Here is a 54149-nt window from a genome sequence, read left to right on the forward strand (position 1 = left end):
GTACGTTCTCGTAGAACGCGCGATACGCGACGGCGCGGCGATGCACGAACAGTTCCGGCGGGATCCCGTACAGCGAGTTGTCGGCGCCGTAGTTGTTCTGCACTTCGTGGTCGTCCCAGACCAGGAACCACGGCGCGGCCGCGTGCGCGGCCTGCAGGTCCGGATCGGTCTTGAACAGGCTGTACCGCAACCGGTACTGCTCCAGTGTCTCGATCTCCACGCCGTGCTCGGGTCCGACCGAGACGCCCTCGCGCCAGAGGTTGTCGCCGGCAACGATCCCGTACTCGTAGATGTAGTCGCCGAGGAAGAACACCGCGTCCGGCGCTCGGCGGGCGATGTCGCGATGGGCTGCGAAGTACCCGTGGTACCAGGCCTGGCAGGAGGCGGTGGCGAAGGTGAACTGCGACCCCTGGACCGGCAGCGTCTTGGTCCGGCCGACCGGGCTGAGCTCGCTGCCGGCGCGGAACCGGTAGAAGTACTCGCGATCCGGCCGCAGACCGCGCACCTCGGGATGTACGGCGTGCGCCAGCTCGGGGGTGGCGATCGCGAGCCCACGGCGTACGACGCGCTGGAACTGGCTGTCCTCGGCGACCTCGTACTGCACGGGGACGGGATCAGCGGGCATGCCGCCGTGTCCGTCGGTCGCCAGCGGCGTCGGGGCGAGTCGGGTCCAGAGGACGAAACCGTCGGTGCGCGGATCACCGGAGGCGACGCCGAGCGCGAAGGCGCCGGACGGAATCGGGCGTCCCGGGGTGGCGTCGGCGCCGGCCGGCGCGGCGACGCCGATGGCGACCGCGGCGGCGCTCAGGCCGGTCAGTTGGAGGAAGGTACGACGAGTGGGAGGAGGAGGAGGAGGCACGGGCGGGCTCCGATCCAGGGGAGGTCGAGTTGCGTCACATTCTTACGTAACTACCGTTCGAAAGGTAACCCCTTGACATCGATTCAGCACCAGGAGTGCTGAGTCTGTGCGGAGATTCCTGTTGGAATCGGAGACCCGCACGCGGGACGTTGGAGACATGGCAGCTCAGAAGAACCACACCCGCCGGATCGGCGACGTCGAGGTCAGCGCGATCGGGCTCGGCGGCATGCCGATGTCGATCGAGGGCCGGCCCGACGAGGCCCGGTCGATCGCGACCATCCACGCGGCGCTCGACCTCGGCATCACGCTGATCGACACCGCCGACGCGTACCACCTGACCGCGACCGACGTCGGCCACAACGAGTCCCTGATCGCCAAGGCGCTGGCGTCGTACGGCGGCGACACCTCGAAGATCCTGGTCGCGACGAAGGGTGGCCACCAGCGACCCGGTGACGGCAGCTGGACCGTGGACGGGTCCCCGGCGCACCTGAAGGAGGCGGCGGACGAGTCGCTCAAGCGGCTCGGGGTGGAGGCGATCGGGCTCTACCAGTTCCACCGGCCCGACCCGAAGACGCCGTACGCGGACTCCATCGGCGCGATCCGCGACCTGCTCGACGCCGGCAAGATCCGGATGGCCGGCATCTCGAACGCGAACCCGGCGCAGATCAAGGAGGCCAACGAGATCCTCGGCGGCCGACTCGTCTCGGTGCAGAACCAGTTCTCGCCGGCGTTCCGGTCCAGCGAGCCGGAGCTCGAGCTGTGCGACGAGCTCGGCATCGCGTTCCTGCCCTGGGCACCGCTCGGTGGCATCTCCAACGCCGGCGACCTCGGCAGCAAGCACCCCGCGTTCCACCGGCTCGCCGCCGACCTCGGTGTCAGCCCGCAGCGCGTCACCCTCGCCTGGCTGCTGGCCAAGTCCCCGCACGTCGTCCCCATCCCCGGCTCCAGCCGCCCGGAGACGATCCGCGACTCGTACGCCGCCCTGGACCTCGAACTCACCCCCGACCAGGTAGCCACGCTCGACGCCGCCTGAGGTCAGTTGCGGCGGTGCTTGGCGTCGTACATCGCCTGGTCGGCGGTGTGGAGAAGGGTGTCCAGGTCGGTCGAGCCGGGCGTGATCGGGGCGGTGCCGATGCTGGTGCTGACCTCGATGGTGATGCCGGGGAGCGGGCGGCTGACGGCGGTCTCGAGGCGGGTGATGAGGGTCGCGAGGTCCTCGTCGACGATGTCCTCGGCGAGGATCGCGAACTCGTCGCCGCCCAGGCGGGCCACGGTGTCGCCGTGCCGGACCTCGGCGGCCAGCCGGGTGGCGATCTCGCGCAGCGCGCGGTCGCCGGCCTCGTGACCGTAGCCGTCGTTCACCAGCTTGAAGTGGTTGAGATCGCAGAACAGCACGGCACCGGGCCGGCCTGACGCGCGGGTCCGCTCCAGCACCGCGGCGAAGCGGTGCTGGAGCAGGCGGCGGTTGGGCAGGCCGGTCAGCGGGTCGTGCGCGGCGTGGTGGCGCAGTTCGCGCTCGGCGTCCTTGCGGGCGGTCACGTCGTCGATCTGGATCAGCAGGATCCGCGGCAGCCCGGCGCCCTGGTCGACGATCGTCGCCGTCCCGCCGAGCCAGATCTCGTTGCCGCCGGGCTGGGTGAAGATCCGCTCGAACCGGTACGTTCTGTTGCCTCGGGCAAGCTCTTCGAGCTCCCGCTGGGACTGGGCCGGCTCCTCGTCGCGGAGGAATTCCACCATCGGTACGCCGATCAGCTGGTCGGGGGCGTACCCGGTGATCCGGCAGAACGCGTCGTTCACGCGCACGATCCGGCCCGCCTCGGACCCGTCGAAGGCGATCGTGGCCATCCCGTTCCCGGCGCCCTCGAAGACCATCCGGAACGTCGTCTCGCTCGCCTCGAGCCGGGTCTTCTCGGCCAGCAACTGATCGGTCAACCGGGCCTTGTCGATCGCCAGCCCGGCCTGGGTGGCGAAGATCTCCAGCAACTCCCGGTGGATCGGGCCTGGCCGCCGCTGATCCTCGGGCAGGTCGACCGCCAGCATCCCGACCAGTTCACCGTCGGACGAGTGCAGCGGCGCGAACAACGCGTCCAGCGGATGCCAGGCGGCGGGGTCGTCCGACACCGGGATCTCGGGCACCCAGCCGACGACCTCGCCTTCGGGCAGCCGTTCGTGCGGCACGAAGCGCAGGCCGCCCCACTTGTCCGCGATGGCGAACTCGCCGTCGAAGATGTCCGCCGCGCTCACCGTGCCGAGCAGGGCTTCCCGTGCCTCCGGCGAGCCGGCCACAGCGATTACCTCGAACTTGCCGTCCGGGTGGCGCAGGTTCAGTACGGCGATGCCGAAGCCGAGGCCGTCCACCACACCGTCGACGACCGCCTGCAGCGTCTCGGCCAGGCTCCGCCCCGCACCCATCCGGGCGCTCACCTCGTACAGGCGGCGGATGGCGGTCAGCCGGACCGTAGGCTCCTTCTGCACGGATCGAGCCTAGACCGATCTCACCAGCAGTGAGCGGTCGTCACCAGATCTGATCCGGTTAAGCCGTGTCTGGTGGTCCCGAGCCTGGGTCAGAACCGGAGTTCGGTCAGGCCGCGGTAGCTGCGTTCGGCCGAGTGCCAGGCGTCGGTGGGCTTGTCGTGCTCGACCAGCCACTGCTCGACGCCGCCCTCCGAGGCGTGCGCGAACATCGCGGCGAAGTCGAGCTTGCCGGCACCGACGTCCTCCCACGAGCCGTCCGTTGCCATGTCCTTCACGTGCAGCGCCGGGAACCGGCCCCGGTTCTCCTGGAAGTACTGCGCCGGGTCCTGACCGCCCTCGACCGCCCAGTACAGGTCGAACTCGAACCCGAGCAGTTCCGGATCGACGTCCAGCAGGATGTCGAACAGGATCTGCCCGTCGACCGAGTCGAAGTCGCGCCCGTGGTTGTGGAACAGCAGTTTCAGCCCGGCATCACGCGCGGCCTTGCCGGCCTCGGTGAACGCCGCAGCCGCCGTACGGAAACCCTCCACCGAATGCAGCTCGGAGGGAATCGACGGTACGACGACCCACTTCCCGCCCAGCGTCTTCACGCCGGCCAGCGCGCTGTCCCAGTCGTCCGCCATCCGGGTGTACCCGATGTGCTCGAGCACGATCGACAGCCCGGCGTCGTCCGCGAAGGACCGGATCTCTTCGGCGCTGTGGTCGAACCGCCCGCTCACCCCGATCGTGCGATATCCGATCCCGGCGAGGCGCTTCAGCGTCCCCGGGTAGTCCTCGGTCAGCACGTCGCGCATCGTGTAGAGGTGCATGCCGATGCCGTCGGCGGGAATGGTCCGGTCACTCATACGGTCAGCTCCTGATGTCGAGGGTCAGATGACGTGTTCCCGATACCGCGCGAGCGCCAGGTCGAAGACCTGCTGCCCTGGTGCGTCCCACAGCTTCTGGTTGAAGATCTCTACCTCGATCGGCCCGTCGTACCCGGCCGCATCGCACGCTGCACGGAGACGGCGCAGCTCGATCGAGCCGTCGCCCATCATGCCCCGGCCGAGCAGTGTGTCCTCCGGAAGCGGGACGACCCAGTCGCTCACCTGGTAGGAGAGGATCCGCTCACCCGCGCGCTCGATCTGCCGGTAGACGTCGGCGTCCCACCACAGGTGATAGGCATCGACGATCACGCCGACCTGCGTCGCCGGGAACTGCTCGGCGAGATCCAGGGCGCCCGACAGCGACGACACCACGCACCGGTCGGAGCAGAACATCGGATGCAACGGCTCGACGGCGAGCCTTACCCCGCGTTCCGACGCGTACGGCGCCAGCTCGGCCAGCCCGTCGCGGACCATGGAACGCGCGCCGTCGAGGTCGCGCGAGCCCGGCGGCAGACCGCCGCTGACGAGCACCAGCACGGAGGTCCCGATCGTGGCGGCCTCGTCGATCGCGCGACGGTTGTCCTCGATCTTCGCTGCTCGCTCGGCCGGATCGGTCGACGTGAAGAAACCGCTGCGGCACAGCGACGACACCTTCAGTCCCGCGTCGGCGACGAGCCGGGCGGCCTTGTCGACGCCGTACTCCTGGATCGGTTCACGCCACAGCCCGATCCACGACAGCTCGGCCTCGGCACTCGCCGCGACGACATCCTCGAGCGGCCAGTACTTCGTCGTCGCCTGGTTCAGGCTGTAGCGATTCACGCGTCGACTCCACCCACCCGCAGCAACTGCCCGAACCGCTGGACGGCAAGCTCCGGATTCGTCAGTACGCCGGCTTGATCGGCGAGCCGGAAGGTGTCGGCCAGGTGGGGCAGCGACCGGCCGGTCTGCAGGCCGCCCACCATCGAGAACCCGGGCTGGTGCCCGTTCAGCCAGGCCAGGAAGGCGATCCCGGTCTTGTAGTAGTAGGTCGGCGCCGAGAAGATCTGCCGCGCGAGCGGGACCGTCGGTGCGAAGACGCGGTCGTAGGTGTCGAGGTCGCCGTCGTCCAGCGCCTTCAGCGCCGCCGCGGCGGCGGGCGCGATCGCGGCGAAGATGCCGAGCAGCGCGTCGCTGTAGCGGTCGTCGTCGCCCTTGATCAAGGCCGGGTAGTTGAAGTCGTCGCCGGTGTAGAGCCGGACGCCCTCCGGCAGACGGTTGCGCAGGGCAACTTCACGCGAAGCGTCCAGCAGCGAGACCTTGATGCCGTCCACCTTTGTCGCATTGTCGGCAATCAGATCGACGACGACGTCGGCGGCGGTGTCGAGCGAGTCGCTACCCCAGTAGCCGTCGAGCGCCGGATCGAACATCGACCCGAGCCAGTGCAGGATCACCGGGCGGGTCGATTGACCGAGCAGCCGGTCGTAGACCTTCCGGTAGTCGTCAGGCGACTCGGCCGCAGCACACAACGCCCGACTAGCCATCAGGATCGGCTGTGCGCCGACCTCCTCGGCCAGACAGAGCTGCTCTTCGTAGGCAGCAATCACCGCGTCCAACTCGTGGGGACCGTCGGAGCCGGCGGCGCGACGGTTCGCAGCGGTGAGGTGGTCTGTGCCGACGCCAACCGCGATCCGCCCGTCCGGCGCCTCGGCCGCGGACCGCCGGATCAACTCCTGCGTCGCCGGCCAGTCCAGCCCCATCCCGCGCTGCGCGGTGTCCATCGCCTCAGCGACCGACAATCCCAGCGACCACAGATGCCGCCGGAACTCCAGCGTGTGCTCCCAATCAATCACCGCAGGCGCACCCGGCGAGTTGTCCCCGAGCGGATCCGCCACCACATGGGCGGCCGCAAACGCCAGCCGCGACCGAGCCGGCGAATAGGTGCCCCGAGCAACCGGCTCACCCACCAACCGGTACCTCTCCAACCCATCACCGGATGGAAGGAGAACCTCGAGCGTCACAGCTGTCCCTCGAGGTTCAGGGCAGGGACTTCGAGTTTGCGGCCCTCGCGCCAGGACTGCAGGCCCAGCTCGGCCAGCTGCACGCCCTTGGCGGCCTCGACGAAGTCCCAGGTGAACGGGGCGTCGTCGACCACGTGCCGCAGGAACATCTCCCACTGCACCTTGAACCCGTTGTCGAACACCTCGTTGTCCGGCACCGTCGCCCACTGGTCGCGGAACTTCTCGGTGGCCGGAAGGTCCGGGTTCCACACCGGCTTCGGCGTCGCGGACCGGTGCTGCGCCCGGCAGTTCCGCAGCCCCGCGACCGCGGATCCCTCGGTCCCGTCGACATGGAACTCGACCAGCTCGTCGCGGAACACCCGCGTCGCCCAGGACGAGTTCATCTGCGCGATGATCCCGCCCTCCAGCTCGAAGACGCCGTACGCCGAGTCGTCCGCGGTGGCGGTGTACTCGTTGCCCTGTTCGTCGACCCGGGTCGGGATGTGGGTCGCGCCCTGGCAGTACACCGACTTGACCTGGCCGAAGGTCTGGTCGAGCACGTACCGCCAGTGGCAGAACATGTCGAGGATGATGCCGCCGCCCTCTTCGAGCTTGTAGTTCCACGACGGCCGCTGCGCTTCCTGCCAGTCACCCTCGAAGACCCAGTAGCCGAAGTCACCGCGGACCGAGAGGATCCGGCCGAAGAACCCACCGTCGACGAGTCGCTTGAGCTTCCGCAGCCCGGGCAGCGACAGCTTGTCCTGGACGATGCCGTTCTTCAGCCCGGCGTCCCGGACCAATCGGGCCAGGTCGATCGCCGCGTCCAGGCTCTCCGCGATCGGCTTCTCGCAGTAGATCGCCTTGCCCGCTTCGACCGCGGCGCGGACGCCCTTCTCCCTGAGCTGGGTCAGTGACGAGTCGAAGTAGATCTCGACGTCCGGCTCGGCGAGCGCCTCGGACAGGTCGGTGGTCCACCGGGTCAGGCCGTGCTGCTCCGCGATCCGGCGCAGCTTCAGCTCGTTGCGGCCGACCAGGATCGGCTCGGGGATGATCATCGTCCCGTCGGCGGCGGGCAGGCCGCCCTGCTCGCGGATCGCCACGATGGAACGCTCGAGGTGCTGGCGCAGGCCCATCCGGCCGGTGACGCCGTTCATCACGATGCCGACGCGTCGCTCGTTCACTGTTCTGCCTCTCGCGAAGAAATGTCGTAGGTGTCGAGGCGACCGCACATGCCATGCAGGCCGAACTCGGTGGGGGCGGGTAGCTCGTGGAGTTCAGCGGTCTGTAGGTGCGGCGCCGTACCGGCTTCGAGAGCATCGAGGGCGGCGCCGGTCTGCTCGGCCAGCCGGCGAGCGCCCTGGTCCCAGCGGCGGCGCCAGTCCGGTAGCTGCGGCTGGACGATCCGGACCGCCGCCGCGTAGAAGTCGTCCAGCGCGGACGGCCCGTCGGTTTCGTAGGACTCCCGCAGTACGGCGAAGCCGTCGAGCGCGAGGTTGCGCCGGGCCATCGCGGACGTGGTCCGGGCCTCACCCTCGCCGGTGAGGGTGGTCGCCTTCAGATAGGTCTCGCGGTCCGTCAGGTGCTCCGGCGGCAACGTCAGTACGGCGTCGCCGGCCTCGGGGAGCCCGGAGTTCGACATCAGCGCCAGGATCTGGAGGCTGCCGCCGTTGACCAGCCGGTGAATCGTCCCGGGGTCGAACCAGACCACAGCGCCGGCCTCGAGCGGGGTCTGCGTGAAGCCCTTGGGGTTCAGCGTCTGGACCGAGCCGGATCCGGCGACCACGTAGTACCCCTCGGAGCAGGCCAGGTGCACGTGCGGGGAGCCGCCGGCCGAACCGTCCGGGGCCTGGAGGTCGTACACCTTCAGCAACGAGATGCCGATGCCGCCCGGCAGCGCCGTGGCCGGGCCCGGTCCGAACTCGCACATCGCCGCCTCCCCTCGTGAGCCTGGGAAAGGGCTTTCCGAGGCCTGTGGCCGCCACTTTAGGTGGGCCGTCACGACGAGTCAACCCGTAACGGAAAGCGATGTCCGACCACATCCGGTCAGCACACTCAGAGCGAGATGGACGTCACTTCGAGGTGCGAACCGAGGCGACCGCGGCCGCCCACTCGACGCGGCGGCTCGCTCGCTCAGCGGCGTCGATGGCGGGCTCGAAGCTGCGGTAGCCGCGCTGGGCGGCCCAGCCGGTGTGAGCGCCGAGAGTGGTCCAGGCGAGTTCGGCAGCACCCAGGGCCGAGATCTCGGCAACATCGGCGGCTTCCACGGGGTGGCCGAGCAGGTCGGCCTGGGTCTGCATGAGGAGATCCGAGACGGTCGCGCCGCCGTCGGCGCGCAGGCGTGCGGGTGTGCCCGGGATGGTGTCGGTGACGTCGCAGATCTGGTGAGCGACGGCGTCGACGCAGGCACGGGCCAGGTGCGCGCGCGTGGTGGAACTGCTCATCCCGGTGATCGCGGCCCGCGCGGCACGGTCCCAGTGCGGGGCCCCGAGGCCGGCGAACGCAGGCACCAGGCTGACTCCGCCGGCGTCGTTCACAGTCGCCGCGAGTTCCATCAACGCGCCGACGTCCGGCAGTCCGAGTGTGGTGGCCGTCCAGGCGAGCGCGGCGCCCGAGGAGACGATGTTCCCCTCGAGTGCGTACAGCGGCCGGTCCGTCAGCCACGCCAGAGTGCATCCGTCCGCAACGAACTCGTCGACCGGCGTCATCACCGACGACCCGGTTCCGTACGTCGCCTTGATCATCCCGGCCTGCGTGCAGCCCTGGCCGTACATCGCCGCATGCGAGTCCGCCAGCACGGCAACGATCGGGATCCCGTCCGGCAGGCCCGAAACGCCTGCGGTGACGCCGAATCCGGCGTTCGAAGGCCGTACCTCGGGCAGTACGGATCGGGGTACGCCGAAGGCCTCGAGCAGTGCCGGGGACCAGTCGAGTCCGAGTACGTCGTACAGCAAGGTCCGCGAGGCGTTGCCCGCGTCAGTCAGGTGCTCACGGCAACCAGTCAGCCGGTGGATCAGCCACGAGTCCACGGTGCCCACGCGATCGGCGTTCGTGTGGTCGAGCAGCCAGCGGAGCTTCGGCGCCGAGAACATCGCATCCACCCGCAGTCCGGTGCGAGACCGCACCAGCGTGTCGAAGCCGGCCGGGAGCGACGAGCACCAGGACGTCGTACGCACGTCCTGCCAGCCGATGACCGGGCCCACAGCCTCGCCGGTACGACGGTCCCAGCCGACCACCGATTCACGTTGCGTCGACAATCCGATCCCGGCGATCTCGACGGGCTCCGCGGCGGCCAGACACGACGAGATCGCCTCGAGCACGCTGCGCCACAGGTCGTCGGCATCCTGCTCGGCCCAGCCGGGCTGCGGAGCCGAGAGCGCGACCGGTGCGGACCCGGTGGCCAGCACGGTGCCGTCGGCGCTCGCCAGGACTGCCTTCGAGTTCGTGGTGCCCTGGTCCACCGCGAGTACGGCCGGCGCCATCGATCGCCCTCCAAGTCTGACAACGTTCAACCGAGCCCTTGACGGGACTCTAGCGTCGTGGCGACACTCATGGCGACGAATTATGCAGTAGTGAATATTTATTCGATCCGCCGACGGAGGTCGACACAGGTGAAGCCGAGCAGACGCCGGGTGATCATCAACACCGACGCCAAGAACGAGGCCGACGACCAGTTCGCGATCGTGCATGGGCTGTTGTCGCCCACTTTCGACATCCGCGGGCTGATTCCCGCGCACTTCGGCACCCGCCGGTCGGACCGGAGCATGGAGGAGTCACGCGAGGAGATCGACCTCCTGCTCGACCTGCTGGACCTGACCGGCAAGGTGCCCGTCGCGAATGGCGCTCCGACAGGCATCCCGGACGAGCAGACCCCGTTGGACTCGCCCGGTGCGCGGCTGATCATCGAGGAGTCCAAGCCGGCCTCGAAGGACGACCCGCTGTTCGTCTCGTTCCTGGGCCCGCTCACCGACATGGCCTCGGCGATCCTGCTCGACCCGGCGATCGTGGACCGGGACGTGATCGTGATCTGGATCGGCGGACGCGGCTACCAGGGCTACAGCGCGGACCACCGGATGGAGTTCAACCTGTCGAACGACATCCACGCCGCGAACGTGGTCTTCGGCTCCGGCATGACGGTGTGGCAGGTCACCAGCGACGTCTACACGAAGGTCTCGGTGAGCTACGCCGAGCTCGAGGAGAAGATCGGCGACGCCGGTCCGCTCGGCAAGTACCTGATCGACCAGCTGATCGAATGGAACGCCACCTGGCACGGCGAGCCGATCGAGTCCCGCTCGCTCGGCGACTCCCCGGCCATCTCGCTGATGCTCTACCCGCACAGCGGCAACTTCCGGGTCCGGCCGGCACCGCGCTTCGGCGTCGACGGCTGGTACCTGCCCGGCACCGACAACCCGATCCACGTGTGCGAACAGGTCGACGTCCGCTTCCTGCTCGAGGACATGTTCGCCAAGATCCGCCGCTTCGCCCGCCAAAGGAGCACATCATGACTGACATGCCGGTCTTCGGCGCAGGGATCTGGCACTTCGCCACCTACAAGGACCGCTACGCCACCGACGGGTACGGCGATCCGGTCGGGCTGCTCGAGCAGATCGACCGGGCCGGCGCCGTCGGCGACCTGTCCGTGGTCGACCTGAACTGGCCGTTCGCGGGGTACGACGGGACGCTGGACGAGGTGAAGGACGCGCTGAAGCGCAACAACCTCAAGGCGATCGCGATCACGCCGGAGATCTACACCCGGGACTTCGTCAAGGGCTCGCTCACCAACCCCGACCCCGGTGTCCGCAAGCAGGCGATCGAGTTGTTGCATCAGGCAACCGAGCTGGCGAAGGACCTGGGCTGTTCGTACGTGAAGCTGTGGCCCGGCCAGGACGGCTGGGACTACCCGTTCCAGGTGAACTACCACGACATCTGGAACCTGGCGCTGGACGGCCTGAAGGAGCTCGTCTCGGCGCACCCCGACATCAACTTCGTGATCGAGTACAAGCCGCGCGAGCCGCGGGTGAAGATCATCTTCCCGAACGTCGCCCGCACGCTGCTCGGCATCGAGAAGATCGGCCTGCCGAACCTGGGCATCCTGCTCGACTTCGGCCACTCGCTCTACGGCCAGGAGACACCGGCCGACGCGGCGCAGCTGGCGATCGACTACAACCGCCTGTTCGCGATCGACGTGAACGACAACCTGCGCGGCTGGGACGACGACATGGTGGTCGGTTCGGTCCACCTGGTCGAGACGTTCGAGTTCTTCCACACGCTGCGGAAGAACAACTGGGAGGGCGTCTGGCAGCTGGACCAGTTCCCGTTCCGTGAGGACAGTGTCGAGGCCGCGAAGCAGGCGATCCGGTTCCTGAAAGCGGTGCACCACGCGCTCGACGTACTGGACGACGAGGCACTGGCCGCCGCACAGGCGTCGCACGATGCTCTGGCGGCGCAGAAGCTGGTGCAGAAGGTCTTGCTGAGCTCCATGGCGGACATCGCATGACGCTGACCGTCGAACACACGACGATGCCGATGCTCGGGCGGCTGCCGATCCACAGCAGCCGCGCCGAGCAGGTGGCGCACATCGCCGAGGCGGCTCGCCAGATCCGGATCCAGGACCTCAAGCTGGTCCACTACGCCGGAGCCGGCCACATCGGCGGTGACTTCTCCGCCATCGACATCCTGGCGACCCTGTACGGCGCGGTTCTCGACATCAGCCCGGACTCGGTCACCGACCCCGAGCGCGACCGGTTCATCCTGAGCAAGGGCCACGTCGCCGGGGCGCTGTACACCACGCTGGCCGCCTTCGGGTTCCTGCCGGTCGACGACCTGGCGACGTTCCTGAAGCCGCTGTCCGCGCTCAACGGTCACCCGAACCGGCGCAAGGTGGCCGGCGTCGAGGCGAACACCGGTCCGCTCGGTCACGGCCTGCCGGTCGCGGTCGGGCACGCGTTGTCGGCCAAGCTCGACGTGTCGCTGCGGCGTACGTATGTGCTGGTCGGCGACGGCGAGTTGCAGGAGGGCAGCAACTGGGAGGCGATGATGGCCGCGTCCCAGTACCAGCTCGACCGGCTGACCGTGATCGTCGACCGGAACCGGCTGCAGCAGGGCGCCACCACGAAGGAGACCAACGACCTGGATCCGTTGCCGGACAAGGCGGCGGCGTTCGGGTTCGCGGTGGTCGAGGTGAACGGTCACGACCACGGCGAGTTGCTCGACGTGCTGTCCGCCGTACCGTTCCGGCCCGGGAAGCCGACCTTCGTGATCGCGCACACCCACAAGGGCCACCCGATCTCGTTCATGAGCAACAACGTCGCGTGGCACCACCGGGTGCCGGACGCGGCGGAGTTCCAGCAGGCGATGACTGAGCTGGAAGCCGTTGTTCCCCGCTACTCCAAGGAGCCGGTATGACCGTCGTCCACACCTCGATCGCCGACCGGCCGCGGTACGACTGCCGGGATGCGTACGTCGAGACGCTGGCCGAGCTCGCGCACGCGGACCACCGGATCGTCGGGGTGGTGAACGACTCGGTCGGCTCGAGCAAGCTGAACAGCTTCCGCAAGGCGTTCCCGGACCGGTTGATCAACGTCGGCATCGCCGAGCAGGACATGGTCGGGGTCGCGTCCGGCCTGGCCAACGGCGGCCGGATCCCGTTCGTGTCGGCCGCCTCCTGCTTTCTCACCGGTCGCGCGCTCGAGCAGATCAAGGCGGACGTCGCGTACTCGAACACCAACGTGAAGCTGTGCGGGATGAGTCCAGGGGTGGCGTACGGCGAACTCGGCCCCACGCACCACTCGATCGAGGACATCGCCTGGCTGCGGGCGATCTCCAACCTGACGGTGATCGTGCCGGCCGACCCGATCGAGACGGCGGCCGCGTTGCGCTGGGCGGCGGCCTCGGACGGGCCGGTGTTCATCCGGGTCAGCCGGATGAACGTGCCGAAGGTGTACGACGAGGACTACGAGTTCCGGCTCGGCCGGGCGATCACCGTCCGGGCCGGCGACGACGTGACGCTCATCAGCAACGGGACCGTGCTGTGGCGAGCGATCGCCGCGGCCGAGCAGCTCGCCACGGAAGGGATCTCGGCCCGGGTGCTGTCGATGCCGACGGTGAAGCCGTTGGACACCGGCGCTGTGGTCGCGGCCGCGCGCGAGACGGCCGGAATCGTGACCGCCGAGGAGGCGGTGTCCGGCGGCGGGCTCGGTGGCGCCGTCGCGGAGACCGTCGTCCAGCAGCATCCGGCCCGGGTGACGATCCTCGGGATCCCCGAGTTCGCACCCACCGGGTCGGCCGACTACCTGCTGGACCACTTCGGGCTCTCGCCCGACGGCATCGCGGCGGCCGCCCGCAGGCTGGTCAGCCGAGGAAGGTGACCAGGTCGGCGATCGAGACCATCGCGAAGCCATGCGTGTCGGCGAAGGCGCGCAGGTCGGCTCCGGTCATCAGCGTGCCGTCGTCGTTCATCAGTTCGCCGATCACGCCGACCGGCGGCAGTCCGGCCAGCCGGACCAGCTCGACCGTGGCCTCGGTATGACCCGGCCGCTGGCGGACGCCGCCGCCCACTGCGCGCAGCGGCAGGATGTGGCCGGGCCGGATCAGGTCCGTAGGCCCGGCTGCCGGGTCGGCCAGCACCCGGACGGTCCGGGCCCGGTCGGCGGCCGAGATGCCGGTGCCGACACCACTGCTCGCATCGACCGAGACGGTGTACGCCGTGCGCAGGCTGTCCTGGTTGTCCGGCACCATCAGCGGCAGTTCGAGCCGGTCGAGCACCTCCGGCGCGACCGGCGCGCACACGTAGCCGCTGGTGTGCCGGACGAGCAGCGCCATCAGCTCGGGGGTTGCGAGGCTCGCGGCGAACGTCAGGTCGCCCTCGTTCTCGCGGTCCTCGTCGTCGACGACCACCACGGGTCGCCCCAGCGCGATCTGGTCGACGGCGTGCTGGATGGTGTCCAGGCGGGTTGTCACGGTGGTCACGGTCGTTGTCCTCTCGGCCTGGCACTCCGGGGGCAACGACAAGCTCCACGACGGGTCCGATCGCGCGGACAGCGCACACCGGACGGCATCGCGAAGACTGCCACGTGCATCTTCCCATCCGGACTTTCACCGTCGGTCCCGGAGTTCCACCAGGTCAACCGGACACCCTCGCGGGTGTACGGGTCGCGGACTGTCACCGCCGGCTCGGAATTTCACCGACCCCAGAGCACGTGTGGTCTTGCAAACTGCGGTCAGTTTATCGGGTTCGCCCGCCGCCGCTGACCTATAGTCCATTCCTGATCGTGTCCTAAGGGGAGTCGACGTGGCCAACGGCAACCGCGCGGTGCGCCAGCCCGGGCTGGACGAGTTGCGGCTGCTGGCGAAGGTGGCCCGGATGTACCACGAGAAGGGCATCCGGCAGCCGAAGATCGCGGCCGAGCTCAACCTCTCCCAGGCGCGGGTGTCGCGGATGCTCAAGCAGGCCGTCGAGGTCGGCATCGTGCACACCGTGGTGACCATGCCGAGCGGGGTGCACAGCGACCTCGAGGACGAGTTGCAGGGCCGGTACGGGCTCCGGGACGCGGTGGTCGTCGACACCGCGGGCGCCGGGGACGACGTACTGCCGGCGTTGGGCTCGGGTGCGGCGGCGTACCTGGACATGACGCTGACCGGTGCGCACGTGATCGGCATCTCGTCCTGGAGCGAGACGCTGATCAGTGCGGTCGACCGGATGCCGCGCAAGAGCGTTCCGGTGGTCGACCGGGTGGTCCAGATCGTCGGCGGCCTGGGTGACGCGGCGGTGCAGATGCAGGCGACCCGGCTGACCGCGCGGTTCGCCGAGCTGACCGGTGGGATGCCGGTCTACCTGCCCGCGCCCGGACTGGTCGGGACGCCGGCGGTCCGGCGGGCGATGATGAACGACGTGTCCGTTCGGGACGTTCTGGGCACCTGGGGACAGCTCACCGACGCCCTGGTCGGGATCGGCAGTCTCGAGCCCTCGCCGCTGCTGCAGCGCAGTGGGAACGCGGTCGCCGAGGCCGATCAGGACGAGCTTCGCCGGCTCGGTGCCGTCGGTGACGTCTGTTTCCGGTTCTTCGACGAAGAGGGAAGGCACGTGCGCTCGACGTTCGACCAGCGGGTCATCGGGGTGACCGCCAAGGAGTTGCTCGCGGTGCCGCGCCGGATCGGCGTCGCGGGCGGGGACCGGAAGTTCTCCGCGATCCGCGCCGCGCTGCTCGGGGGCTGGGTGAACATCCTGATCACCGACCTGGCGATGGCCCATCGCCTTCTCGGCGAGTGATGGAGCGGGACGAGCAGCGGGAGGTCTACCGGACCCTCGACCTGGCGTTGCGGGTCGGTGAGGTGCTGCTGTCCAGCGGCGCCGGTACGGCGGACGCGACCGCGACAATCCTGGGTGTGACCGCAGCCGGTGGTCTGCGCGGCTGCGAGGTCGACATCACGTTCACCTCGATGGCGATCTCGTACCAGGCGGCGCCGGACGTCGCGCCGGAGACGCACATCCGGCTGGTCCGCTACCGGTCGCAGGACTTCTCCCGCCTGACCGAGGTCGATTGGCTGGTACGGCGGTTCGCCCGCGGCGACCTGACCCGGGACGAGGCGAGTCGCGAACTGGCCCGGCTGACGTCGGCGGGTCCGCCGTACCCGCGCTGGACCGCCGTACTCGCCTGGGGCGTGATGGCCGGCGGCGCGACGCTGCTGCTCGGCGGAGGCTGGCTGATCACGCTGGTGGCGGTCGTCACCGCGGTCGTGATCGACCTGAACAACCGGTGGTTCAGCCGGCAGCGACTGCCCGCGTTCTACCAGCAGGTCGCCGGCGCGTTCGTCGCGAGCGCGGTCGCGCTGATCCTGTACGCCGTTCATGCTCCGGTGAAACCGTCGTTGGTAGTTGCCGCGGGCATCATCATGCTGCTGGCCGGGATCGCGCTCACCGGTGCTGTCCAGGACGCGATCACCGGGTACTACGTGACTGCGGCGGCCCGCCTGCTGGAGGCGATGCTGCTGACCGGCGGGATCATCGCCGGTGTGAGTCTGGGGCTCGCACTAGGTCTCAGGTTCGGTCTGAACGTCGGTCTCGAGGCGCAGACGATCCAGTTGGCGAACCTGCCGATCATGGTCGGCTCCGGTGCGCTGATGGCGGTCGCGTTCGCCTACGCGTCGTACGCGCCGCTGCGGGCCCTGCTGCCGGTCGCGGTGATCGGCGCTGCCGGGTCGCTGGTGTTCACGCTGATGACCCGCGCAGACTTCGGGCCGGCGTGGTCGACCGCTGCGGCCGCGTTCACGGTCGGGATCGGCAGCTACTCGCTCGGTCGCCGGTTCGGCGTGCCGCCGCTGGTCGTGGTCGTGTCCGGGACGATCCCGTTGCTGCCCGGACTCACGATCTACAAGGGCTTGTACGAGCTGATGAGTCTGGGCGACCTGCTGGGCATCGTGAGCCTCGCCACCGCGGTCGCCATCGGCGTCGCGATCGCGTCGGGCGTCATCCTCGGCGAGTACGTCGCACAGCCGATCCGCCGCGAGGCCCGGCGCCTCGAGGATCGCCTCGCCGGCCCCCGCCTGGTCGGCCCCCGCCGCCCCATCCGCCCCCGCCGCACCCGCCCCCGCCCCCGCCGCACCAGCGCTCGCCGTCGGCGCCGGCGCTCGGCCGAAGCGTCCTAACCCCCGCACCCCCGCGCCCCGCTGGTGGGTCAGCCCACGCGGCCCCGCACCCCCGCACCCCGCGCCCCGCTGGTGGGTCAGCCCACGCGGCCCCGCGCCCCGCGCCCCCGCACCCCGCACTCCCGCTGGTGGGTCAGCCCACGCGGCCCCGCGCCCCGCGCCCCCGCATCCCGCTGGTGGGTCAGCCCACGAGACGGTGGGTTGGCCAGCCGCACGCGGTGGGTCAACCCACTGGGTGTTGGGCTGACCCACCAGACGAGGTACCGCGGGGGACAGGCCCGGAGCCGGAGGCCGGGGCGGGGTCGGCGTTCGAGGCGTACCGCGGGGGCAGGCGCGGCCGGCGGCCGGGGCGGCAGGCGGGCCGGCGGCCCGGGGCGGCGGGCGGGGCGGCGGGCGGGGGCGGGGGTCAGTGGCGTTCGAGGCGCCAGATCTGGGGTTGGAGGTTGTTGCAGGTCCAGACCTGCACGTCGGCTCCGGGCGCCGGCGAGCTACCGGCCACGTCGAGGCAGAGGTGCTGTTCTGGCCGACGAACGTGTAGTAGCCGCGGCCCACGTTCACCGCCCGCCAGCGCTGCCAGCCGCCGTCCTGACACGTCCACTGCTGGACGTTCGCACCGGTCTGGAGGAGTTGCTCGCGACTTCGCGAGGACGAGGACCAGACGCCTCACCGGATCTCCTCGACGACGACGTCGTCCAGTTGCAGCCAAACGTCCTGACTGTGGCCGAAGAAACCGCCGTACAGCTGGACGAGCGACTCACGTCCCGAGTCGAAGTCCACACTGACCTTCGTGTACGCCGGATGCGCGCCGCCGGTCTCCTGCGCGATGGTCTTGCCGCGGAGAGTGCGGACGCCGAGCATCGTCTCGGAGTTGTTCTCCGCGGTCCGCATCCAGGCGGACAGGCGGTACGTGTGATGGGGGCGGACGGCAACGGTCTGCTGGAGCTGGTGCGTGCCGATCGAGTCGCGGACGTACGCGTTGTTGGCGCCGCTGTGGCCGAGGTTGGTGCGGTCGATGCCGCCGCGTCCACTCAGTTGCCAGGGTGCGGTCGGCGTACTGCCGGTCTGGGCTTCGAAGCCGGGATCGGTGACCAGGTTGGTGACCTGTCCGTCGTCAGTCAGCTTGGTGTGCATCAGGAACACGTTGTAGGGGTCCCACTGCGACATCGTGAAGTACAGGTCCGGGCCGGACGACCACGGGTGCATGAAGGTGCCGTACAGGCCGGGGTAGTCGGTGCCCTTGACAACGACCTGCTCACCGCTCCACGGTCCGGTCAAGGACTTCGCCGAGCGCAGTACGACGGAGGCCCGCGACTCGTCGAGGTACATCATCAGCCACTTGCCCAGGTAGGCGTTGTACTGCACCGAGACTTCGCTGATCGGACCGACCGCGATCGGCGCCGCGGTGGACTCCTGCGGTGACCAGGTCCGGCCGTCCCAGTAGCGCCAGGCCTTCTTCTCCAGCACGAGCTTCTCCGGGACCCGAGCGACGTGGGCGTTGCCGAAGCGTCCGTTCGGCGTACCGATCATGTAGACGTAGCCCTGGTCGCGGGTCAGCGCGACCATCTGGAAGTTGTCGTCCCAGGCCGTGGTGTTCTGCCAGCGCGCGTCCGCGTCCTTGGTCCAGGTCTCGCCGTTGTCGTCGGAGTAGGCGAAGCCCGAGTAGTTGGTGAACCAACTGCCGGCCGGACCCCAGTAGTTGACCGACATGTACTGCACGTACTGGCGCTTGCCGACCGAGATGCCCGCCGTCGGAATGACCGTGTGCTCGTCGCGGTCGACCTTCTTGCAGTCCAGGAACTGCTTGGCGTGGCCGGGCCGGTCCTCGGCCGCGGAGTCCAGCGTCATCCCGTCGGCCAGGTTGCGGTCCTTGCTGCGGAGGAGCAGGTTGCACCGCCAGTCGATGGTGGCCTGGTCGCCGGTTCCACCGCCCGGCCCGGTCCAGCCACTGCCGTAGCTGTCACCGAACGCGGTCAGGATCTCCCCGGATCCGTTGTCCCACAGGATGCCGAGGTCGGTCGCCTTCAGCCCGAACCGGGCCTCGGTGTCGTTGATCGACTCCGGCCCGGTCAGCTTTGCGACCCGCTCGGCGGGCGACGGTACGGGCGCGGCCTGGGCCGGTGGGGACTGGTCGGCAGGCACGAAGGCCGCTCCGATCAGGGCAGGGACGAGGAGCAACCATCGTTTCCGCATGCGTGTCTCCTAGGGCGGGAGGGCGGGGCTTGGCTGAGAAATCGATTTCCGGTCACGGTAACCTCGGCTGTCACGACGGTCAACGGCTGGCGTGTGGTTTACTGCCGACTGGTGCGATTCCAGGTGTGACGGTCGGGAGTGATCCCGGGCCCGTCGGCTCCGCCGGACGGCGGAGTGACCCGGCAACGACCGGGGCCATGCGGTGATACCCCGCTTCAGCTCGGACCCGTGCGGGTCCCTGGCCGGATCTTTCTGCCGGAGAGCGAAGCATGTTCACAGGACGAATCGAGCACACCGCCACGGTCGTCGAGGTCACCGACGACGTACTGCGGATCAAGTCCGGACTCCAGGTTGCGCCGGGTGGTGCGGCCTGTGTCGACGGGGTCAGGTTCACCGCGGAGCCGGCCGCCCCGGGCGAACTCCGGGTGACCGTTACCGCCGAGACCCGGCGCCGTACGACGCTGGATCGCATCACCTCCGGTACGACGGTGCACGTCGAGCTCCCGGTCGCGGTGGGCGACCGGATCGACGGTCACCTGATCCAGGGGCATGTCGAGGGAGTCGGCAAGGTGCTCCGGGTCGACGACGAACCGGCCGGCCGCCGGGTCTGGATCAAGCCGCCGGACCGCTTGCTCGCCCGGCTGGTCGCGAAGTCGTCGGTCGGGATCGACGGCGTGAGCATCACGGTCGCCGAAGTGCTGAAGGACCGGTTCTCGGTCGTTCTGGTGCCGAACACCTTGCAGAAGACGAAGCTCGGGACGCTCGTCGAAGGCAACCGAGTCAACCTGGAGAGCGACCTCCTTGTCAGGATGGCGCGCGAGGGGCAGGGTCCCGAGTTGCTGCGGGCGGTTTCGCAGTTGCCGTGGGCCGGTCAGTTGAGCGGCGAGATCGGCGTGCAGAAGGTGGTTGCGCAGATCGCCGCCGGTGGCGGTGTCGTCGTGTGGGATCCGACGGCGGAGAGTGAGGGCGATGTCGTCTTCGCCGGTGAGCGGTTCCGGCCGGAGGGGATGACGTTCCTGCTCACGCAGGTCTGCGGACACACGACGATTCCGTGTGCGGCCGACGTACTAGAGCGGTTGGAGATCCCGCCGATGCCGGGTGAGGGCGACCGGCAGGGGACCGCGATGCATGTGTCGGTGGACCTGGCGTCCTCGTCCGGGACCGGGGTGGCCGCGGCCGAGCGGGCGGCGACGATCCGCCGGCTGGCGTCGGCGGATGCCGTACCGACCGACTTCCTGCGGCCTGGGCACGTGTTTCCGCTCGCGGCGCGGCCCGGGCTGCTGGCCGAAAGGCAAGGGCACACGGAGGCGACGGTCGCGCTGTGCGTCGCGGCCGGGCTGGCGCCGGTCGGCGTGTGCTGCGAGGTGATGCGACCGGACGGCGTGATGGCGGGACCGGCCGACCTGGAGCAGTTCGCGCTGCGGTGGGAACTGCCGATGATCGACATCCACGACCTGGAGCGCTGGCTGTGAAGGGCTCCGAGGTGTACGACGATCCGGCGTTCCTGCACGGCTACCGCGAACTTCGGCGGACCGGGCTCGGGTTGAACGATGAACTCGAGATCCCCGCGATGGACGCCGTACTGCCACCGGTCGGGGAACTGCGGGTCGTCGATCTCGGGTGTGGTGAAGGTGGTCTGGCGGTCCGGCTTGCGGAGGCGGGTGCGGACGAGGTGACTGCCGTCGACGCTTCGGAACAGATGCTGGCAGCGGCGGCTCAGCATCCGGCTGTTCGTTATGTGCGGTCGGATCTGGCCGACTTCGATCTGGCGCCGGCGTGTGCGGATCTCGTGGTCAGCAGCATGGCGCTGCACTACGTCGAGGACTTCGCCGACCTGGTCGCGCGGGTCGCCCGATGGCTGACGCCGGGTGGCTCTTTCGTGTTCTCGGTCGAGCATCCGGTGATGACGGCACCGGTGATCGCCGCCGACTGCGTTGTGGACGACTACGCCGACGAAGGGGTACGGCGGCGGTCCTGGTTCGTCGACGGTGTGATCAAGTATCACCGCACCGTCGGCTCGACGCTGGCCGCTCTCCGCCGGCACGGCTTCAGCCTCAACGTGGTCGACGAGCCCCTCCCGACTCCCGACCAGGTCGCCCACCACCCGCACCTCGCCATCCACCGCCGCCGCCCGCCTGTGCTGCTGGTCGCATCCAGCCTGGGGTGACCTTCGCCGTGGCGAGCCGTTAGAGTTACCGACTGGAAACATCGGCTGATCGCCGGGGTGGCCCGGCGGGCTCGGAGGATCGACGTGGCTTTGGGTAGGACATCCCCGCGGGACCTGCCGCTGTTCGCGGATCTGTCCGGACGTGACATCAGGGACATCTTCCGGGCCGGCGAGGAGGTCTCCGTGCCGGCCGGCTGGTCGCTGATCCTGGAGCAGACCCCGCCGGACGCGGCGTACCTGATCCTGAGCGGTACGGCGGCGGTCCGGGTGAAGGGCGAGGAGATCGCCGAGCTCGGCCCGGGTGACATCGCCGGCGAGGTCGCGGTCCGGAAGAACACGTTGCGCACGGCAACGGTCACCGCGAAGTCGCGGCTGCAACTGCTGCACTTCACCCGGGAGAAGTTCGACGAGCTGACCCGCAAGTTGCCCGCGTTCCGCGATGCCATCGACGCCACCATCGTCGAGCGTCGTGGCTCCTGAGGGACTCCGGCGTCGTGGTTCCTGAGCCTGGCGCCGCCGATCCGGCTGCGAACGGGCAGGTGGATCTGGCCGGCATGCAGCGGGAGTTCGAGCGGGCGTTGCTGGGCGGGGAGCGGAAATTCACCCGGCTCGAGGTGTCGGAACGGGCCGGGATCTCGAGCGACCGGGCCGAGCGGATGTGGCGCGCGCTCGGGTTCGCGACCGTGCCGGACGACGAGGTCGCCTTCACCGACGACGACGTCGAGGCGCTGAGGCTGGTCGCCGCGCTGGAGGACGACAACTTCGTCGCCGAGGAGATGGAGTCGTCGCTGGCCCGCAAGCTCGGCCAGACCCAGTCCCGGCTGGCGTCCTGGCAGTCCGCGATGTTCCTGGAGTTCCTGGGCGGCTCGAAGCTGTCCGCGGACGAGGCGATCGAGGTGGCCGGGCAACTGCTGCCCGCGATGGAGCGCCTGCAGACCTACGTGTGGCGCCGCCACCTGGCCGCGGCGGCCGGGCGCGCGGTGGCCGGCTCCGACGAACTGGCCCGCGGGATCCGGGCGGTCGGCTTCGCCGACATCGTCAGCTACACCCGGCTGGCCCGGCGGATGACCGAGACAGAGCTCGGCCAGCTGATCGAGCGGTTCGAGGGCATGGCCGCTGACGTCGTCGCGCTGAACGGCGGCCGGGTGATCAAGTCGATCGGCGACGAGGTCCTGTTCGTCACCGACACCGCGGCCCAGGGCGCGGCGGTCGCGCTGGCCCTGCAGGAAGCCGTCACCGCGGCCGGAGACCTGCCCGCGCTGCGGATCGGTCTCTCCTACGGCAGCATCCTGATCCGGCTCGGCGACGTGTACGGCGAGGTCGTCAACCTGGCCGCCCGCCTCACCGCGGAGTGCAAGCCCGGCCGCGTCCTGGTCGACCGCGAGCTGGCCGCGGCCCTGGACGGTCACCCCGCCTACCGCCTGCGCCGCCTCCGCCGCGTCTCGGTCCGCGGCTACCACCACCTCGTCCCGTACGCCGTCCAAAGGGGTTGAGTCACAATAGTTGCGTGCGCAATATCCTGACGGCGGCCGACCTGATCCGGGCGAGTGCCGGCGATCCGTTGATCGTCTGGGCGGGGCAAGGCTTCAGCGAAGGCGTTCGAGCCTGGTACGACGGCGACGCGGTGGCCGTGGCGGCGCCGGATCTCTCGAAACGGGACCGACTGGCTGTCGCCGGGCCTGTGGACGCTGTGGCTCGGTTGACGTCGAAGGTGGTTGCCGAGGTAGGACCGACGTACCGCCCTTTTGGTGATGAGCAGTTGCTGAGGGAGCTGGCGGATCGCGTGCCGGGGATGGAATTCTCGGCATCGTTCGGCTGGATGGACACGGCCGAGGTGCCGGTGGTGACGACCACGGCGGCCTGGCTCGACGGCGAGGACGGCGTGGAGGAGTTGCTGACGGAGGCCTCGCCGTCGTCGTACGCGTGGCCCGGGCGTGGCGGCGTACGGCGGTGGGCGGCGGTGACTGGTGACGGTGGTGAGCTGCTGAGTATCGCGGCCGATGCCTGGAGTGCGCCGGAGGTCGGGTTTCTGGCCGGAGTCGCCACCCGGTCCGTTGCTCGAGGCAAGGGGTTGTCGCGGCAGGTGTGTGGGTTCGTGACCGCCGAGCTGGTCAAGCGGCACGGGCGGGCGGCGCTGATGGTGGACCGCGACAATGCTGCCGCGATCGCGGTCTACCGGCGGCTCGGATACACGTACCGCAGCGTTGCCGCGGCCCGGATGGAGAGCTAGCGCGTCGGTGAGACGGTCAGCGTGACTCCTGGCTTCGGCGTCGGGGCCTTGGCGGTCGGCTGGGTGCTCTTGGCCGGCGTCGGGTTGGGAGTCGGCGTCGGGTTCGGAGTCGGGGTGGGTGGGAGTGACGTGGCCGGGGCCGGTGGCGGTACGAACGGCGCCTTGGCGGAGTCCATGCAGGTTGCCTCGTCGACGTTCCCGTTCTCGTCCGGGCTGACCACGGCCTGCGGGAAGAGGTTGCCGGTCTGTGGCTGGTGCCCACCGTAGTTCGCCGCGCAGTCCTGCAGCGGCAGGCTGATCGGGTTGCCGTTCTGGTCGTACAGACGCACTGAGACCTGCTTGCCCTGGGCATCGAACGGGTAGAGGTTCGAGACGTCCGTCCCGCCGTACATGAGCCCGTCCGGCGGGTTGTACGACGACGAGCTGCCGCGGTAGTCGCCGTAGTTGTTGAGGAACCCGAACGACGCACCCATGTACGCCGCGACCAGGAAGGCCGGGACGGCGATCGTCGCGACGACGTTGAGGGGTACGACGTACCACAGCCAGCGGCGGTCCTGCTGGGTCCGGCGGCCGATCCAGATCGAGACCGCGGCGCCGGCCAGCGAGCCGACCACGGTGACCGCACCGGCGCCCCACAGCGCGAAGAACCCGCCGCCACCGATCACGCCGCGGACCACCCACCAGACCGGCTGGCCGATCGAGACGAGCTCGTACCGGACGTTCGGCGGGATCTGCTCGATCATGTCGCGGATCGCGGTCGCGCCCCGCTCACCTCGAGGAGTGTCCAGCACGATCCGGGGGTCGTGACCGCGCAGCGCCCGGACCCCGAGGTACGCCGCGCCGAACAGCACCGCGAACCCGACGAACCCGAAGAACGCGCTCTCCGCGTGCGACCAGGCGAAGACGCCGATGGCAACGAAGAACGGGCCGACGGTGGCCGCGATCAGGCCCCAGCGCAGCGCCCTCCGGCCGGCGTCGCGATCGGCGACCGGCTGCGTCCGTGGCGGATAACCGGCCGCGGTCCGCAGTTCGTCGGCGTACTGCCGCGGCGTGCCCAACCGCTCCTGCAAGGCGGCGGAGGTCGGCTCCTCGTCGAACTCGCCGACCACCTCGGAGAGGTGACCGCTGACGTCCTCGAGCACGTCCTCCAGCTCGCCGGCCGGCAGGTCGCTCAGCTCGGCCCGCACCTGGGCCAGGTAGGTCGCGACCGCTCCGGTCAGAGTGCTGTTCACGCCGCCTCCTTGTCCAGCAGCAGCACCGACATCGTGTCGGCGAAGTGGTTCCAGGTCTGGGTGGACCGGTCGAGCAGCTCACGGCCGGTCTTGTTCAGCCCGTAGTACTTCCGGTGCGGCCCTTCCTCACTCGGTTGCACGTACGACGTCAAAGCGCCCGCCGCGAACAACCGCCGCAACGTCCCGTACACCGACGCGTCCGCGACATCCTCCAGCCCTGCCGCCCGCAGCCGCCGCAGTACGTCGTACCCGTAGCCGTCCGCATCCCGCAGCACCGCAAGCACGGCAAGATCCAGCACACCTTTGAGCAACTGGCTCGTGTCCATGACCCTCCTCGGCGCACCGGGAGGAAGGACCCCTCAGACCATCCTCCCGGTGCTCTACCCAGCACACTACTACACACTGCGGAGTACTCCACACCGCGACAACCCGTGGTCCGCAATTTCGATCAAGTGCGCTGGGGGGTGGGGAGTGCAGAGTGGGGGTATGGCGGATGTGTTCGAGAAATTCGTGGCGGTGGTGGCCGAAGGGTTGGCCGGGCCGTGTGAGGTGGTGAACGGCTCCGATCTCGCGGGGCGGGTGCACCTGTCGCGATTCCATTTCGATCGGGTGATCGGGGCGGTGGCGGGTGAGTCGCCGTTCGCGTTCCGGCGCCGGTTGTTGCTGGAACGGGCGGCGTACCGGTTGCTGGCCGAGCAGGTCGCCGTACTGGATGTCGCGGTCGAGGCCGGGTACGGGTCGCACGAGGCGTTCACGCGGGCGTTCGCCAGGTCTTATGGGATGTCGCCGCGGGAGTGGCGGCGAGAGGCGTCGCGGGTGTTCTTCCTGGCGGCGCCCAGTGGGGTTCATTTTCAGCCACCGGCGGGTCTGCGCCTGCCGGCCAGGGAAGAGGTGAGAGGCATGGACGTACTGGTCAGGATGGTCGAGCACCACGTCTGGTTGACCGGCGAGATGATCGAGCGCGGTGGGCGGCTCGACGCGGCGACGCTGGACCGGCCGATCGAGCTCTCGGTGGAAGGGATCGACGACGACATCTCGATTCGGTACCTGCTGGACCGGCTGGTCTGGCAGGAGGAGATGTGGCTGGCATCGGTGGAGGACCGACCGTTCCAGGTGCCGGAGTGCGGGCGGCAGGTGGTCACACCGATCTCCGAGCTCCGCACCCGGCACGCTCAGGCGGGATCGCGGTTCGTTGCCCTCGTCAACCAGTTGAACGAGGACGGCCGCTTCGACGAGAGCTTCGTCGACACGACGTGCGAACCACCGCGCGTCTTCACGTACGGCGGAATGGTCGCGCACGTACTCACGTTCGCCGCCCACCGGCGCTCACTGCTGATCGGCGCCTTCTACACCGCCGGCATCACCGACCTCGGCTTCGGCGACCCGATGCAGTTCGTTGCTGAAAGCAAATAGGCTGTGGGGTGTGAGGGTTTGCGATCGCAGTACTGGATGAGGTCACCAATGAGGTGGCCGAGGCGTTCGGGCGGTTGATACCGCAGTTGTCGGCCCTGACGGAGGGCGCACTCCGCAGGGCCGGCCTCGCCGGCGCGAAGACCGTGGACCTGACCTCCCGCCCTTCCCGTGGTGCCGCGAACCGCCTGTACGAACGCCTGGGCTTCCAACTGCGCGAGTCCAGCGTCTACGGCTTCTCGAAAAGCGGATGGCTTCGGCGGCGACGTCGTACCAGACCTGGCCTTCGTAGGTGGTGGCTCGGTGGGTGGAGAATCCTGGTGTGCTGCTGGCGACCAGTTACCTTCGCGCTGTCGGCTCCGTCGTACTGATGACGGGAGTGGCTCGAGGAAGGTAACGACGTGACCGGAACAGGGCCGGAGGATGCCCTGGCGAGGGCCTTCGACCAGCAGCGCGCTCGTCTCGTGGCGGTGGCCTATCGGATGCTCGGTTCGCGTCGCCTACCTCGCCATGGCGATCTTCGTAGCCTGGGGCCGCTTCAGCTCTTTGGCCGGCTGAGTAGTGTGCGGGTTGTGAGTGTTGCGATCGAGGTGCTGGGTGAGGTCACCGACGAGGTGGAAGAGGCTTTCGGCCGGTTGATGCCGCAGTTGTCGGCGTCGGCTGAGCCGCTCGATCGGGAGGCGTTGGAGCGGTTGGTGTCTTGTCAGACCAACACGGTTCTGCTGGCGCGCAGTGGTGACACGATCGTGGGCACGTTGACGTTGGTGATGTTCCCGATTCCCACCGGCCTGCGGGCGCGGATCGAGGACGTCGTGGTCGACGACGCAGCACGCGGCCAAGGAGTCGGCGCTGCGTTGACTGAAGATGCCCTCCGCATCGCGCGGTTGGCAGGCGCCAAGACAGTCGACCTGACGTCTCGCCCGTCGCGCGCAGCAGCAAACCGCCTGTACCAACGCCTAGGCTTCCAACCCCGCGAGTCCCAGGTCTACAGGTTCACGTTCGAGTAGTCCCGCGCGTTGGTCGCCTGGAGTTCAGTTGGTGGGGTCGTGGAGGTCCGGGCGTTGGGACGGGGTCTTGATGTCTACGTCGATCGGCTGGACCTTGGCCGGCGCCGGGACCTCGCCGGTCGTGAGCGGGAGGTTGAGTTTGCTGCCGGCCAGGTCGATGTCGATGGTGGCGCCGGTGTCGTTGGGGGTGGTCCATTCGGTGTCGGACAGGGTGACGGCGAGGCCGAGGATGCGGCCCTTCGGGATCACCTCGTCCTGGGCGCGGAGGGGGACGTCGACCGTGGTCCACTGGCCGGGCGTGAGCGGTGTCGGCATGCTCAGTGAGGCGCTGTGGGCGGCGTCGATCCAGCCGCGGCCGACGATGCCGTGGTCGCTCTGCTCGGTGAGCTTGTCGACAGTGAAGTAGCAACTGTCGTCGTAGTCGACGCTCGACCCTTCACACGTGCTGTCATCGGTACGACGTACGCCGGTGTACCGCTCCGCATCGCCGTACTCGATCAGGCGCGCGGTGACCGGCGTGGTGATCGAGTCGGACTTGATCCTCAGCGTCACCGTCGGCGTACCGCTGATCCGGATCGACCGCGGCAGTGGCGCGGACAGGAACATCTGCCGGCCCGCGATCACCTCGGACGGGTCGGCGACGATGTCGTCCTCCGTCAGGTCCGGATCGTCGGTGACGGTGACGGATCCCTTGCCCAAGGCACCTAGTTTGCCGGAGGACAGCGGCACCGGGATCGAGTGGTTCACGGCCGGCCAGGTCTTGTAGTCGCGCCACACGTCGGGCGCGGTCTCGACCGATGCCATCGGCTCCTTCATCACACCGTTCTGCAGGCCCTGCAGCCAGTAGTCGAACCACTTGTGCAGTTCGTCGACCCATGCGTCGCGGCGGAACTCGAACGGATCGACATGGTCCTCGAGACCCAGCCAGAGCTTGCGCGGCACGTTGTTCTTCCCCAGCGCCGCCCACCACTGGGAGAAGTGGTTGGTCTGCACGTTGTAGTCGCTCAGACCGTGCGTCATGAACACCGACGCCTTCACCTTGCCGGCGTCCTTCAGATAGTCCCGCTCGGCCCAGAACTTCGTGTAGTCGCCGGTATCGTCGTCGTCGTTGTCCCCGAGATCACCGCGAACCGCTTCACAGGCAGGGCTGTCGTGGCCGACGTACCCACCCAGCCAGGGCATGTAGTCGTCGGAGTACGGCACACCGCCGGAGCGGGTGTAGTCGTACCACGAGGAGATCGCCGAGATCGGCACGATCGTCTTCAGCCCGCGTACGCCAGTCGCCGCGACACCGTTGGCCAGCGTGCCGTCGTACGACTTGCCGATCATGCCGACCGCGCCGTTGGTCCAGGTCGCGCGCACTGGTTGGCCGTCCGCGGTATGTGCGCTGTTGCGGCCGTTCAGCCAGTTGATCACCGCAACCACGGAGTCGATCTCGTCCTTGCCGCCGACGTCGCCGCAACCGCTCGACCGGCCGGTGCCGACGATGTCGACGCCGACGACCGCGTACCCGCGCGGGACGAAGTAGTTGTCGTAGTACAACGGCATCTTCTGGATGACGCCGTTCTCGTCGTACGTCTTCTTCTCGCTCTCGTTGCCGCGTCCGCAGCAGGAGTAGTACGGCGACGCGTCCATGATCACCGGGATGCGCAGGCCGGTCAGTTCGGTCTCGCTCGGCCGCACGATGTCGACCGCGATCACGTCGTCCTTGCCGTCGGAGTCGGAGTCCATCGTGGTGTCGACGTACACGGACTCGCGGACCGCGGAGGCGTAGTCGTAGATCGGCTCGGTGCTGTGCGTGGCCGGGTCGACGTACGGTGGTACGCCGGTCGCGGCCGGTGGCGGAGTGACCGGCGTACCGGAGTCGTCCGGGAGCGGCGCAGCCGCAGCGGTACCGGTCACGGTTGCAAGGCTGAGCACGGTGGACGAGACCAGGATCGTCATCCTGGCGCGGACGGTCGTCATGGCTGGGAAGGCTAGTCACTCCCGCGTCCCAATGCCAGGTTCTGCCGGGATTGGCAGCGACTTGACTGCACACAGCGTGACCGGACGTGGCTGTGCAGCGGTGACGGAGCGCGAATTCCGATAGGGTGACCGCCACCGCCCAGGGGGAGAGTACGGAAGGGTAGGCCAGTGAATCTTCGAGCACCGGTGACATTGCTGGACGTGGCACAGCGCGCGGGTGTGTCGGTCGCGACCGCCTCTCGCGTGCTCAACGGAGGGGACCGGGTGCCCCGTCCGGAGCTGCAGGAACGGGTCAAGGCCGCCGCCGACGAACTCGGCTACACGCCGAACGCGCAGGCGCAGGCCCTGGCGAAGTCGTCGACCAACCTGGTCGGCATCCTCGTGCACGACATCGAGGACCCGTACTTCGCGGCGATCGCGAACGGCGTGATGCGGGCCGCGGACGAACGCAACCTGCTGGTGATGATGGCCAGCACGTTCCGCGACTCCGACCGCGAGATCGCCTACCTGTCGTCGTTGCGGGCGCAGCGGGCGCGGGCCGCGGTGATGATCGGCAGCCGGCGTACTGATGAGGCGAGCCTTGCGCGGACGGCGACCGAGGTGGAGACGTTCCTCAACTCCGGCGCCGGCCTCGCCCTGGTCAGCCAGTCCGGGATGCCTGCGCACACGATCGAGCCCGACAACCGTGCCGGTGCGGCCGAGATGGCGCGTTCGCTGGTGCGGTTGGGCTGGCGCAAGTTCGCCGTACTCGGTGGACCGGACAGTCTGGCGACCGCGCGCGATCGGCGCGAGGGATTCGTTGCCGCACTCGCCGACGCAGGACTGCAGCCGCTGGTGGTGCAAGCCGGCGAGTTCACTCGCGACGGTGGGTACGCCGCTGCCGGCGAACTGCTGGATCGCAAGGCCGACGTGGATTGCCTGTTCGCGGTGAACGACGTGATGGCGGTCGGCGCGATGTCGGCGTTGCGGGCGCGCGGGGTCGACGTACCGAACGAGATCGGCGTGGCCGGTTTCGACGACATCGCGACGCTGCGAGACGTGTGGCCGGGGCTGACCACGGTTCGGCTGCCGTTGGAGCAGATGGGCCGGCGCGCGCTGGAGCTGGCGATCGCGGGTGGCGAGCCGACTACGGAGACGTTCAAGGCCGAGGTGGTCCTGCGCGAAAGTACCGCCAGAGCCTGAAATATGCTCGCGGACGTGACCGAGTCCGCGTTCGTCTCCGAGATCTTCGACCCGTCGGCCTGGAAGCAGGTGGACGGGTTCGAGTTGACCGACATCACCTACCACCGGGCGGTCGACGCGGGGGTGGTGCGGATCGCGTTCAACCGGCCAGAGGTGCGCAACGCGTTCCGGCCGCACACCGTGGACGAGCTGTACCGGGTGATGGACCACGCGCGGATGTCCACCGACGTCGGCTGCGTGCTGCTCACCGGCAACGGACCGTCGCCGCGGGACGGCGGCTGGGCGTTCTGCTCGGGCGGCGACCAGCGGATCCGGGGCAAGGACGGTTACAAGTACGCCGAGGGCACCACGGCGGAGAGCATCGACCCGGCGAAGGCCGGCCGGCTGCACATCCTCGAGGTACAGCGGTTGATCCGGTTCATGTCGAAGGTCGTCATCTGCGTCGTACCGGGCTGGGCCGCGGGTGGCGGGCACAGCCTGCACGTCGTCGCGGACCTGACGCTGGCGTCCGCGGAACACGCGCGGTTCAAGCAGACCGACTCGGATGTGGCGTCGTTCGACGGTGGCTTCGGTTCGGCGTACCTGGCCCGGCAGGTGGGGCAGAAGTTCGCGCGGGAGATCTTCTTCCTGGGGGACGAGTACTCCGCGGAGGACGCGTACCGGATGGGCATGGTCAACAAGGTCGTGCCGCACGCCGAGCTCGAGGCGGTCGCGCTGGAGTGGGGCCGGAAGATCTGCGGGAAGTCGCCGACCGCGCAGCGGATGCTCAAGTACGCGTTCAACCTGATCGACGACGGGCTGGTCGGCCAGCAGTTGTTCGCCGGTGAGGCGACCCGGCTCGCGTACGGCACCGACGAGGCTGCCGAGGGTCGCGACGCGTTCCTGGAGAAGCGCCCGGCCGACTGGTCGCCGTACCCCTACGCGTTCTAACACTCATGGATGGTTAGTTAGCAGAAAATCTTGCGCGAACTGCTGACAGTTCGCGGTAGATCGCCTACGGTCGGCGCTATGGACAACCTCTCCCGCCGTGGGTTGCTGGCCGGTGCCGGTGCGATGCTCGTCGCCGGTGCCGTCGGATCACCCGCCGTCGCCCGCCCATCCAGCCTCCCGCCGAGCCGACGTTTCGCCCTGGACGGGCCGGGTGGCGAACTGTTCCGCAGCAAGCCGCTGGCCGACGTGACGGTTATGCAGTCGATTGCCTTCGACAACGTGAACCAGCGGCTCTTCACCGGGCAACTGCGCTCCAAGACAGCCTCGAACAGCGGTGATCTCACGCTGACGCAGCTCAGTCTCGCCGGTGACGTCGTCGGGCACATGTACCTGAGCGGGTTCGGTCACGCCGTCTCGATCGGGGCCGAGGCGGTCGGGCGTACGACGTACCTGTGGACCGAGACCGATGTGGACACGGTGAACGCCCGAGGCCGCCAGATCGCCCGCTTCCGCTGGCAGGACGGCGCGACGCTGACCAAGGAGTCCCCGGGGCTGCGGAGCTGGAAGCCGGTCGCGGACGGTGCCGTGTTCACCCCGTCGGTGGATCAGCGGCACGGACAGATCGGGATCCGGCACACGCTGTCCGACGGCTTCCACATCAACGTCTACTCGCTGATCGCCGCCCGGGCGGGCGACTTCTCACGCCCGATCACGTCGTTCAAGCAGCCCGCGATGACCGAGGGCATCGACTTCCAGGGCTGGGCGCTGTACGGCTCGTACGTCTACCTCTGGGAGGGTGAGGCGTACACCGGTGCGCCCGATCCGGCACTGTTCACCTCGAAGCTCTGGTGCTTCGACATCAACAGCGGCCAGGTCGTCGAGTCCGTGCGAATCCTGGACGGGGCAGACCTGGTGTATCGCGAGGCCGAAGGCGTCGGCGTGCACGTCGACCGGTTCGGGCGCCCGCGGCTCTGCTTCGGGTTCGCCTCCGGCGTCACCGGCGACCGGCGCGCCAACCTCTTCTTCCGCAACACCCTCGTCTAGCCCTACTGGGCGATGCCGTACAAACGATCACCGGCGTCTTACTGCGCCACGCCGTACAGGCGGTCGCCGGCGTCGCCCAGTGCCTTCCGTCAACTCCCGCTTTCCTCTACTGCGCCACGCCGTACAAGCGGTCGCCGGCGTCGCCCAGGCCGGGGACTATGTAGCCCTTCTCGTTCAGGTGCGAGTCCATGCCGGCGATGACGAGGTTGCAGGGGACGTCGAGGTGGGTGAGTTCGCGCTCCACGTGCTCGACGCCTTCGGGCGCGGCCAGCAGGCAGATCGCCGTGATGTGGTCCGCGCCGCGATCGACCAGGAACTGGATCGCCGCGGACAACGTCCCGCCGGTCGCCAGCATCGGGTCCAGGACGTAGCACTGCCGACCGGACAGGTCCTCCGGCAGGCGTTCGGCGTACGTCGAGGCGCGCAGGGTCTCCTCGTCGCGGATCATGCCGAGGAAGCCGACCTCCGCGGTCGGCAGCAGCCGCGACATCCCCTCCAGCATGCCGAGACCGGCCCGCAGGATCGGGACGACCAGCGGCTTCGGCGCGGACAGCTTGACGCCCTGGGCCTCGGCGACCGGGGTCTGCACGGTGACCGGGCCGGTGCGGACGTCGCGGGTCGCCTCGTAGGCGAGCAGCGTGACGAGCTCCTCGGTCAGCCGCCGGAACGTGGGCGAATCCGTGAGCTCGTCCCGCAGCGCGGTGAGCTTGTGGGCGACGAGCGGGTGGTCCACGACGAGGATCTGCATAAGCCGGAACGGTACCGTCGGCGATTCGGCGCGGGGAAGCTCGCTCGCTGTCAGACTCGAAAGTGCATTGGAATGAGCCCTGCCTCGCCCCCCAGGGAGTACGCCGATGACGGACAGCGGTGCCAAGACGCCCGAACAACTCGACCGCCTCCGTCGCCGTGCGGCATTCCTCCGGGAGCTCGAGGAGGCGCGCGCACTCCGGGATCGGATCGCACCCCGGCGAGCCCGGGTCCGGCAGCTCCGGGAAGCGATGCGCAGAGCGACGTATCATCACTGAGAGCAAGCGTCGTGACTCCGTGTGTTCGCGGTACCGATATCACGTCGAGATCGCGAATATCTCCCTTGTACGGCGCGAGTCTGCGACGATGATCCGGTGTCTGATGCCACGGCTGGGCCGATGACCACCGACCTCGACTTCGCGGTCGCCGCTTACACCGAGGACGGCGTGTGGAACGTCACCCCGCTGGTGCTGCGCGGTGAGCCTGAGTTGTCCACTCTGGTGTCGGCCCTGCGCCGCTACCCCGGTGAGGCCGGGGTGCTGGGGATGATCTCGGTCGACGAGGACTTCTTCCTGCTGCTGCGCGTGATCGGCGGCCGGGCCCGGTTGCTGATCTCCGACGTCACCGCCGCGACCGAGTGGCCGCTGGCCCGGCAGGTGGTGGACGAGCTGGACATCCCGCTGGCCGATGACGACGACGAACAGGTCCCGGCCGGTGACCTGGCGATCATCGCCGACCTCGGCATGAGCGCGATGGACCTTGGCGCGCTGTGCGACGACGTCGACCTCTACCCGGAGGAGATGCTCGAGGAGGTCGCCGAGGCCCTTGGGTTCGGCAACCAGTTCCACGAGGCGATCGAAGCCCTTGGTTAGCCCGGCGGTCCAGCGAGAGTGGGCCCGGCTGATGGCCCTGGCGCTGGCGGAAGGCGAGAAGGCGCTGCCCGACGTACCGATCGGGGCGATCGTGGTGGACGCTTCGGGCGAGGTGATCGGACGTGGTCACAACGTGCGGGAAGCGACGGGCGATCCGACCGCGCATGCCGAAGTACTCGCGATCCGTGCGGCCGCCCGGCACGTGGGCGAATGGCGGCTCACCGGCTGCACTCTCGTGGTCACGCTCGAGCCCTGCACGATGTGCGCGGGTGCTGTCGTGCTGTCCCGGCTCGACCGGCTGATCTTCGCGGCGTACGACGAGAAGGCGGGCGCGGTGGGTTCGTTGTGGGACGTCGTCCGGGACCGTCGGCTCAATCATCGGCCCGAAGTGGTCGGCGGTGTGATGGCCGACGAGGCGGGCGCGCGGCTGCGCGATTTCTTCATCGGGCACAGACCTTGATAGCCTCTCCGGCGGTGGCGTGTCCGAGCGGCCGAAGGAGCGCGCCTCGAAAGCGCGTGACGGGCAACCCCCGTCCGAGGGTTCAAATCCCTCCGCCACCGCCAACCACCTTCGCGGGTGGAAGAAGGCCGGAGACCCTGATGCTGTGTGATGCGTCAGGGTTTTCGTCTCTCGGGACCTGACGCAGCGGGGGGCCCCAATGGATGTCACGGAGCTCGACAGGATTCTCCTGGCCGGCGCGGCGGTGCTGCTGGTCGCGATCGTCGCGGTCCGGTTGTCCGGACGGCTCGGGCTCCCCTCGCTGCTGATCTACCTCGGGATGGGCCTGGTGCTGGGCGAGTCCGGCCCGGGACACATCCACTTCGAGGACGCGCAGCTGGCGCATGCCCTCGGGTTCGCCGCGCTGGTGGTGATCCTGACCGAGGGCGGTCTGACCACCCGGTGGAACGAAGTACGCCCGGTGATGCCACTGGGCGTCGTACTGGCGACCGTCGGCGTCGCGATCAGCGTCGGGGTGGTCGCGTGTGTGGCGCACTTCGTTCTGGGGCTGAACTGGCAATTCGCGGTCCTGCTCGGCGCGGTCACCTCGCCGACCGACGCCGCTGCGGTCTTCTCCGTACTGCGCCGGGTCCCGATCAGACCGAGGTTGCGGGGTGCGCTCGAGGCCGAGTCCGGTCTGAACGACGCGCCGACGGTCTTGCTGGTCACGTTGGTGAGCACGGGCGAGGTCGGCGAGAAGGGCATCTGGTACTTCAGCGGTCTGGTGCTCTACGAGCTGGTCGTCGGCGCGCTGTTCGGGTTCCTGATCGGTTGGGTCAGCGTCGGCCTGCTCCGCCGGGTCGCGCTCGGCTCGGCCGGTCTGTACCCGGTCGCGGTCCTGTCGCTCGCGTTCCTTTCGTACGCCGGTGGGGCGGTGCTGCTGCATGTGTCGGGGTTCGCGGCGGTCTACGTGACGTCGCTGATCCTCGGGCGGGCCGAGTTGCCACACCGGCTGGCGACCCGGTCGTTCGTCGACGGGATCGCCTGGCTGGCGCAGATCGGGCTGTTCATCATGCTCGGGCTGCTCGCGTCCCCGGACCGGATCGGGCTGGACGACCTGGTGATCGCGCTGGTGATCGGGGTCGCGGTGACCGTGGTCGGGCGGTTCGCGTCGGTGGCGGTGTCGGCGGCGCCGTTCCGGATGCCGTGGAGCGAGCAGACGTTCATCGCGTGGGCGGGCCTCCGCGGTGCGGTGCCGATCGTGCTGGCGACCATCCCGCTGGCGGCGGGCGTGCCTCAGGCCGACCGGATCTTCGACGTGGTGTTCGTGCTGGTCCTGCTGTTCACGCTGCTGCAGGGTCCGTCCCTGCCGTGGCTGGCCCGCCGGTTGAAGGTGCTCGACGAGAACGCGTCGTACGAGGTGGACATCGACGTCGCGCCGCTGGAGTCGCTCGGGGCCGACATGCTCCAGGTGCACGTACCGAGCGAGTCGCGCCTGGCCGGCGTCGAGATCGGCGAACTGCGCCTGCCCGTCGGCGTGTCCGTCTCGCTGATCATCCGCGGCGACCGCGCGTTCGTCCCCGACCGCCGGACCGTCCTCCGAGCCGGCGACTCCCTCCTCGTCGTCGCCCCCAGCCCGCTCCGCGACCAGACCGCCCGCCGCCTCCGCGCCGTCTCCCGAGCCGGCCGCCTGGCCGGCTGGTTCGGCGAACGAGGCCGCGAACAACACTGAAAGCGGTTTGCCCAGCGGTGAGTTCTGAACTACTTTTGAAGTATGCCGGAACTGCAGGAAGTGAACTTCTCCGACCTACTCCAGCGCCCGAACGAAACAGTGGAAAAGCTGAAGTCGAGCCGTCGGCGCGCCCTCCGAGTCCACCGCCGCGGCTCCGAGGACGACCTGGTCCTGACCACGGTTGCCCGGGCAGACGAAGAGCATGAGTTGGCCGTGATCACCGTGCGAATGCTGCGGGCGGTGATGAGCAACCCAACCGTGCGTTCGCAGTACCTGCTCGATGTCCTACCGCAGGTCTTTCCGTGGATCAAGTTCCTGCCTGTGGACGGCCAAGCGGCCTTCGCGCAGGAACTCGTCGACGTGATGGAGGCGAGCATGGACCTCGACATCCCGGCGCCTGTGCTACAGCTGATCATCGAGTGGCGGAGCACCGCCGAGATCCACGCCGATCCCGAGTTGCTTGCCATTCTGAGCTCGCCGCGTGGTGGCGACTTCGGTCCTGTGCCGCGGCCAACGGTCGAGTGACTCCGGCGAAACGTGGTGATCGGGTCGCTCCTCCCCCACGGCCGGATCACTGGGACGTCGGGTTTCACAGCTCGCCTGCCGCGAAGGGTTGGGAGGAGCTCTGTCGCCAGGCGCCCGGCAACACTGCCAAGGCGTGGCAAGACATCAGAACCGAGCCCCAGCCCTCCCCGCGATCAGCTCGTCGTCAGCGGCTGAAGTTCGATCTGGCGATTGTCGCCGGGCTCGAGCAGTGGCAGTACGAGGTTACTGGTGGGGGGCGGATCTGGTATCTCGTCGACCCGGAGGTGCGGACGGTGTGGATCACGTACGCGGGGACCGGGCACCCGAAGGCGACCGACTGATCAGTTTGGGTTTTGGCCGGAGGGGATGGGTTGGGGGGTGTGGATGACGGGGAGGCAGAGGGTGGTGTCGGGGGCCAGGGCTATGGAGGGGAGGCCTTTGGGCTTGAGGCTGGTGTAGCGGGGGCCGACGACCAGGTCAACGGTGTGGTCGGTGCGCTCGTCGCCGATGGTCAGGGCCTTCTGGCTGAGTTGGCCGGCGACCAGGAGGAGTTCAGGCGACTTGTCGGTCGCACCGCGGATCGCGACGACGTCGATCTTGTCGCCCTTCGGCTCGTTCGCGATCCTCGCGACGTGGAACCCGCGCTTCTTCAGCATGTCGGCCACGGCTGCCGCCGTACCCGCCTTGGCTCCACCGTTGTAGACGTTCACCACCACCTGCTTGGGCACCAGGCGGTTGTTCGGCAGCTTCTGGTCGACGCAGGTCGGCTCGGCGCTGCTGTTGATCAACGAGTTCCAGCCCCACCAGGCGCCGCCGACCAGGATCACCAGCAGGGCCACCATCGTGATCGGCGTACGCCAATGGATCCGCGAATGCGGCCTCGGCTGTGGATGGATCGCGGTCATCGGCTCAACCCCCCGTGAGCAGGCATCTGGTCAGTCCACGACCAGTACCCGGGCATGCAGGACCAAACGCTGCTGCAGCGCGGCCCGCAGGGCGCGGTGCAGGCCGTCCTCGAGGAACATCTCACCCTTCCACTCGACGACATGCGCGAACAGGTCGCCGTAGAAGGTGGAGTCCTCGTCGAGGAGCGCGCTCAGGTCGAGGGTGCCCTTGGTGGTGACAAGCTCGTCCAGCCGCACCTGCCTCGGCGGCAGCGAAGACCAGTCCTTCGGCTGCAGGCCATGGTCCGGGTACGGACGTTCCTCCCCGACGCGCTTGAAGATCACCCCTCCAAGTCTAGCTGGGTAAAAGGTCTTGTGAGAGGTCATGAACGTCACCGGAACAGACAGGGGTGGGGACTCAACCTTTCGGTGCCGATGGACGTCCTATCCGGAGAGGGAGTAGTGGGCGTCGGTTCCTCGCCCACGACCAAGGGGGTGAACCGCATGCGAATTCTTTCCAAACTCGGGCTCGCCGCAGCGGCCTTGACGCTGGTCGCGGCAGGTACGGCGCTGCCGGCCGACGCGCTCACGGTGACACAGGCGAAGGCGGCTCAGACACGGCTGAACAAGCTCGGCTGCACGGCCGGGCCGGTGGACGGCAAGATCGGCGCGATGACCCAGGCGGCCACGGTCCGGTTCCAGTCTGCCAACGTCCTGAGCCAGTCCGGTGCCCTGAACAGTACGACGTACTCGCGGCTGATGGCGACGACGGCGAAACGGTGTGACGTGCGGTCGGTGCCGCGGCGGTCGGGGAGCGGGCGGCGGATCGTCATCAGCCAGACGCAGAACTGGGTGTGGCTGATCGATGCCCGCGGCAAGGTCGTCCGGCAGGGCGGGATCATCGACAACCCGTCGTACCTGCGCGCTGGGAACTACACCAGCGGCGCGAAGTGCGGGCGGGCGGCGCGGATCCGGAAGAACACCGACGGCGCGAGCCTGTACCTGAACAACTTCGTCCGGTTCGCGCCCTGCGGGATCGGGTTCCACCAGATCCCGACGTACAAGTCGAACGGGAAGCAGATCCACGCCGACTGGCTGCTCGGCACCAACTACCGCGCCTCACACGGCTGCATCCGGGTCACGGCGTCGATGTCGGCCGCCATCTGGACCTTCGCCGCCGGAGCCACCCACGTAGTCGTCATGCGCTGATCCACAGCCCAGCCCCCGGGTGTGGATAACTCTCCAACCACGCCCGGGGGCACTAGCATGCCCAGCGGGACGCAGGTGCGTCCCGTCAACCGGGGAAAGGCACGCTGACATGGCCGAGACAGCTGATGTCGTGGAGACCGTCAAGCAGGGGTACGCGTTCGAAGGGGCGGCGATCGAACTCGGCGCGCTGCTGGTCGGCGACGAGCCGAAACCGGAGGCGGCGGTCCGGATCCCGTTGTCGATGGTGAACCGGCACGGCCTGGTCGCGGGCGCGACCGGTACCGGTAAGACGAAGACCCTGCAGTTGATGGCCGAGCAGCTGTCGGCGGCCGGGGTCGCCGTGTTCGCCGCCGACATCAAGGGCGACCTGTCCGGCATCTCCCAGCCCGGACAGGAGAGCGAGAAGCTGCTGGCCAGGACCAAGACGATCGGCCAGGAGTGGAACGCCACCGGGTTCCCGACCGAGTTCTACGCGCTCGGCGGGCAGGGCTCCGGGATCCCGATCCGGGCGACCATCACGTCGTTCGGGCCGGTGCTGCTGTCCAAGGTGCTGAGGCTGAACGACGTCCAGGAGTCGTCGCTCGGGCTGATCTTCCACTATGCAGACAAGCAGGGCCTGACGCTGCTGGACCTGAAGGACCTCCGCTCCGTCATCACCCACCTGACCAGCGACGAGGGCAAGGCCGACCTCAAGGAGCTCGGCGGGTTGTCGGCCGCGACCGCCGGGGTGATCCTGCGCTCGCTGATCGGGTTCGCCGACCAGGGTGCGGAGGCGTTCTTCGGTGAGACGGAGTTCGACACCGCGGACCTGCTGCAGCAGCGCGACGGCAAGGGCCTGATCTCGCTGCTCGAGCTGCCGAACCTGCAGGACCGGCCGGCGCTGTTCTCCACCTTCCTGATGTGGCTGCTGGCCGACCTGTTCCACGACCTGCCCGAGGTCGGCGACGTCGACAAGCCGAAGCTGGTGTTCTTCTTCGACGAGGCGCACCTGCTGTTCAACGATGCGTCGAAGGCGTTCCTGGACTCGATCGCACAGACCGTGCGGCTGATCCGGTCGAAGGGGGTCGGCGTCTTCTTCGTCACCCAGACGCCGAAGGACGTGCCGGACGACGTGCTCGCCCAGCTCGGTTCGCGGGTGCAGCACCAGTTGCGGGCGCACACGCCGAACGACGCGAAGGCGCTGAAGGCGACCGTGTCGACGTTCCCGAGTTCGTCGTACGACCTGGCTGAGGTGCTGACCCAGCTCGGCATCGGCGAGGCGATCGTGACGGTGATGAACGAGAAGGGCGCGCCGACGCCGGTCGCGTGGACCCGGTTGCGGGCGCCGCTGTCGCTGATGGCGCCGGCCACGGCCGAGCAGCTGACCGCATCGGTCCAGGGCTCGCCGAACAACGCGAAGTACACCGAGGTGATCGACCGGGAGTCGGCGTACGAGATGCTGGCCGCCAAGGTGCAGGCCGGCGCCGAGCAGGCCGAGGCCGAGCGCCAGGCGGAGGAGCAGGCCAAGCCCGTACCGAAGCCGCGGGCGCAGAAGCAGGACAAGTCGATGGTCGAGCAGGTGATCGGCTCGTCCGCGTTCAAACAGTTCGCCCGCTCCGCCGGTCGCGAGATCGTCCGGGGCCTGTTCGGCTCGGCTCGCCGCCGCCGCTGAACCTCCCGTTCGGGCCGGACCGTCCGGCAAGACATTCCGAACCCGGACGGTCCGACTTTTGCTTGTTCTGTAAGGGTTTTTGCCGATGTGATCCTTGATCAAACGACTGAATGGTCAGCGATGCAGCCATCGTTTCCAACTCGTCATCGGCACCGCGCCGTCGCCGATTGGGACGAGACGCTTACTCGTCGTACGGTGTGAGGTAATGGTTGCGCAGAGTAGGCGAGCGGTTCGGTATTGGGCGCTGTGGACGCTGACGGTCCCGGCGTTCGTCGTTGTGGTGCTCGTCGACCTCGCCGCCATCGGGTACGCCGTCCAGGCGTTCACGGATCTGCCGAGTTGGCGCGGTGTGGACCTGGTGTTCGCGTTGACCGCGTCCGCGCTGATCTCGGTCGAGGGTGCGCGCCGCGTGGAGAATCGGCGCCGCCGGGGCGGAGCGTTGCACAAGGACCTGGCGCCGGCGTGGATGATCGCGGCCGCGCTGATCCTGCACCCGGCCCTCGCGATCCTGGTCGCCGTCCTGCTCCGGATCTGGTGGCGGATCCGGGCCGGTAAGTGCATCCCGTACCGCTGGGCGTTCTCGACCGCGGTCCACGTGCTGGGCGTCGGCGCCGCGCACGCCACGTTCACCGCCACGCGCGACCTGACTGGAGACAGCGGGCTCGGACTGGTGGTGTCCATGGTCGCGGGAGCGCTGGCGCTGGTCGCGACGGACACCGTGCTCTGCGGTCTCGCGATCTCACTGATCATCCCCGGCAGCACGTGGCGGGAGACCGTCGGCGGGATCGACGACCTGTGCACCGATGCCACAGCCGCGACGCTCGGCTGCCTGCTGGCCGCCGCGTGCCTGATCAGCCCGTGGTTCGCGTTCGTCGCGATCCCGATCACGCTCACCGCGCAGCGGGCCTTGCTGCTCGGCCAGTTGGAGTCCGAGGCACAGACGGACCCGAAGACGAACTTGAGCCGCGTCGACTGGTGGCGGCGTCGTACCGAGGAGATGCTGCGGACCGCGCGGGCCCAGCGCGAGCCGATGGCGGTGCTGCTGATCGACATCGACCACTTCAAGCAGGTCAACGACCGGCATGGCCACCTGGTCGGTGACGAGGCGCTGCGCGCGGTCGCGACGATCCTGCGCAGTGCGATCCGGGCGAAGGACGTGATCGGCCGGTTCGGTGGCGAGGAGTTCGTGATCGCGCTGCCGGAGACCGGCATCGACGAGGCCACAGTCACGGCGGACCGGCTCCGCAACGCGGTCGCGGCCAGTCCACTGGCCGCGATGTGCGCCGGCGTCCTCGACGACCCCGATCTGGGCCCGGACACCTTCCTCCTGACCATCTCGATCGGCGTCGCCGTCTACCCCGCCGACGGGGCCGACGTCGACGACCTCCTGCTCCGCGCCGACCGGGCGATGTACGCCGCCAAGGCCGCCGGCCGCAACCGGGTCCGCCTGGCTGCGGACACCCTCCCGCCCGTGCGCCTCGCGCCGCCGTCGGACACGCCGTCCGACCGCTCGGCGGCTCACGTGCCCCGCCCCGACTCCCCGGTCCCCTCACCGACTCTGTCCGGCGCGCGCCCGGATCGCTCCACCTCCGCAGCCGACCGCCGCTGACGATGGGGCCGCCCTGGGCCCTGCTTTGCCGGAAGATTCCCAGAACCTTTCGGCGGTGTACGGCGTCCTGATGGGTGAGGGACGGAGGACGGAGAGGGTATGCCGGGTTCGGCGAACCGGGACGACGACTTCACGGCATTCGTGCTGGCCAGATCCGCGCGGCTGATCCACTTCGCGCGGATGCTGTGCGGCGATGCCGGGCTGGCCGAGGACCTGGTGCAGACCGCGCTGGAGAAGGCGTACCTGCGCTGGGACCGGATCGAGATGGCCGACCCGTTCGGCTACGTCCGCCAGGCTGTGGTCAACCAGCACCTGTCATGGGTACGACGTCGCCCATGGCGTGAGCGGCCGAGCGGTGACGCGGCCGAACTTGAGTCGCACCTCGGCCTGAGCGTCGCGGACCAGTCGGGCACGGTGGACCGACGGGTCGCGATCGGCGCCGCGATGTCGACACTGAGCAGGCGCGAGCGTGCGGTCGTCGTACTGCGGTATGTCGAGGACCTGACCGAGCGACAGACGGCAGCGGTCCTCGGGGTGGCGGTCGGCACGGTCAAGAGCGCGAATGCGCGGGCGCTCGGCAAGCTGCGGGCAGCTCCCGAGCTGAGCGGTAGCTATGGAGGAGAACGAGCATGAACGAGAAGGGCAGGCCGCCCGAGGACGAGGTCCGGGACGCACTGGCACCCGACGGCAGCATCGAGCCGCTGGACCCGGCCCGGGTGATCGCGGGGGCGCGCCGTCGTCACAGGACCCACGTCCTCGCCACCGCAGCGGCGGCCTCGGTTGCGGTGATCGCGATCGCCACGGGCGGATTCCTGGTCCGGGGTGACAACCTGGGCAACGCCCCCGAGCCCGCGAACCACGGACCGACCGCACCGGTGTTGTCCCCGCACCCGACACCCACCCACACGCCCTCGCTCGCCGGTGTCACACCCCGCCCGCCGGCAGTGCTCCCGTCGATGAACTCCAGCGCGCCCGTCCCGAGCGCCAACCCGCAGGTGTCCGACACACCAGGGACATCGCCTCAGCTGACCGTCGCGACCTGCCGAACGGCGGCCGACGGCGAGCCCGGACCGGGTGCGGCGGCGAAGCTCAGAGGAACAGTGAGCGATGAAGCCGGCAAGACAATCGTGATCGCGGACACCCGCTACTGGATGGCTTGTGACAGCACGTACGGCACGGAGGTGTCGGTTCGCAAGCCGGCGACTCTGAAGACGCCAGGACTGCAGGACAACAACGCGTTCGCGGTCGCGAACAACACCGTCGACACCGTGGACGGGCCGCGGGACTACTTCTGGGCGGCCGGCCTGCTGCCGGACGGTGTCGCGACCGTGCGCTACAGCTTCGTGGACGGCGAGACCGTGGATGCCGAGATCAGCAACGGCTTCTGGCTGATGCGGCACCTGTCCAGCATCCGGCCGGGTGCCCACGACCTGGGCGACCGGGTCCAGGTTCAGTTGCTCTCGGCAACAGGCGGCGTACTGAACGACGTCCGGCTGAACTGGGGTACGCAGACCTGTGCGCAGATCAGCCATGGCTGCTGAGCGGAACCTTTCGGACCGCGCGCCGCGTCCTTCAGTCCGACAAACCCCGAGGTGGTGTGGAGGGCAACGATGATGGAGCAGGTCCGGAACGGCCGGGTGGCCAGGATCCTGATCAGTGGGCTCGCGGTCGCGGCGGTGGCCGGTGTCGCGATCGCAGGGACGGCGATGGCACGGAACGGGCGGTCCTCGACCGACACGACGGTCGCCGGCGGTGGACCGGCCACGCCGTCGCCCGGGCTGTCGACACCGTCGCCGAGCCTGCTGCCGACCGCTACCCCAAGCACTCCTTCGCCCAGCCTGTCGCCAAGCGTTGTGCCGACCGCCAAGCCGCTGGCCACTCCGAGCGATCAGCCGTCTGCCACCCCAAGTGCTCTACGGCAGACCGCTGGCGTCAAGCCGGTCGTGCCCACGCCGAAGGTCCAGGAACCGCCGACGGACGCGGTGGCGGCATGCAAGGGCTGGCTGAAGGAAGTCGACGGGCCGGGGAGCTCCGCGAAGGTCGTCGCGCGGCTGGACGGTGCACCGGGCAGTGTGCTGATCCTTGCCGACAGCAAGTACTGGGCCGGCTGCGACACGGCGTACGCGCGGCATGACGGCGAGGGCTCGATCCGGCAGCCTGCGAAGCTCGGTACGGCGTCCACCAGCACGGACGCGTTCGCCGTCGCGAACAACCTGATCCCGATCAAGGGTAAGGAGTACGAGTACTACTGGGCCGCCGGGCTGCTCCCCGCCGGGATCACGAAGATCGCGTACGCGTTCCCCGACGGCACGACCACGAATGCCGTGATCAAGGGCGGCTACTGGCTGATGCAGCACCAGACCGCGACGCCCTGGAAGGAAGGCACAGCGCCCGGCCTGCAGATCACCGTCACCCTGACCGGCAAGAACGGGAAGACCTTCAAGCTCGTCTGGGGCGAGCAGACCTGCGCCCAGATCAGCCACGGCTGCTGACCCCGAACCGCCAGGCCATCACAATCACCGCCTCGCGCGCTCCGCACGCCGCGGGGTCGCGTCGGGGACGGGATTGTGATGGCCTGGGCGTTCAGCAGGCTGCGAACGTCCCGGCTGAGATGTACGCCTTGGTGACGTACATCCCGCTGTGGACGCGGAGCCAGACGTTGCTCGTGCCCTGCGAGCCCGTGAGGCTCGATCCGGTGGTCTGGCACTCGACCGTCACCTGCGCGGACTTTCCCGCCATCCCGACGACCGCGCCGCTGGAGTTCGGCGAGTTGCGCACGTTCAGGTAGCCGGACGTGATCGCGACCGTGCCGCGGCCGCCGTCACCCGTCCACAGATACGTCACGTCGACGAACCCGTTGTCCGACATCCCGAGCGCGTCCCAGAACACACCGTCGGCCAGGTCGATCCCGGCCGGGTTGGCGACCGTCCGGCCGAACTGGTCCTTCCCGCCGTTGTAGCCGTTCTGGTACGCCGCCTGCGCCTCGGGACGACCCTGCGGCAGGTCCTTCCACATCTCCCGGGTCGCGCTCGGGTTCCAGTAGTCGTCCTTGGTGTTCCACGGGCCGACGTCCCACACGGGCTCGAACGCGCACCGCGACGCCGTACAGACCTTGACCGAGTAGGTGCCGGAGCCGTTGCCGGCCAGCCCGCGCCGCGAGGGCAGCGCGACGAAGTGGTCGCGGCTGATGATGACGTGCCCGTTGGCCGTCGTACCGCCGACCAGTCCTTCGCGGGTGGCGAAGACGCGGGACTGCAGCGGCGCGGCCTGGACGGTCATCCGGCTCGGGGCGGCCTTGTCGGTGGGCTGGACGGTGAGGTCGCCGACCCACGGGTTCGCGCCGGTCGGGGGCGCAATCACGATGATGCGCAACTGCACTTGGTCGCTGGCACCGGGCAACGCGGTCGGCGTACCGGCCTTGGCGGAGGTCCACTCCGACCATCGGTCCTTCACCCATGCGCGTACGTCGACCTCCGCCGACGAACCGTCCGGCGTACCGGAGGTGTAGCCGACGACGACAGCCGAGGTGGCGGCCGGGAAGCGGACCGGGGTGAGCTCGGCGAGACCCGATCGCTGCCGGAGTTCGGTGGAGCCGATGGTGGCCGGGGCGTCGCCGAGGATGATCCGGCTGCCCTCGATCCGGACGTTGCTGGATCCGGCGGGTTGGGCCGCGACGGCGACCGGATCGGTCGACGCGGCCGTGCTGGGCAAGGTGGCGGTAAAGATCGCCAGCGTCGCAGCCAGACCGGCGGCGAGCTTGGCACTTCGGGTGATACGCATGGGCGGGTTACCTCCGGGGCGGTGAAGGTGTGTGCCGGCCGTGAGGACCGGCTCACCCAATGTGACAAACAAACACCGCTGTTGTATAGACCGTGAATAAATTTCTTCGAAGGAGTTCGTGACAGAACAGAACCCGATCGATCACCCAGGGGGTTTGGACCGGTGTGACAGAGGCAGAGGAGAATCGATGACCCGGACCGCGGACGCCGATTTCGAGCGCTTCGTGTTGGCGCAGTCGACCCCCTTGCTCCGCTTCGCGGAGATGCTGTGCGGCGATCGGCACACTGCCGAGGACCTGGTGCAGCAGGCGTTGATGCGGTCGTACCCGAAATGGCACAAGCTGAGCGGTGATCCGCTCCGCTACGTGCGGCGGGTACTGGTCAACCGGTTCCTCTCCCAGGCCCGCCGGCGCTGGAACAACGAGGTACCCAGTGACCCGGTGCAGAACGATTGGGACCAGCGAGCGGTAGCGGACTTCGCCGGGGAGGTGCAGACCAGGGAGGCCGTGCTCTCGGCCCTCGGAGGTCTGACCGTCCGGGAGAGAGCCGTCGTCGCGCTGCGCTACTCGCAGGATCTCTCCGAGGCCGAGACCGCCGAGCTGCTCGGCATGGCGGCCGGGACCGTGAAGAGCACGGCCTCCCGGGCGCTGGCCAAGCTGCGTCTGGCACCCGACCTGATCGATTCCGGAGTTGGAGGAAACTGATGAGTGACGAGCAGCAGATTCGCAGCGCGCTCGACTATGAGCTGGAGCCCTGGCAGCCCGACACCGCCGACCTGATGCGGCGCGGCAAGCGGCTGGCCTGGCTCCGCCGGGGACTGGCCGCGGCGGGCGTCACCGCCCTGGCCGGAACCGTAGCGACGGTGTCCGCCGCGGTCGGTGGACCGGCGCCGGTGAAGAACCTGCTGGCCGGCGGCAGCAAGCCGCCGGTGCCAGTGGTGGGTCCGACCGCGCAGCCGCAGGTGCCGTCGGTCGACCCGACCTGCCTGCCGGCCAAGCCGCAGCTGCCGAAGGTCTCGGTGAACAAGACCATCGACCCGAGCAGCTTGCCCACCGGCAAGCCGTCGTTGCCCGCGAAGCCGTCCCTGCCGAGCGTGAAGCCTTCGCTGCCCGCGAAGCCCACGCTGCCGAGCATCGAGCCGTCGCTGCCGGCCAAGCCCGTCCTCCCGACGAAGCTGCCGAGCGGCAAGCCGTCGCTCCCGACGAGCAAGCCGAGCCTTCCGTCGTTGCCCGCCAAGCCGACTCTGCCTGCGAAGCCGACGCTGCCGAACGTAAAGCCGTCGTTGCCGGCCTTGCCGAGCCTTCCGACGGCCAAGCCCTCGCTGCCGAGCGGCAAGCCGTCGTTGCCCGCGAAGCCGTCCCTGCCGAGCGTCAAGCCGTCGCTGCCGGGCAAGGGTGTCCCGACCCTGCCTGACTGCGTGAACGGCGTACCGGACGGCAAGCCGTCGGTGCCGTCGGTCCCGAAGCCGAGCGTTCCGGGCAAGCCGGACCTGCCGACCACCAAGCCGTCCCTGCCGAAGCCGGCCGTCCCGACGGTGAAGGTGTCCGGCGGTGTCACCGTCGATCCGGGTCAGCAGCCGACGATCCACCTGCCGGCCAAGCCGACGCTTCCGACCACGAAGCCGAGCCTCCCGAAGCCGAGCTTCCCCACCGGTCTCCCCTCCTCAGACCGGTAGGGCTCCCGCGGGGACACCGGCGAGTAGGCGACGGGCGGAATCACCTACTCGCCGGTGACCCCATCAACCAGTTCGCGGACGACGTCCAGTTGTCCGGTGTGCCGGGCGTACTCCTGCAGGACGTGGAAGAGGATCCAGTTCACGGTCGGGCGGTCCGCCTCACCGAACCGCCCACCGGCCGCGACCAGGGCCGAAGGATCGGCGCCGGTCACCAGTCGGCGCGTAGTCGCACCGCCCTCGTGCAGTCTGCCGAGGAGCTCGTCGAGGCTCTCGTCCGCGCCGACCGTCCAGCGGCCCTCGGGATCACCGCCCGAGTCGCCCCACGGCTCGTCGACCTGCTCACCCGCGAATCCCCAGCGCAGCCAGCGTCGCTCGACGTACACGAGATGGCGCAGCAGTTCGAGCGGCGACCAGCCGGACGGCAGTCGGCTCGACCTCAGGTCGGCATCGCTCAGTCCCGTCAGCTTGGTCTCGATGACGCCGCGGTAGTAGTCGAGCCAGCCGAGCTGCAGCGCGATGGTGTCGGCCTCGCTGATGGGCGGTTCGTTCATGCCAGCGTCCGCAGGTATTCGGCGGTCTGGTCGTCGGCCGGGTAGAACGACTCGATCATCAGCTCGGACACCGTGACGTCGAGCGGCGTCCCGAAGGTCGCGATCATCGTCAGCAGCGACAGTTCGTGCCCGTTGTGCACGAGCCGGAACGGTACGACGACCTCCGCCGTCGCCGGCTTGACCGGCCGGTCGTTCGCGGCGTACTCGCGGAGTTCGTCGTACAGGTCCTGCAGGTCGGGGTCGGCGGTGCCGGCGACCTGGCGTTGCAGGCTCGCGAGGGCGGCGGCGCGGACCTCGGCGATGTTGCCGATCCGGCGGGCCAGGCCGTCCGGGTGCAGGGTGAGTCGCAAGGCGTTGACCGGTGCCTGGAGCAACTTCTCGTCGACGTCCGTGGTGAACAGCTGGATGCCGGCGTTGGCCTCGACGATGTTCCACCAGCGGTCGACCACGAGCGCCGGGTACGGCTCGTGCGCCTTGAGCAGGCGGCGAAGCGTCGTACGGATCGCGAGCATTGCCGGCGAATGCAGCGACGACTCGGTGTAGATCGGCGCGTAGCCACCGGCCAGGAGGAGCTGGTTGCGGTCTCGCAGTGGTACGTCGAGGTGCTCGGCCAGCCGCAGCACCATCTCGCGGCTCGGTTTGGATCGGCCGGTCTCCACGAAACTCACGTGCCTGGTGGACACCTCCACGCGGTTCGCCAGCTCGAGCTGACTGAGCCGGCGGCGCTCCCGCCAGCCGCGCAGAAGCTCGCCCACCGGGCGCTGGAAGGTCTCCTCGATCGTCGCTGCCATGGTTCGACCGTAACCGGTGGCAGAGACAGTGCCATTACCTCCGACGTCATCGACCGGATCGCCGGCCGACGGCAAGGTTCTGGTCATCCGAACGAAACCGAGGAGAACACGATGACCAGCACGACTCTTGCCGAGCAGTACTTCGCGATGTGGAACGAGGCCGACGCGGACCGCCGGGCCGAGCTGATCGCGGGGACCTGGACCGAGGACGCGACGTTCGTCGACCCGAGCTTCGAGACGAACGGCCACGACGAGCTGAACAAGCTGGTCGGCGCCGCCCAGCAGATGTTCCCGGGCCTGTCCTTCGTCCGCATCGGCGACATCGACGAGCACCACACCTACCTGCGCTGGACCTGGCACCTGAAGGCCGAAGGCCAGGACCCCGTCGCGGGCGGCACCGACATCGTCCTCCTGACCGAGGGCGGTCGCATCCAGCGACTGATCGGATTCCACGATTTCGCCCCCGCCCACTAGCCCCATCGCGTGCGGAGGGTTTGCCGGATCGTTGCTATTGGCAACACTTGGGTAATTCGGTGGCGGGGTTGGGGTGGTCGGGCGGAGCATGGGGGATGCTCGACGCCCTGGAGCTGGAGGTCTTCGAACGGGACGGGATCGTGAAGGTCCCGTCCGCGTTCTCGGCCGATGATGCCGATCGGATGCGCGGCGTTCTGTGGAGCGAACTGCGGACCCGGCACGGGATGGAGCGCGACGATCGTTCCACTTGGACGAACCTGCGGCCGACCAAGCTGAAGAACACCAAGACCAACCCGGTGGCGAATGCGATCCTCGGTCCGCCGCTGCGGTCGGCGCTCGACACCTTGCTCGGTGAGTGGACCGTGCCGCCGCATCAGGGCCAGGTGCTCGTCACCATGCCGACAGGCGAACCCTGGTCAGTCCCGCATCGCCAGTGGCACACCGACCTCGGGTTCGAGTTGCCGCCGGACGACCTGGCGGCGGTGAAGATCTGGGCCCTGCTCACCGATCTCGAGCCCGGTGGCGGCGGCACCCCGCAGGTGGCAGGCTCCCACCGGGTCATCGCGCGGCACCTGACCACGACGTCGGAGCGGGACTTCACGACGATCCGCGACCAGGTCCTGCGATCCGATCCGTGGTTCCGCGACCTCACCAGCGCCGATCGCTCGACCGATCCGACGGTCGAGGCCGATCTGGACGGTCTGCCGGTGCGCGTCGTCGAGCTCACCGGCCGCGCGGGCGACGTCTACATCACCCACCCGTGGATCCTGCACTCGATCGCCACCAACGCGAACGACACTCCGCGGATGATGCGCAGCCGGTTCATCTGGCGGTCAGAACGCGGCGACCAGGCGGGCGCAGCGAACGGGGTCCTCGGTCAGACCGACTGACAGCCCCCAGAGCCAGTAGTCGACCGCGCGGAAGACGACCCAGTCACGAGCCCGGTCGCGCTCCAGGCCGGCCTCGCCGACCGCCGTGTCGAAGTACGGAACGATGTCGGCCATCTCGTCGAGCCGCGTCCACAGCACCCGCGCGAGGTCGTACTCGATGTCGCCGCGGAGCAACACCGGGTCGACCGTCAGCCACGGCTCGCGCCTGCCTGCGAGCACCTGGTCCGAATGCAGATCCCCGTTCACAGCGAGCTCGGACGTCGTCTCCGCCAGCTTCGGCGCCACGTCCAGCGCCTGCCGCAGAATGTTGACGTCGAACGGCCGACCGAGCCGGTCCCACTCCGGCTCGAGCTGACTCGCCCGCCGAGCGACGATCTCCGCGGTCGACGGCGCATCGTCCGGCGCGGGCACCGCCAGCCGTCGCATCAGTCGCCCCAGTACAGCGACCGATTCCGCCACCGGCCGGGTCGTCAACGGCGTCGACAGCCGCTCCAGCAGCATCGCACCGGCCTCGAGGTCGGCGTCGTACAGCATGACCATCCCGCGCCCGTCCCACCACCGCAGCGCCCGCGTCTGCTCCTCGACCTCGGGTCCGGGCGGGTTCATCCGCAGTACGAACTCCTCGCCGCCTCGCGTCACCGGCACGACCAACGCGTTCGACCCGTACGCGACGTCTCCGTCGACCTCCAAGCCCCACCGCTCGGTCTGCTGGTCGACCGCCTGAGCCAGGCCGTCCAGCCAGGCCGAGCCGTCACTCCACCACCGCGGCATCCGCCGGAATCCCTCGGGTACGTCGATCACCCGGCCAAGGTAGTGCGATCTCGACTCGTGCGCGTCCGAATTACGTACCGCGTGGAGTCTCCCCGCGATGGCAGGTCGCGGTTGATGATGAAGGTATGGGCGGAGAGACCGGCGTGAACGGTTTGCAGTTCGATCCTGAAGTGTCGCGGCAGATGGAGACGATGTACACGACTCCGGACGTGATCGAGCAGCGACGGGTGGTGCGGACCGCGCTGGCCCTGCGGCCGGGAGATCGGGTGCTGGACGTCGGCGTCGGGCCGGGGCTCCTGGCCGAGGAGATGGCGGCCGAGGTCGGGCCGAGTGGGCGGATCTGCGGGATCGACATCAGCGACAGCATGCTCGCGATCGCCAGTGCTCGTGCCGAGGTGCCCGGCGGGCCGGGTATCGAACTCGAACTGGCGTCCGCGGACCGGATCCCGCACGCCTCGGAAAGCTTCGATGTGGTCGTCTCCACCCAGGTCTTCGAGTACATCGACGACGTCCCGAGCGCCTTGGACGAGGTACGCCGGGTGCTGCGTCCCGCGGGTCGCGTCGTACTGCTGGACACGGACTGGGGTTCGGTGGTGTGGCGGTCGACCGACGACGTCCGGATGGGCCGGGTGCTGACGGCGTTCGAGGACCATCTCGCGGATCCGCATCTGCCCCGGACGCTGGCCGGCGTACTGGCCAAGTCCGGTTTCACCGTCACCCACCGGCAGGTGGTGCCGATCCTGAACGCGGGGTACGACCAGCACACCTACAGTTCCGGCCTGATCGACATCGTCGGCGACTTCGTCCCCGGTCATGGTGAGGTCACGGCCGAGGAGGCCCAGGCATGGGCCGATGACCTGCGCTCGCTCGGCGCGGGCTACTTCTTCAGCCTGAACCGCTACCTGTTGGTCGCGTCGGCTCTCTGAGAGCTCCGACTCGGCGGGCGCGCCTGGGAGCACGCCCGCCGGGGCCGGTCGTTCTCCCGCCCCTCAGTGGGAGAACTCGCGGCTCGGTGAACTCCACCCATGCCCGAATGGCGCTGACCGAACCGCGGGACCCCCTACAGGTACCCCATCTCCGCGTACGCACACGTCGAGGCGCGCGGCCGGTGCCGAAACTTGACGTTCTTCAAACCTTCGGCCGCAAGAACCGACCCCACCGCCGCCTACGCTGTACGGCGAATTCCGCGCGCCGCCCGGTCGCGGAACGTCCGGGGGAAGGACACAGCACCATGTCAGAGCTCTTCGACGACGAGTTGAGCGAGGCCGACCTGGATCGGCTCGAGGCGCTCGGGGCCGCGGAGGACGCGGACCTGATCCTCGGCCCGGCCAGTGAGGAAGACGATGCCTGAGGCAAGGATCGTCTGGCGCGGCAAGCAGTTGAACAAGCGGACCGTGGCGATGGTCGAGGCCGCGGAGAAGCTGTACCACTCGAAGTTCGCCATCCTGCAGGGGTCGTACAACAAGGGCGGCGTCGAGGCCTCGGCCGGGACGCACGACGGTGGCGGTGCGATCGACATCGACGTGGCGTCGAAGAGCGCCGCGCAGCGGGTCGCGGTGGTGAAGGCGATGCGGCAGGTCGGGTTCGCGGCCTGGCTGCGGACGCCGGCGCAGGGCAACTGGCCGTACCACGTGCACGGGATCGCGGTCGGCGACAAGGATCTGTCCCGTGGCGCGGCGCACCAGGTCGCGGAGTACCGCCGCAAGCGCAACGGACTGGCGAATCGCGGCAAGGACGACGGCCCGCCCGGGTACTACGGGATGACCTGGGAGCTCTACCTGAAGGCACACCCGCCGGCGCAGCCGAAGCCCGACTCGACCATCTCGCTCGCGGCGATGGCGTACGCGCGGACGCACGACGTGATGACTGGTGTGTGGGCTGCCGACCGGGCCCGGGTGATGGCCTGGGCGGCGCACCCGAAGGTCGGCGCGATCAGCAAGCACGAGACCGTTCCCGCGCCGGGTGTGCCGTGGCACCTGCACTTCCGGCAGGTGATGACCAAGGTGCAGCAGCACTTCAAGATCCATCCCACCGCGACCTTCTACCCGGCCGTCGCCGACCTGATGAAGCGCTACGGCTACACGATCGTCGCCTGATCGGGCCGACCATCGACAAGGCCCCACCGGTAGCAGCCGGTGGGGCCTTGGTGGTCCACTACCGCCCGGGCATTCCCGGTGCAGCTGTGGAGGTGGAGAGCGGAACCGACGCCGATGCAGGGGTCAAGACGTCAGCTCCGCTTGCCTGTGTGGAGTTATCTCGAGTCGGCCGCCCAGACATGTGCCTGGTGGAACTCGAGGTGTTGCTGCGTCGCCGCCGGAGTGCCGACCGTGCCGAGGTGGTTCATCGTCGGTACGACGACCGCGTGGACGCCGGACCGCTTCACCTCTTCGAGCAGTGCGTGGAAGGCGGTGGACTCGGCCGCGTCGCGCTCGGTGTAGACCGTCCCGAGGGTGTATCCCTCGGCACTGGCGAAGGCGACGAGTGAATCCGTCGCCGCGGCCAGCTCCTCCGCGCAACTGAGCGCGTCGGCCCGGACGTACCCGAGAAGCGTCGGCCGGGTCGTCATCGTCCCGGCTCCGCCGTACTGTCCACCAGCACCGGCTCGCTCGTCACCCTCAGGGACGCGAACCGCCGCCGCATTGCTTCCTCGTACTGCGCTGCCTGCTCCACCGCGGCCGTGTGGTCCGCGATCGGGTGAGCGCCGAACCAGACCCGCACCCGGCGGTGCGAGGCGGGGGATTCGAGCGTCTCGGTCATCTTCGTTCCCTGTGGTGAGTCGATCGGTGGCCGCGGACGGCTTTGTCCGCTGCTGAGTAAAGAACACCTCACCGCGCGTGTCCTTCGGAACAGTTTCGAAGGGACCTTTACAGACACCTAACGCAGAGTAGGGAAACCTTCGAATTCGCTGGTCAGAGCCGTCGGGAAGGGCTCTCCGAGCGGGTTGGAATGGCTGTCAAGAATGGTTGCAGGAATGTGCCGATAACGATTTGGCAGCTCTCACTTTTCGAGGCCGGTCGAATTGTTGGATGTCCTGCTGACCGTTTGCGACCACCCGCTTACGCACCGGTATGCGTCCGGGTGAAATGTGCCGGATGACCCGGTACGGCGACCAGCGTCAGCGGTGCCGCGAGGACCGCGAACGCCGCCAGTAGATTGAGGGTCAGCGGGAGATCGAGGAGCAGTGTCACCGCCGGAGCGGCGAGTGCGCCGACGAGCAGAGCCAAGGAGTCCGCCGCGAAGAAGAGTGCGCCGATGCGGCCGAGCATGGCCGGTGGTGCGGTGCGCTGGATCGCGGTCTGCGCGGTGATCAGCAGCACGCTGCCCGGGAGGCCGATCAGTACGGCGGCGGCGATCGCCCAAGGGATGTTCGGGGCGT

General features: G+C 68.9%; 58 protein-coding genes, 1 tRNA gene and 1 riboswitch (2 of these 60 running past the window's edge). Of the genes, 35 read left to right on the top strand and 24 right to left on the bottom strand.

Going from position 1 to position 54149, the window contains the following annotated elements; translation table 11 throughout:
- Nucleotides 1-859: the 5' portion of an alkaline phosphatase D family protein gene (locus ACIBG5_RS08160; protein WP_396390833.1), read on the bottom strand. The gene continues 680 nt to the left of window position 1, outside the view; 859 of the gene's 1539 nt are visible here — the first part of the coding sequence; its start codon is at nucleotides 857-859; its stop codon lies beyond the left edge, outside the window.
- A gap of 157 nt (nucleotides 860-1016) precedes the next feature.
- Here ACIBG5_RS08160 and ACIBG5_RS08165 point away from each other — a divergent pair, with 157 nt between their 5' ends.
- The gene (locus ACIBG5_RS08165) at nucleotides 1017-1892 is read left to right on the top strand and encodes an aldo/keto reductase (RefSeq protein WP_396390834.1); all 876 of its coding nucleotides are present in this window, start codon (nucleotides 1017-1019) and stop codon (nucleotides 1890-1892) included.
- A gap of 2 nt (nucleotides 1893-1894) precedes the next feature.
- Here ACIBG5_RS08165 and ACIBG5_RS08170 read toward each other — a convergent pair whose 3' ends face one another.
- The 7 genes from ACIBG5_RS08170 to ACIBG5_RS08200 form a co-directional block, all read right to left on the bottom strand.
- Nucleotides 1895-3334: a diguanylate cyclase domain-containing protein gene (locus ACIBG5_RS08170; RefSeq protein ID WP_396390835.1), complete on the bottom strand. Its 1440-nt coding sequence runs from the start codon at nucleotides 3332-3334 to the stop codon at nucleotides 1895-1897.
- Nucleotides 3335-3423: 89 nt separating this feature from the next.
- Nucleotides 3424-4179 carry a sugar phosphate isomerase/epimerase family protein gene (locus ACIBG5_RS08175; RefSeq protein ID WP_396390836.1) on the bottom strand — a complete coding sequence of 252 codons (756 nt, stop codon included), beginning with the start codon at nucleotides 4177-4179 and terminating at the stop codon, nucleotides 3424-3426.
- Between the two features lie 24 nt (nucleotides 4180-4203).
- The gene (locus ACIBG5_RS08180; RefSeq protein ID WP_396390837.1) at nucleotides 4204-5019 is read right to left on the bottom strand and encodes a sugar phosphate isomerase/epimerase family protein; all 816 of its coding nucleotides are present in this window, start codon (nucleotides 5017-5019) and stop codon (nucleotides 4204-4206) included.
- On the bottom strand, nucleotides 5016-6197 hold the full coding sequence (locus ACIBG5_RS08185) for a dihydrodipicolinate synthase family protein (protein WP_396390838.1): 1182 nt from the start codon (nucleotides 6195-6197) through the stop codon (nucleotides 5016-5018). Before ACIBG5_RS08185 ends, ACIBG5_RS08180 begins: the two co-directional genes overlap by 4 nt.
- Nucleotides 6194-7357: a Gfo/Idh/MocA family protein gene (locus ACIBG5_RS08190; protein WP_396390839.1), complete on the bottom strand. Its 1164-nt coding sequence runs from the start codon at nucleotides 7355-7357 to the stop codon at nucleotides 6194-6196. The genes ACIBG5_RS08185 and ACIBG5_RS08190 overlap by 4 nt, the downstream gene beginning before the upstream one ends.
- Nucleotides 7354-8103, bottom strand: coding sequence for a cupin domain-containing protein (locus ACIBG5_RS08195; RefSeq protein ID WP_396390840.1), 750 nt, complete (start codon nucleotides 8101-8103; stop codon nucleotides 7354-7356). Before ACIBG5_RS08195 ends, ACIBG5_RS08190 begins: the two co-directional genes overlap by 4 nt.
- A 142-nt stretch (nucleotides 8104-8245) precedes the next feature.
- A complete protein-coding gene (locus tag ACIBG5_RS08200) occupies nucleotides 8246-9655 on the bottom strand; it encodes an FGGY family carbohydrate kinase (protein WP_396390841.1) in 1410 nt (469 codons plus the stop codon).
- Nucleotides 9656-9784: 129 nt separating this feature from the next.
- On the opposite strand from ACIBG5_RS08200, the gene ACIBG5_RS08205 reads away from it, so the two are divergent.
- Genes ACIBG5_RS08205 through ACIBG5_RS08220 form a run of 4 tightly spaced genes read left to right on the top strand, consistent with a single transcriptional unit; the run spans nucleotide 9785 to nucleotide 13540 of the window.
- On the top strand, nucleotides 9785-10678 hold the full coding sequence (locus ACIBG5_RS08205; protein ID WP_396390842.1) for a nucleoside hydrolase: 894 nt from the start codon (nucleotides 9785-9787) through the stop codon (nucleotides 10676-10678).
- Nucleotides 10675-11670 (top strand): sugar phosphate isomerase/epimerase family protein, encoded by a 996-nt coding sequence (locus ACIBG5_RS08210; RefSeq protein WP_396390843.1) that lies wholly within the window; start codon nucleotides 10675-10677, stop codon nucleotides 11668-11670. The genes ACIBG5_RS08205 and ACIBG5_RS08210 overlap by 4 nt, the downstream gene beginning before the upstream one ends.
- The gene (locus tag ACIBG5_RS08215) at nucleotides 11667-12578 is read left to right on the top strand and encodes a transketolase (RefSeq protein ID WP_396390844.1); all 912 of its coding nucleotides are present in this window, start codon (nucleotides 11667-11669) and stop codon (nucleotides 12576-12578) included. Before ACIBG5_RS08210 ends, ACIBG5_RS08215 begins: the two co-directional genes overlap by 4 nt.
- A complete protein-coding gene (locus ACIBG5_RS08220; RefSeq protein ID WP_396390845.1) occupies nucleotides 12575-13540 on the top strand; it encodes a transketolase family protein in 966 nt (321 codons plus the stop codon). Before ACIBG5_RS08215 ends, ACIBG5_RS08220 begins: the two co-directional genes overlap by 4 nt.
- On the opposite strand, the gene ribB is transcribed toward ACIBG5_RS08220, so the two are convergent.
- Nucleotides 13524-14141: a 3,4-dihydroxy-2-butanone-4-phosphate synthase gene (gene ribB, locus ACIBG5_RS08225; RefSeq protein WP_396390846.1), complete on the bottom strand. Its 618-nt coding sequence runs from the start codon at nucleotides 14139-14141 to the stop codon at nucleotides 13524-13526. The two genes, ACIBG5_RS08220 and ribB, sit on opposite strands and share 17 nt — an antisense overlap.
- A gap of 100 nt (nucleotides 14142-14241) precedes the next feature.
- Nucleotides 14242-14375, bottom strand: a riboswitch (FMN riboswitch).
- A gap of 88 nt (nucleotides 14376-14463) precedes the next feature.
- Here ribB and ACIBG5_RS08230 point away from each other — a divergent pair.
- Both ACIBG5_RS08230 and ACIBG5_RS08235 read left to right on the top strand, forming a co-directional pair.
- Nucleotides 14464-15441 carry a sugar-binding transcriptional regulator gene (locus ACIBG5_RS08230; RefSeq protein ID WP_202872801.1) on the top strand — a complete coding sequence of 326 codons (978 nt, stop codon included), beginning with the start codon at nucleotides 14464-14466 and terminating at the stop codon, nucleotides 15439-15441.
- Nucleotides 15441-16817, top strand: a complete 1377-nt coding sequence (locus ACIBG5_RS08235) for a threonine/serine exporter ThrE family protein (protein WP_396390847.1) — start codon at nucleotides 15441-15443, stop codon at nucleotides 16815-16817. The genes ACIBG5_RS08230 and ACIBG5_RS08235 overlap by 1 nt, the downstream gene beginning before the upstream one ends.
- 406 nt (nucleotides 16818-17223) lie before the next feature.
- Here ACIBG5_RS08235 and ACIBG5_RS08240 read toward each other — a convergent pair whose 3' ends face one another.
- Together ACIBG5_RS08240 and ACIBG5_RS08245 are read right to left on the bottom strand one after the other, a co-directional pair.
- The gene (locus tag ACIBG5_RS08240) at nucleotides 17224-17484 is read right to left on the bottom strand and encodes an RICIN domain-containing protein (protein WP_396390848.1); all 261 of its coding nucleotides are present in this window, start codon (nucleotides 17482-17484) and stop codon (nucleotides 17224-17226) included.
- The gene (locus tag ACIBG5_RS08245; RefSeq protein WP_396390849.1) at nucleotides 17481-19007 is read right to left on the bottom strand and encodes a DUF4185 domain-containing protein; all 1527 of its coding nucleotides are present in this window, start codon (nucleotides 19005-19007) and stop codon (nucleotides 17481-17483) included. Before ACIBG5_RS08245 ends, ACIBG5_RS08240 begins: the two co-directional genes overlap by 4 nt.
- A gap of 269 nt (nucleotides 19008-19276) precedes the next feature.
- Between ACIBG5_RS08245 and ACIBG5_RS08250 the strand changes: the two genes are divergently transcribed.
- The 5 genes from ACIBG5_RS08250 (at nucleotide 19277) to ACIBG5_RS08270 (ending at nucleotide 23404) form a co-directional block, all read left to right on the top strand.
- Nucleotides 19277-20479 carry a 3,4-dihydroxy-2-butanone-4-phosphate synthase gene (locus ACIBG5_RS08250; RefSeq protein WP_396390850.1) on the top strand — a complete coding sequence of 401 codons (1203 nt, stop codon included), beginning with the start codon at nucleotides 19277-19279 and terminating at the stop codon, nucleotides 20477-20479.
- Entirely contained in the window at nucleotides 20476-21174 is a 699-nt protein-coding gene (locus ACIBG5_RS08255) for a class I SAM-dependent methyltransferase (protein WP_396390851.1), read from the top strand. The genes ACIBG5_RS08250 and ACIBG5_RS08255 overlap by 4 nt, the downstream gene beginning before the upstream one ends.
- Before the next feature lie 84 nt (nucleotides 21175-21258).
- Nucleotides 21259-21654, top strand: a complete 396-nt coding sequence (locus tag ACIBG5_RS08260; RefSeq protein WP_131365731.1) for a cyclic nucleotide-binding domain-containing protein — start codon at nucleotides 21259-21261, stop codon at nucleotides 21652-21654.
- Between the two features lie 14 nt (nucleotides 21655-21668).
- Nucleotides 21669-22667, top strand: a complete 999-nt coding sequence (locus tag ACIBG5_RS08265; RefSeq protein ID WP_396390852.1) for an adenylate/guanylate cyclase domain-containing protein — start codon at nucleotides 21669-21671, stop codon at nucleotides 22665-22667.
- Between the two features lie 14 nt (nucleotides 22668-22681).
- Nucleotides 22682-23404: a GNAT family N-acetyltransferase gene (locus ACIBG5_RS08270; RefSeq protein ID WP_396390853.1), complete on the top strand. Its 723-nt coding sequence runs from the start codon at nucleotides 22682-22684 to the stop codon at nucleotides 23402-23404.
- Here the strand turns inward: ACIBG5_RS08270 and ACIBG5_RS08275 are convergent.
- The gene (locus tag ACIBG5_RS08275; RefSeq protein ID WP_396390854.1) at nucleotides 23401-24636 is read right to left on the bottom strand and encodes a DUF1700 domain-containing protein; all 1236 of its coding nucleotides are present in this window, start codon (nucleotides 24634-24636) and stop codon (nucleotides 23401-23403) included. The genes ACIBG5_RS08270 and ACIBG5_RS08275 overlap by 4 nt on opposite strands.
- A complete protein-coding gene (locus tag ACIBG5_RS08280) occupies nucleotides 24633-24962 on the bottom strand; it encodes a PadR family transcriptional regulator (protein ID WP_396390855.1) in 330 nt (109 codons plus the stop codon). The genes ACIBG5_RS08275 and ACIBG5_RS08280 overlap by 4 nt, the downstream gene beginning before the upstream one ends.
- 160 nt (nucleotides 24963-25122) lie before the next feature.
- Between ACIBG5_RS08280 and ACIBG5_RS08285 the strand changes: the two genes are divergently transcribed.
- Nucleotides 25123-26049, top strand: coding sequence for a helix-turn-helix domain-containing protein (locus ACIBG5_RS08285; protein ID WP_396390856.1), 927 nt, complete (start codon nucleotides 25123-25125; stop codon nucleotides 26047-26049).
- Between the two features lie 398 nt (nucleotides 26050-26447).
- Nucleotides 26448-27053: a GNAT family N-acetyltransferase gene (locus ACIBG5_RS08290; protein ID WP_396390857.1), complete on the top strand. Its 606-nt coding sequence runs from the start codon at nucleotides 26448-26450 to the stop codon at nucleotides 27051-27053.
- A 24-nt stretch (nucleotides 27054-27077) separates the two neighbouring features.
- Here ACIBG5_RS08290 and ACIBG5_RS08295 read toward each other — a convergent pair whose 3' ends face one another.
- On the bottom strand, nucleotides 27078-29018 hold the full coding sequence (locus ACIBG5_RS08295) for a Xaa-Pro dipeptidyl-peptidase (RefSeq protein WP_396390858.1): 1941 nt from the start codon (nucleotides 29016-29018) through the stop codon (nucleotides 27078-27080).
- 168 nt (nucleotides 29019-29186) lie between these two features.
- On the opposite strand from ACIBG5_RS08295, the gene ACIBG5_RS08300 reads away from it, so the two are divergent.
- From ACIBG5_RS08300 to ACIBG5_RS08310, 3 genes are all read left to right on the top strand, one after another.
- Nucleotides 29187-30200 (top strand): LacI family DNA-binding transcriptional regulator, encoded by a 1014-nt coding sequence (locus tag ACIBG5_RS08300; RefSeq protein WP_396390859.1) that lies wholly within the window; start codon nucleotides 29187-29189, stop codon nucleotides 30198-30200.
- A 3-nt stretch (nucleotides 30201-30203) separates the two neighbouring features.
- Nucleotides 30204-31130 (top strand): 1,4-dihydroxy-2-naphthoyl-CoA synthase, encoded by a 927-nt coding sequence (locus tag ACIBG5_RS08305; RefSeq protein ID WP_396390860.1) that lies wholly within the window; start codon nucleotides 30204-30206, stop codon nucleotides 31128-31130.
- 78 nt (nucleotides 31131-31208) lie between these two features.
- Entirely contained in the window at nucleotides 31209-32174 is a 966-nt protein-coding gene (locus ACIBG5_RS08310; RefSeq protein ID WP_396390861.1) for a hypothetical protein, read from the top strand.
- Nucleotides 32175-32280: 106 nt separating this feature from the next.
- On the opposite strand, the gene upp is transcribed toward ACIBG5_RS08310, so the two are convergent.
- The gene (gene upp / locus ACIBG5_RS08315) at nucleotides 32281-32922 is read right to left on the bottom strand and encodes a uracil phosphoribosyltransferase (protein ID WP_396390862.1); all 642 of its coding nucleotides are present in this window, start codon (nucleotides 32920-32922) and stop codon (nucleotides 32281-32283) included.
- Between the two features lie 106 nt (nucleotides 32923-33028).
- Here upp and ACIBG5_RS08320 point away from each other — a divergent pair, with 106 nt between their 5' ends.
- The 6 genes from ACIBG5_RS08320 to ACIBG5_RS08345 all read left to right on the top strand — a co-directional run bounded on the left by ACIBG5_RS08320 (nucleotide 33029) and on the right by ACIBG5_RS08345 (nucleotide 36489).
- The gene (locus tag ACIBG5_RS08320; RefSeq protein ID WP_165556040.1) at nucleotides 33029-33199 is read left to right on the top strand and encodes a hypothetical protein; all 171 of its coding nucleotides are present in this window, start codon (nucleotides 33029-33031) and stop codon (nucleotides 33197-33199) included.
- A gap of 96 nt (nucleotides 33200-33295) precedes the next feature.
- The gene (locus ACIBG5_RS08325) at nucleotides 33296-33793 is read left to right on the top strand and encodes a tRNA adenosine deaminase-associated protein (protein ID WP_337589493.1); all 498 of its coding nucleotides are present in this window, start codon (nucleotides 33296-33298) and stop codon (nucleotides 33791-33793) included.
- Nucleotides 33794-33824: 31 nt separating this feature from the next.
- Nucleotides 33825-34253: a nucleoside deaminase gene (locus ACIBG5_RS08330; protein ID WP_396390863.1), complete on the top strand. Its 429-nt coding sequence runs from the start codon at nucleotides 33825-33827 to the stop codon at nucleotides 34251-34253.
- A 13-nt stretch (nucleotides 34254-34266) separates the two neighbouring features.
- Nucleotides 34267-34357, top strand: a tRNA-Ser gene (locus ACIBG5_RS08335).
- A gap of 95 nt (nucleotides 34358-34452) precedes the next feature.
- On the top strand, nucleotides 34453-35964 hold the full coding sequence (locus tag ACIBG5_RS08340; RefSeq protein ID WP_396390864.1) for a potassium/proton antiporter: 1512 nt from the start codon (nucleotides 34453-34455) through the stop codon (nucleotides 35962-35964).
- 42 nt (nucleotides 35965-36006) lie between these two features.
- Nucleotides 36007-36489, top strand: a complete 483-nt coding sequence (locus ACIBG5_RS08345) for a hypothetical protein (protein ID WP_396390865.1) — start codon at nucleotides 36007-36009, stop codon at nucleotides 36487-36489.
- A 341-nt stretch (nucleotides 36490-36830) separates the two neighbouring features.
- Here the strand turns inward: ACIBG5_RS08345 and ACIBG5_RS08350 are convergent, their stop codons facing one another.
- Nucleotides 36831-37394: a LytR C-terminal domain-containing protein gene (locus ACIBG5_RS08350; RefSeq protein WP_396390866.1), complete on the bottom strand. Its 564-nt coding sequence runs from the start codon at nucleotides 37392-37394 to the stop codon at nucleotides 36831-36833.
- A gap of 30 nt (nucleotides 37395-37424) precedes the next feature.
- Complete coding sequence (locus ACIBG5_RS08355) at nucleotides 37425-37718, bottom strand: type II toxin-antitoxin system VapB family antitoxin (RefSeq protein ID WP_360436878.1); 294 nt, start codon at nucleotides 37716-37718, stop codon at nucleotides 37425-37427.
- Between the two features lie 159 nt (nucleotides 37719-37877).
- Between ACIBG5_RS08355 and ACIBG5_RS08360 the strand changes: the two genes are divergently transcribed.
- From ACIBG5_RS08360 to ACIBG5_RS08385, 6 genes are all read left to right on the top strand, one after another.
- Entirely contained in the window at nucleotides 37878-38582 is a 705-nt protein-coding gene (locus ACIBG5_RS08360) for a peptidoglycan-binding protein (protein WP_396390867.1), read from the top strand.
- A gap of 109 nt (nucleotides 38583-38691) precedes the next feature.
- Complete coding sequence (locus tag ACIBG5_RS08365; RefSeq protein ID WP_396390868.1) at nucleotides 38692-40233, top strand: helicase HerA-like domain-containing protein; 1542 nt, start codon at nucleotides 38692-38694, stop codon at nucleotides 40231-40233.
- A gap of 205 nt (nucleotides 40234-40438) precedes the next feature.
- Nucleotides 40439-41842, top strand: coding sequence for a diguanylate cyclase (locus ACIBG5_RS08370; protein ID WP_396390869.1), 1404 nt, complete (start codon nucleotides 40439-40441; stop codon nucleotides 41840-41842).
- A gap of 99 nt (nucleotides 41843-41941) precedes the next feature.
- Nucleotides 41942-42475 carry a SigE family RNA polymerase sigma factor gene (locus ACIBG5_RS08375; protein ID WP_396390871.1) on the top strand — a complete coding sequence of 178 codons (534 nt, stop codon included), beginning with the start codon at nucleotides 41942-41944 and terminating at the stop codon, nucleotides 42473-42475.
- Entirely contained in the window at nucleotides 42472-43383 is a 912-nt protein-coding gene (locus ACIBG5_RS08380; RefSeq protein WP_396390872.1) for a hypothetical protein, read from the top strand. Before ACIBG5_RS08375 ends, ACIBG5_RS08380 begins: the two co-directional genes overlap by 4 nt.
- Before the next feature lie 69 nt (nucleotides 43384-43452).
- Nucleotides 43453-44334, top strand: coding sequence for a hypothetical protein (locus ACIBG5_RS08385; RefSeq protein ID WP_396390873.1), 882 nt, complete (start codon nucleotides 43453-43455; stop codon nucleotides 44332-44334).
- A gap of 91 nt (nucleotides 44335-44425) precedes the next feature.
- On the opposite strand, the gene ACIBG5_RS08390 is transcribed toward ACIBG5_RS08385, so the two are convergent.
- Nucleotides 44426-45622, bottom strand: coding sequence for a hypothetical protein (locus ACIBG5_RS08390; protein ID WP_396390874.1), 1197 nt, complete (start codon nucleotides 45620-45622; stop codon nucleotides 44426-44428).
- 187 nt (nucleotides 45623-45809) lie between these two features.
- On the opposite strand from ACIBG5_RS08390, the gene ACIBG5_RS08395 reads away from it, so the two are divergent.
- Nucleotides 45810-46325, top strand: a complete 516-nt coding sequence (locus ACIBG5_RS08395) for a SigE family RNA polymerase sigma factor (protein ID WP_396390875.1) — start codon at nucleotides 45810-45812, stop codon at nucleotides 46323-46325.
- Nucleotides 46325-47296 (top strand): hypothetical protein, encoded by a 972-nt coding sequence (locus ACIBG5_RS08400; protein WP_396390876.1) that lies wholly within the window; start codon nucleotides 46325-46327, stop codon nucleotides 47294-47296. The genes ACIBG5_RS08395 and ACIBG5_RS08400 overlap by 1 nt, the downstream gene beginning before the upstream one ends.
- Before the next feature lie 44 nt (nucleotides 47297-47340).
- Here the strand turns inward: ACIBG5_RS08400 and ACIBG5_RS08405 are convergent, their stop codons facing one another.
- Nucleotides 47341-47847 (bottom strand): DinB family protein, encoded by a 507-nt coding sequence (locus ACIBG5_RS08405; protein ID WP_396390878.1) that lies wholly within the window; start codon nucleotides 47845-47847, stop codon nucleotides 47341-47343.
- Entirely contained in the window at nucleotides 47844-48638 is a 795-nt protein-coding gene (locus ACIBG5_RS08410) for a helix-turn-helix domain-containing protein (RefSeq protein WP_396390879.1), read from the bottom strand. Before ACIBG5_RS08410 ends, ACIBG5_RS08405 begins: the two co-directional genes overlap by 4 nt.
- A 111-nt stretch (nucleotides 48639-48749) precedes the next feature.
- On the opposite strand from ACIBG5_RS08410, the gene ACIBG5_RS08415 reads away from it, so the two are divergent.
- Together ACIBG5_RS08415 and ACIBG5_RS08420 are read left to right on the top strand one after the other, a co-directional pair.
- Complete coding sequence (locus ACIBG5_RS08415; protein ID WP_396390880.1) at nucleotides 48750-49112, top strand: nuclear transport factor 2 family protein; 363 nt, start codon at nucleotides 48750-48752, stop codon at nucleotides 49110-49112.
- Between the two features lie 95 nt (nucleotides 49113-49207).
- On the top strand, nucleotides 49208-50002 hold the full coding sequence (locus ACIBG5_RS08420; protein ID WP_396390881.1) for a phytanoyl-CoA dioxygenase family protein: 795 nt from the start codon (nucleotides 49208-49210) through the stop codon (nucleotides 50000-50002).
- Here the strand turns inward: ACIBG5_RS08420 and ACIBG5_RS08425 are convergent.
- Complete coding sequence (locus ACIBG5_RS08425) at nucleotides 49946-50803, bottom strand: aminoglycoside phosphotransferase family protein (RefSeq protein ID WP_396390882.1); 858 nt, start codon at nucleotides 50801-50803, stop codon at nucleotides 49946-49948. The two genes, ACIBG5_RS08420 and ACIBG5_RS08425, sit on opposite strands and share 57 nt — an antisense overlap.
- Before the next feature lie 95 nt (nucleotides 50804-50898).
- Here ACIBG5_RS08425 and ACIBG5_RS08430 point away from each other — a divergent pair, with 95 nt between their 5' ends.
- On the top strand, nucleotides 50899-51699 hold the full coding sequence (locus ACIBG5_RS08430) for a methyltransferase domain-containing protein (protein WP_396390883.1): 801 nt from the start codon (nucleotides 50899-50901) through the stop codon (nucleotides 51697-51699).
- Between the two features lie 417 nt (nucleotides 51700-52116).
- Complete coding sequence (locus ACIBG5_RS08435) at nucleotides 52117-52869, top strand: hypothetical protein (protein ID WP_396390884.1); 753 nt, start codon at nucleotides 52117-52119, stop codon at nucleotides 52867-52869.
- A 155-nt stretch (nucleotides 52870-53024) separates the two neighbouring features.
- Here the strand turns inward: ACIBG5_RS08435 and ACIBG5_RS08440 are convergent, their stop codons facing one another.
- The 3 genes from ACIBG5_RS08440 to ACIBG5_RS08450 all read right to left on the bottom strand — a co-directional run.
- Nucleotides 53025-53339, bottom strand: coding sequence for a hypothetical protein (locus ACIBG5_RS08440; RefSeq protein WP_360436835.1), 315 nt, complete (start codon nucleotides 53337-53339; stop codon nucleotides 53025-53027).
- Complete coding sequence (locus ACIBG5_RS08445; protein WP_131365786.1) at nucleotides 53336-53530, bottom strand: hypothetical protein; 195 nt, start codon at nucleotides 53528-53530, stop codon at nucleotides 53336-53338. Before ACIBG5_RS08445 ends, ACIBG5_RS08440 begins: the two co-directional genes overlap by 4 nt.
- Nucleotides 53531-53829: 299 nt before the next feature.
- Nucleotides 53830-54149, bottom strand: partial view of an MFS transporter gene (locus ACIBG5_RS08450; protein ID WP_396390886.1) — the end only. Its footprint extends 883 nt past the window's final position; 320 of the gene's 1203 nt are visible here — the last part of the coding sequence; its start codon lies beyond the right edge, outside the window; the stop codon is at nucleotides 53830-53832.

The sequence above is a fragment of the Kribbella sp. NPDC050241 genome (assembly GCF_044459685.1).
Taxonomy (GTDB): domain Bacteria; phylum Actinomycetota; class Actinomycetes; order Propionibacteriales; family Kribbellaceae; genus Kribbella.

Coding starts and splice junctions, on each gene's coding strand:
- ACIBG5_RS08345 (WP_396390865.1), top strand. CDS start 36,007: ATGCCGGAACTGCAGGAAGTGAACTTCTCCGACCTACTCCAGCGCCCG.
- ACIBG5_RS08245 (WP_396390849.1), bottom strand. CDS start 19,007: ATGCGGAAACGATGGTTGCTCCTCGTCCCTGCCCTGATCGGAGCGGCC.
- ACIBG5_RS08195 (WP_396390840.1), bottom strand. CDS start 8,103: ATGTGCGAGTTCGGACCGGGCCCGGCCACGGCGCTGCCGGGCGGCATC.
- ACIBG5_RS08295 (WP_396390858.1), bottom strand. CDS start 29,018: ATGACGACCGTCCGCGCCAGGATGACGATCCTGGTCTCGTCCACCGTG.
- ACIBG5_RS08390 (WP_396390874.1), bottom strand. CDS start 45,622: ATGCGTATCACCCGAAGTGCCAAGCTCGCCGCCGGTCTGGCTGCGACG.
- upp (WP_396390862.1), bottom strand. CDS start 32,922: ATGCAGATCCTCGTCGTGGACCACCCGCTCGTCGCCCACAAGCTCACC.
- ACIBG5_RS08210 (WP_396390843.1), top strand. CDS start 10,675: ATGACTGACATGCCGGTCTTCGGCGCAGGGATCTGGCACTTCGCCACC.
- ACIBG5_RS08305 (WP_396390860.1), top strand. CDS start 30,204: ATGCTCGCGGACGTGACCGAGTCCGCGTTCGTCTCCGAGATCTTCGAC.
- ACIBG5_RS08350 (WP_396390866.1), bottom strand. CDS start 37,394: ATGACCGCGATCCATCCACAGCCGAGGCCGCATTCGCGGATCCATTGG.
- ACIBG5_RS08215 (WP_396390844.1), top strand. CDS start 11,667: ATGACGCTGACCGTCGAACACACGACGATGCCGATGCTCGGGCGGCTG.
- ACIBG5_RS08410 (WP_396390879.1), bottom strand. CDS start 48,638: ATGGCAGCGACGATCGAGGAGACCTTCCAGCGCCCGGTGGGCGAGCTT.
- ACIBG5_RS08175 (WP_396390836.1), bottom strand. CDS start 4,179: ATGAGTGACCGGACCATTCCCGCCGACGGCATCGGCATGCACCTCTAC.
- ACIBG5_RS08235 (WP_396390847.1), top strand. CDS start 15,441: ATGGAGCGGGACGAGCAGCGGGAGGTCTACCGGACCCTCGACCTGGCG.
- ACIBG5_RS08220 (WP_396390845.1), top strand. CDS start 12,575: ATGACCGTCGTCCACACCTCGATCGCCGACCGGCCGCGGTACGACTGC.
- ACIBG5_RS08250 (WP_396390850.1), top strand. CDS start 19,277: ATGTTCACAGGACGAATCGAGCACACCGCCACGGTCGTCGAGGTCACC.
- ACIBG5_RS08285 (WP_396390856.1), top strand. CDS start 25,123: ATGGCGGATGTGTTCGAGAAATTCGTGGCGGTGGTGGCCGAAGGGTTG.
- ACIBG5_RS08435 (WP_396390884.1), top strand. CDS start 52,117: ATGCCTGAGGCAAGGATCGTCTGGCGCGGCAAGCAGTTGAACAAGCGG.
- ACIBG5_RS08320 (WP_165556040.1), top strand. CDS start 33,029: ATGACGGACAGCGGTGCCAAGACGCCCGAACAACTCGACCGCCTCCGT.
- ACIBG5_RS08395 (WP_396390875.1), top strand. CDS start 45,810: ATGACCCGGACCGCGGACGCCGATTTCGAGCGCTTCGTGTTGGCGCAG.
- ACIBG5_RS08165 (WP_396390834.1), top strand. CDS start 1,017: ATGGCAGCTCAGAAGAACCACACCCGCCGGATCGGCGACGTCGAGGTC.
- ACIBG5_RS08400 (WP_396390876.1), top strand. CDS start 46,325: ATGAGTGACGAGCAGCAGATTCGCAGCGCGCTCGACTATGAGCTGGAG.
- ACIBG5_RS08310 (WP_396390861.1), top strand. CDS start 31,209: ATGGACAACCTCTCCCGCCGTGGGTTGCTGGCCGGTGCCGGTGCGATG.
- ACIBG5_RS08440 (WP_360436835.1), bottom strand. CDS start 53,339: ATGACGACCCGGCCGACGCTTCTCGGGTACGTCCGGGCCGACGCGCTC.
- ACIBG5_RS08445 (WP_131365786.1), bottom strand. CDS start 53,530: ATGACCGAGACGCTCGAATCCCCCGCCTCGCACCGCCGGGTGCGGGTC.
- ACIBG5_RS08430 (WP_396390883.1), top strand. CDS start 50,899: ATGGGCGGAGAGACCGGCGTGAACGGTTTGCAGTTCGATCCTGAAGTG.
- ACIBG5_RS08385 (WP_396390873.1), top strand. CDS start 43,453: ATGATGGAGCAGGTCCGGAACGGCCGGGTGGCCAGGATCCTGATCAGT.
- ACIBG5_RS08380 (WP_396390872.1), top strand. CDS start 42,472: ATGAACGAGAAGGGCAGGCCGCCCGAGGACGAGGTCCGGGACGCACTG.
- ACIBG5_RS08370 (WP_396390869.1), top strand. CDS start 40,439: ATGGTTGCGCAGAGTAGGCGAGCGGTTCGGTATTGGGCGCTGTGGACG.
- ACIBG5_RS08405 (WP_396390878.1), bottom strand. CDS start 47,847: ATGAACGAACCGCCCATCAGCGAGGCCGACACCATCGCGCTGCAGCTC.
- ACIBG5_RS08280 (WP_396390855.1), bottom strand. CDS start 24,962: ATGGACACGAGCCAGTTGCTCAAAGGTGTGCTGGATCTTGCCGTGCTT.
- ACIBG5_RS08365 (WP_396390868.1), top strand. CDS start 38,692: ATGGCCGAGACAGCTGATGTCGTGGAGACCGTCAAGCAGGGGTACGCG.
- ACIBG5_RS08340 (WP_396390864.1), top strand. CDS start 34,453: ATGGATGTCACGGAGCTCGACAGGATTCTCCTGGCCGGCGCGGCGGTG.
- ACIBG5_RS08420 (WP_396390881.1), top strand. CDS start 49,208: ATGCTCGACGCCCTGGAGCTGGAGGTCTTCGAACGGGACGGGATCGTG.
- ACIBG5_RS08330 (WP_396390863.1), top strand. CDS start 33,825: ATGGCCCTGGCGCTGGCGGAAGGCGAGAAGGCGCTGCCCGACGTACCG.
- ACIBG5_RS08415 (WP_396390880.1), top strand. CDS start 48,750: ATGACCAGCACGACTCTTGCCGAGCAGTACTTCGCGATGTGGAACGAG.
- ACIBG5_RS08360 (WP_396390867.1), top strand. CDS start 37,878: ATGCGAATTCTTTCCAAACTCGGGCTCGCCGCAGCGGCCTTGACGCTG.
- ACIBG5_RS08200 (WP_396390841.1), bottom strand. CDS start 9,655: ATGGCGCCGGCCGTACTCGCGGTGGACCAGGGCACCACGAACTCGAAG.
- ACIBG5_RS08375 (WP_396390871.1), top strand. CDS start 41,942: ATGCCGGGTTCGGCGAACCGGGACGACGACTTCACGGCATTCGTGCTG.